This is a genomic window from Sinorhizobium sp. BJ1, assembly GCF_002531555.1.
GTDB classification, from domain to species: Bacteria; Pseudomonadota; Alphaproteobacteria; order Rhizobiales; family Rhizobiaceae; genus Sinorhizobium; species Sinorhizobium fredii_B.
Genome location: NZ_NWTH01000039.1, coordinates 1 through 47,552, shown reverse-complemented (window position 1 = coordinate 47,552; position 47,552 = coordinate 1). Strand labels below are relative to the sequence as shown.

Sequence of the window (47,552 nt, the reverse complement as noted above, 5' to 3'; positions counted from 1 at the left end):
TCAGCGACAGCAGCCAGTCCTTGCTGAACATGACGCCGACCAGGCCGACCAGGGTCAGGAAATCCCGGGCGATCGAGGTGACCGTCATGTTGAGCACGTCGCGGATGCCGCTGACGTTCTGGCTGACCTTGGCGGCAAGCTGCGCCGAGCGATGCTCGTGGAAATAGCCGACGCTGAGCGCCATCAGGTGCGCGTAAAGCCGGCGCTGATAGCGCGCCACGATGTTGTTGCCGATCTTCGAGAGCGCCACCGCCTGGCCGTAGGTCGCCAGGCCGCGCAGCACGAAGGCGGCGAAGATGGCGCCGCAGATGGCCAGGACGATATCGGCCCGCCGGTTGGCGAAGGCCTCGTTGATCACCGTTTCCATGATCCAGGCCGTGAAACCCGTCGTGGCCGCCACCACGACGAGGCAGGCGATGGCAAAGGCATAGCCGCGGATGTGGTCGCGGCCGTTTTCGGCGATGACGCGTCGCAGGATTCCGGTGATCGTCTCGGAGTCGACCGTGCGCTGTTGTCTGTCCCTGGCGTTCAAAAAGCCCGTCTTCCCTAACGCGTGATTCCTTAAATCGAAATTGATTGAAGGAATCATGCAGCTATTCAAAGTACTACAGCGAGCTTTGCGCGTCTGAACAGACGCGCGGCGCTGTCCCCTGTTGTGGCTGCACCACCTGTCGGGCGCTCTATAGTGGCTCGAAGCCTTTTTGGCGAGTCTTTGCGTCGATCGGCGCGTTCAGCTTCTCCAGCGCCGTCCCTCCATTGCAACACCGAAATCTCGCGGCGCGCGTGCGAAGGCGGCAAGCCCGGAAAGCGCCGCCATCGGATGAACCACCGCAAAAGTGGGAATCGATCGCATCAGCGCCGAGTGCGGCGCCTTGTCCTCGAAGGCGGCGCGGAATTCCGGCTTCATCAGGGCCGACAATATCTTCTGCGAAATACCGCCGGCCAGGAAGACTCCGCCGCGCGCCATGAAGATCAGCGCCATGTCGCCGGCAACGCGGCCCAGATAGGTGCAGAACAGCGACACTGTCTCGACCGCCGCCGGGTCTTGCCCGGAAAGCGCCCTGGTCGTCACCTCCGCCTGATCCTTCAGCGACGGCTCGACGCCATCGGCCGCGCAGACGGCGCGGTAGAGATTCATGATGCCGCGGCCGCAAAGGATCTGCTCTCCCGCCATGCGGCACTCGATTGGATCGAGGAACGGCCATATACGGAAATCGCGTTCGCTGCGCGGTCCGATGTCGACATGGCCGCCTTCGCCCGGAACGGGAATCCAGGTGTCCTGCGCGAAGACGAGGCCGGCGACGCCGAGCCCGGTGCCGGGGCCGAGCACCACGCGGGAACTCCGCGGCCGCACGCTGCCACCGCCGATCTGCACGACGTCCTGGTCGGCCGGCGCGGCAATGGCGAGCGCCTGCGCCTCGAAGTCGTTGATGACCAGCACGTCTTCCAGTCCGAGCCTCGCCAGCATGTCCTTCGGCCGGATAACCCAGCCGGCGTTGGTTAGCGGAATCTCGTCGCTCTTGATCGGCCCTGCCACGGCGAGGATCGCCGAGCGCGGTTTTTCGGCGATCTGGTCGAGAATGCTCTTCTGCAGCGCTTCTTCGATAGTCGCGAAGTCACCCGTCTTGACGGGCGGCAGTTGCAGGAGCTCGGAAGCTGCATCGACGAGCAATGCGAAACGGGCGTTGGTGCCACCGATATCGCCGATCAATATCGGAAAGGAGAAACTGTGTTCACTCGCACTGGGCATGGCAGGTCCGTCCTGATCGCGGCATGAATTTCCTGAGATGTATCAGTTGCGCCTGAAGTCGATCAACTGCTCGGCGGTCGCGCGATTGAGCGCCATCGGAATATCGTAGACGATCGCCAGCCGCATCAGCGCCTTGACGTCGACGTCGTGGGGCATGGCGGTCAGCGGATCGACGAAGAAGATAAGGCAGTCCACGTCGCCGGTGGCGATCAACGCACCGATCTGCTGGTCGCCGCCGAGCGGACCGCTTTTCAGCCGCGTGACGTCGAGGCCGGGGCAGGCGTCGAGAACGCGGCCGCCGGTCGTTCCGGTCGCAACGATCTTCCAACCGGAAAGCGTCGCCTCGTGCGCCTTGGCGAAGGCCGCGAGGTCATCCTTCTTCTGATCATGGGCGATCAGGGCGAGACATTTGCGATCTGCCATGCGGCGTCCCCGGCAAGCTCTCGTGGACCGGAGCAGAAAGCACGGCGCGATCACACTCCAGTCCGGATTTAAATCGATTTGAACGGCCTATACATGAGTGCCGCGAAATTGCAAAGACACTTGTGGGCGGGCCCTTTCCTGGTGGTTATTGGAGGGCGGGGCGCGGCAGCGGCACCGGGATATTGGCGAGCGGCGCTTCGGCCGCGGCGCCGATGACCGCTTCGATGCTCGTCGCCGCGGCGGGAATGGCGGCAGGAGCCCGATAGGCCGTGCCGTAGGTCGCCTGCTGTTCGGAGCCCGGCGCGGGGCCGTTCAGCACGAGGGCGCAGGCCTTCGGCAGGTCGCCGAGCATCGCAAATTTCGGCTTTGGCGGCTTCTCGCCGGGTTTCTTCTTCGGCTTTGCCCAGGGCGTGTCGGTAAACCACCAGGCGAGCGACTTGTCGCAGCCGTCGCCGGCCGGCACCGCGGCCTGGTCCTTGCAGCCCTGCGAGCCGGCCGGGCACTTGATGCGAATGTGGAAATGGTAGTCGTGGCCGTAGATCGGCCGCACCTTGCCGAGTGCTGCGCGATCGCCACGCCAGGTGTCGCAGAGCTTCTTCTTGATGGCCGGGTTGACGAAGACGCGCTCGACGTCGGGGTAGCTCGCCGCCATCATGATCAGCCGCGCATGGGCGGGGGTCCACACGGACCGGTCGATCGTCAGGAACTTGCTCTTGTCGAGCATGGAGGTCGCGGAAATCGATTCGCGCTCCTGATAGCTGAGCGTCCTCTGCGGCATCGGCGTCAACCAGATATCGGCGTCGAGCCCGATCTGGTGCGAGGCATGGCCCGACAGCATCGGGCCGCCGCGCGGCTGCGAGATATCACCGAGCAGAAGGCCGGGCCAGCCAATCCTTTCGGCCGCATCGTGGGAGAGGCGCTCGATTAACGCGATCATCTCAGGATGCCCCCAGCGCCGGTTGCGCGACAGGCGCATCGCCTGCCAGGTCGGGCCATCGGTGGGGATAGCGATACCGCCGGCCAGGCAACCCTTGGAGTAGAAGCCGTAAGACGTCGGCGCCGCCTCGGTCGGCAACGCCTTTGCGCCGAAGAGCTCCTTGGCGGGCGTGCCGTCCCCCGACGCGGCGTCGGTCGTCAGCAGGCCCGCGCTCACGGCCAGGGCCAAGAGCCCAGCGCCGCAGCGTCGAAGCGCAGCACTCGTGTCAAATCCCATTCCATCCCCCATCGGCAACGACGCGAAACATGCGGGCAAATCCCGCCGGCTCCTATACTGATTCGCCGCGGTTGCATCAGCCTTGCGACTCACCCTGATGTGACTCAAAAATTTCGCCTGATTTGGGGCAGACCCTGTCAATTGCCCTGATTTGGCCTATTCTGGTTTTCAAGAATAACCGAAAATACAAGGAGAAAGGGCAGGATGCTGGAATTTGGCGGTATGGGGCAAGCGAAACTGGCAACCGCATTCCTGGCAATGTCCCTGCTCCTTGCGCCCTTGGCAGAGGCCCAAGAACAACCAGCCTGGCATCACGGCCTGTCGCTGATCGGTGAACTCAAATACCCGCCCGGTTTCAAGCATTTCGATTATGCAAACCCCGATGCTCCGAAGGGCGGAGACATCAGACTCTCGCAGACCGGGACCTTCGACAGTTTCAATCCGCTCCTCGCGACCAAAGGGGAGGCGGCCGTAGGGCTGGCCCTCGTCTTCGACACGCTGATGAAACCGGCGGATGACGAGATTTCGACGGCCTACGGGCTTCTCGCCGAGAGCGTCTCCTATCCCGATGACATCTCGTCGGCGACCTTCCGCCTGCGGCAAGAGGCGAAGTGGCAGGACGGAAAGCCGGTTACACCCGAGGACGTCGTCTTCAGCTTCGAGAAAGCGAAGGAACTGAACCCGCTTTATCAAAGCTATTACGGACATGTGGTGAAGGCGGAAAAAACCGGCGATCGCGACGTCACCTTCCACTTCGACGAGAAGAACAATCGCGAACTGCCGCACATTCTCGGCCAGATCCTGATTGTGCCGAAACATTGGTGGGAAGGCGCCGGGCCGGACGGCAAGCCGCGCGACATCGCCCGCACGACGCTCGAGCCGGTCATGGGATCCGGCCCCTATCGCATCGCCTCGTTCTCCGCCGGCGGCACGATCCGCTACGAGCGGCGCGGCGACTATTGGGGCGCCTCGCTCAACGTCAATCTCGGGCAGAACAACTTCAACTCGATCACCTACTCCTTCTTCGGCGACCGCGACGTCGAATTCGAGGCCTTCCGTTCCGGCAACATCGACTACTGGACCGAGAACCAGGCGAGGCGCTGGGCAACCGGCTTCGATTTCCCGGCGGCAAAGGAAGGCCGTGTCAAGCGCGAGGAAATCCCTAACCCCTTCCGGGCGACGGGTGTGATGCAGGCGATGGTTCCGAACATGCGCCGCAAGCCTTTCGACGACGAGCGCGTGCGCCAGGCGCTGAATTATGCCCTCGACTTCGAGGAACTGAATCGAACGATCTTCTTTAATCAGTACCAGCGTGTGAACAGCTTCTTCTTCGGCACCGAACTCGCCTCGTCGGGCCTGCCCGAAGGCGCGGAACTGAAAATTCTGAACGAGGTCAGGGAGTTCGTGCCGCCGGAGGTATTCACCACGCCTTACACAAATCCGGTCGGAGGCACACCGGAAAAGGCGCGCGACAACCTGCGCAAGGCAATCGCGCTGCTCAAGGATGCCGGCTTTGAACTCAAGGGCAACCGCATGGTGAACAAGAGGACTGGCAAGCCTTTCGTCTTCGAAATTCTGGTAAACAGCCCAGCGCTCGAGCGGGTCGCGCTCCCCTATACGCAGAACCTCAAGCGAATCGGCATCGAGGCGAGCGTGCGTATGGTCGATCCGTCGCAATATACGAACCGGGAGCGTAGCTTCGATTACGACATGACCTGGGAGGTCTGGGGCCAGACCCTAAGCCCCGGAAACGAGCAGGCGGATTACTGGGGGTCGAAGGCGGCCTCGCGCGAAGGGTCCAGGAACTATGCCGGCATATCCGATCCCGGCGTCGACGCATTGATCCAGCGCGTCATCTTCGCCAAGGACCGGGAGACGCTCGTTGCGGCGACGAAAGCGCTCGACCGTGTCCTGCTCGCCCACAATTACGTCATCCCGCTCTACTACAAGCTCAAGGCCAATATCGCCTATTGGGACAAGTTCGGCCGGCCCGCGGAATTGCCGAAATATGCGATCGGCTTTCCCGACGTGTGGTGGTTCAAGAGCGCTGCAAGCCAATGAAGACTTGCACTTGAGACCGCTCTCGATTCCAAATGTAGGAAACGAATCAGCTAAAATGCGGGTAACGACCGGCCGCATCGGCCGCCCCAAGGAGTATAGGATTGAGACGAAATAGACGGCAAACCAGCGCCCCTATAACCGGCGGCGCCACAATGCCGAGGTCCGCCTGATGGGTGCCTATATCCTGCGCCGGCTGCTCTTGATGATCCCGACGATCATCGGGATCATGGCGATCTCCTTTGCCGTCGTGCAGTTCGCGCCGGGCGGCCCGGTAGAGCAGGTGATTTCGGATCTGACGAATGCCGCGGGATCCGATCGGCTGTCCGGTACTGGTGGCGATCTCGTCCCGGGTGGCGGCGACGACGGCGGACGCTATCGCGGCGCGCAGGGCCTCGATCCCGAATTCATCGCCAAGCTCGAGAAGCAGTTCGGCTTCGACAAGCCGCCGCTCGAGCGCTTCGTCACGATGATGTGGAACTATGCCCGCTTCGACTTCGGCGAGAGCTTCTTCCGCAACACCTCGGTCGTCGACCTCATCGTCGAGAAGATGCCAGTGTCGATCTCGCTCGGGGTCTGGATCCTCATCTTCTCCTACGCCATCTCGATCCCGCTCGGCATCAGGAAGGCCGTCTCCGACGGCTCGACTTTCGACGTCTGGACCTCCGGCGTCATCATCATCGGCTATGCGGTGCCGAGCTTCCTGTTCGCCATTCTCCTGATCGTAATCTTCGCCGGCGGCTCCTTTTTCGACTGGTTCCCCTTGCGCGGCCTCGTTTCGGAGAATTTCCATGAGCTACCCTGGTGGCAGAAGATCCTCGACTATTTCTGGCACATGACGCTACCGCTGATCACGCTGCTGCTTTCGGCCTTCGCGACGACTACCCTGCTTACCAAGAATTCCTTCATCGACGAGATCAAGAAGCAATATGTGACGACGGCGCGCGCCAAGGGGCTCACCGAGCGCAAAGTGCTCTACGGTCACGTCTTCCGCAATGCGATGCTGATCATCATCGCCGGTTTTCCGGGCGCCTTCATTTCCGCCTTCTTCACCGGCTCGCTGCTGATCGAGTACATCTTCTCCCTCGATGGTCTTGGCCGGCTCGGCTATGACGCGGTGGTCAAGCGCGACTATCCGATCGTCTTCGCGACCCTCTACATCTACTCGCTGATGGGCCTCGTCGTCGGCCTCATCTCCGACCTGATCTACACTTGGGTCGACCCCCGCATCGACTTCGAGCGGAGGGATGTCTGATGAGCACGGTCGCGACCTATGCGAGGGCACCCGAAAGGGGCTGGCTGACCCCGATCGGCCGGCGGCGCTGGCAGAACTTCAAGGCGAACCGGCGTGGCTACTGGTCGTTCTGGATCTTCCTTGTACTCTTCGGCCTCAGCCTCTGTGCCGAATTTATCGCCAACGACAAGCCGATCGTCGCCTCCTACAAGGGCGAGATCCTGTTTCCGGCGTTGGTGGACTATCCCGAAGAAAAGTTCGGCGGCTTCCTCGCCGAAACCGACTTCCGTTCCGATTTCATCCGCGACGAGATCGAGGCGAACGGCTGGATGGTGTGGCCGCCGATCCGCTATTCATACCAGACGGTCAACTCCAACATCCCGCATTCGGCGCCGACCGCGCCCTTCTGGCTGATGAGCAAGGAGGAGCGCTGCTCCGCCTATCCGCAAGGCGCCGCCGATCCCGGATGCATAGTCGGCAACTTGAATTGGCTCGGCACCGACGACCAGGCGCGCGACGTCATGGCGCGGATGATCTACGGTTTCCGCATCTCGGTGCTGTTCGGCCTCGCGCTTACCATCGCCTCCGCGGTGATCGGCGTTTCGGCCGGCGCGGTGCAGGGCTATTTCGGCGGCTGGACCGACCTGCTTCTTCAACGCTTCATCGAGATCTGGTCGTCGATGCCGGTGCTCTACATCCTGCTGATCATTGCTGCCATCCTGCCGCCCGGCTTCTTCATCCTGCTCGGCATCATGCTGCTCTTCTCCTGGGTCGGCTTCGTCGGCGTGGTCCGGGCCGAATTCCTGAGGGCGCGGAATTTCGAATACGTCAATGCGGCACGCGCGCTCGGCGTCGGCAACGGCACCATCATGTACCGGCACCTGTTGCCGAACGCGATGGTGGCGACGCTGACCTTCCTGCCTTTCATCCTGTCGGGCTCGATCACCACGCTGACCTCGCTCGACTTCCTCGGTTTCGGCATGCCGCCCGGCTCGCCGTCGCTCGGCGAGATGATCTCCCAGGGCAAGTCGAATCTCCAGGCGCCCTGGCTGGGGCTCACCGCCTTCTTCGCCATGTCGATCATGCTGTCGCTGCTGATCTTCGTCGGTGAGGCGACGCGCGACGCCTTCGACCCGAGAAAGACGTTCCGGTGAGCGAGACGATGACAGACACCCTCCTCTCCGTGCGCGATCTCTCCGTCGCCTTCCATCAGGGCGGCGACACGTCCATCGCCGTCGACCACATCTCGTTCGACATCAAGCGCGGCGAAACGGTTGCGCTTGTCGGCGAGTCCGGCTCGGGCAAATCGGTCACGGCGAACTCGATCCTGAAGCTGCTGCCCTACCCGGCCGCCAGCCACCCGAGCGGCGAGATCCTCTTCAACGGCAAGGAACTGCTGAAGGCGAGCGATGCCGAGCTGCGCCACGTTCGCGGCAACGACATCACGATGATCTTCCAGGAGCCGATGACGTCGCTCAATCCGCTGCACACGATCGAGCAGCAGATCGGCGAGATTCTCGAGCTTCACCAGGGCATCGAGGGCGCTGCGGCGCGCGCGAAAACGCTGGAGCTCCTCGATCAGGTCGGCATCCGCGAAGCGGAGAAGCGGCTCGGCGCCTATCCGCACCAGCTTTCCGGCGGCCAGCGTCAGCGCGTGATGATCGCCATGGCGCTTGCCAACCGTCCGGAACTCTTGATCGCCGACGAACCGACGACGGCGCTCGACGTCACCGTGCAGGCACAGATCCTCGAGCTTCTGAAAGCACTCAAGGACCAGCACGGCATGTCCATGCTGTTTATCACCCACGACCTCGGCATTGTCCGCAAGATCGCCGACCGGGTCTGCGTGATGACCAAGGGCAAGATCGTCGAGACCGGCCCGACGGCGGAAATCTTCGCCAACCCGCAGCACGCCTATACGCGGCACCTGCTCGCCTCCGAGCCTAAGGGGGAGCCGCCGGCTTCCGATGCATCGAAGCCGATCGTCATCGAAGGGAAGGACGTGAAGGTCTGGTTTCCGATCAAGGCCGGTTTCCTGCGTCGCGTCGTCGACCATGTGAAGGCGGTGGACGGCATCGATCTTACGCTTCGCGCCGGGCAGACGCTGGGCGTCGTCGGCGAATCCGGCTCGGGCAAGACGACGCTCGGTCTGGCGCTGACGCGGCTGATCTCGTCAAAGGGACGGATCGCGTTCATCGGCCAGAATATCGACGCCTATAGTTTCGGCGAGATGCGGCCGCTCAGGAACCGGATGCAGGTGGTCTTTCAGGATCCTTACGGATCACTCAGCCCGCGCATGTCGGTTGCCGATATCATTGGCGAGGGGCTGAAGATCCATGAGAGGGCGCTCTCCGACGACGAGCGCGACTCGAGGGTCGCCGCGGCGCTGCAGGAGGTCGGCCTCGAGCCGGCCACCCGCTGGCGCTACCCGCATGAATTCTCCGGCGGCCAGCGGCAGCGCATCGCGATCGCCCGCGCCATGGTGCTGAAACCGCAATTTGTCATGCTCGACGAGCCGACCTCGGCGCTCGACATGAGCGTTCAGGCGCAGGTGGTCGACCTCCTGCGCGACCTGCAGCGCAAGCACAACCTCGCCTATCTGTTCATCAGCCACGACCTCAAAGTGGTGCGGGCGCTTGCCAACGAGGTGATCGTCATGCGGCTCGGCAAGGTGGTCGAACAGGGGCCGGCCCAGAAGATTTTCAGCGCGCCCGCCGAAGACTACACAAAGGCACTGATGGCCGCCGCCTTCAATCTCGAGGCCGTCAACCTTTCCGCCATCCGTCAGTAGAGCGCCCGCAATGCCCGCGAAAAGCCCCGTCATCGTCGACCTGAAATTCATTCCGGACGAAGTGGATACCGCCCTCGAGGGCGCCTTCCCCGGACGCGAAGTGATCAACCTTGCGGATCCGACCCATCGAGGACGGGACCTCTCTGGCATCGACTATGCGGTGGTCTGGAAGTCAGCGCCCGATCTCTTCTCGCGCGCGCCGGACCTGAAAGTCGTCTTTTCCGGCGGCGCCGGCGTCGACCATGTGCTGAAACTGCCGGGCCTCCCCGAGGTGCCGCTGGTGCGGTTCGTTGACCGGACGCTGACGACCCGGATGAGCGAATGGGTGGTGATGCAATGCCTGCTGCATCTGCGCCAGCAGCGCGCCTACGAGGCGCTGGCAAAGAAGCGCGAGTGGCGCGATCTCAGCCAGCCGGAGGCCGCCGACGTCACCGTCGGCATCATGGGCATGGGCGTGCTCGGACAGGACGCCGCCCGCAAGCTTGCCGTGATGGGCTTCAAGGTGATCGGCTGGTCGCGCAGCAAACGGACCGTCGAGGACATCGAGACCTATGACGCCGCCGGCCTCGACGCGTTTCTCGGCCGGACGGATTTTCTGGTCGGCCTGTTGCCACTGACGCCCGATACGCAGGGCATTTTCAACGCAGCCCTCTTTAAGAAACTCCGCCGCAAGGGTCCGTTCGGCGCCCCGGTGTTCATCAATGCCGGCCGCGGCGGCAGCCAGGTGGAGGCCGATATTCTCGAGTGCCTCGATTCGGGCGTGCTGGACGCCGTGTCGCTCGACGTCTTCGAAGAGGAGCCGCTTTCCCGGGATAGCCGCTTCTGGGACATGCCGAACGTCTATGTGACGCCGCACGTCGCCGCGTCGTCAGACGTCAAGGCGCTCTTTGCCCATGTCAACGAGCAGATCGACCGCTTCGAAAGCGGTCTGCCTTTGGAGCATGTGGTGGATAAGGTAGCCGGCTACTGATCTGAGGCGCCGCGTCCTCCCTCTGTCATCCTCGGGCTTGACCCGAGGATCCACACACAAGATGAGCGGGTGGGGCGTACCTGGCTGGTTTCTGGATCCTCGGGTCAAGCCCGAGAATGACTGAGCTTTTGGCAGGATTCAGCCCAAATCGCCTAAGGCCGGCGATACCCCGTCGGCTCTCCGTAAAGCCAGCCGATGCGGCGGATGGCGTCGTCGAGCCCTTCGCGGGCAACGGTCATCGTATAGCCATTGGCATGCACCAGGGACTTGTCGTCCTCCATGATGGCGACGTGCCCTTTCCAGAAGACGAGGTCGCCGCGGGAGAGGTCGTCGCGGCCGATCGGCTGGCCGATCGCGGCCTGCATATCCGTGTCGCGCGGTGCCTGCCGGCCTGTCATCTGCATCGCGAGCTGCACCAGACCGGAACAGTCGATGCCGAAGCCGGAGCGGCCACCCCAGAGATAGGGCGTTTCGAGGAAGCGGGTGGCGATGGCGACGTAGTCGTCGCCGATCGGGCCACCGGCCGGCGCGCAATGGTTGGTGACGACCGCCAATCCACCGTCGAGGAGAAAATAGCGCGTGCCGCGCGTCTCGGCCTCGCCGACGACATTCAGCCGGCTTCCCATCGAGAGCGCGAACGCTTGCGGGAAGCGTAGGTCGGCGCCGCGATAGACGAATGTGCGGGGCACCGCGACGATGTGGGTCGCCGGCGCGCCGGGCTCCCCGACCGCATCCCGCGGCACGTAGCCGACATAGCCGTCGAGGTCCGACTTGACCCAGGCCCATCCGTCAGCGACGTCGAGAATGCGTGCCGTTTCGCCATAGAGCAATTCCGTCTCGGTGCCGCCGGCGAGATCCGGCCTTGCCCGAAGCGTCGCCACCGGCACGGACACCGTGGCCGGCGTCCCGTCGACGAAGCGCTTGGCTTCGACGAGACCGCGCAGGCGCTCTTCCGCAAGGTCGGCGCGATAGGCATTAAGACGGCGATCGAGCAGTTCTGGCATGGCTGAACTCACAGTTTGCGGCCCTGATTGATGATCAGATCGCCGAACTTTTCAAGATATAGCGCGCCCTCGACGGTGCGCTTGATGACCACATTACGCCTGTCGCGCTCGTCGCGCACCCGGTCGACGAGGCCGAGCGCGCCCATCGTGTCGAGAGCGCGGGTGATCACCGGCTTCGTCACGCCGAGTTTCGCAGCCAGACCGCGCACCGTGTGCGGCGGCGGCACGAGGTAGATTTCGAGCAGGATCGCCATCTGGCGGAGCGTCAGATCGCGGCTATCGACGCGGACCTGCTCGAGCGAGACGGCATGCCAGAGCCCCAGCGCTTGGGAAGGCGTCAGTTCGACCGGCAAGGGAACTCCTGCGTAAGTCACGTTGCCAGCACCATAGGCGGCCGATCGTTACGCAAGCGTTTCTTCCAGTCATCGAATCCCGGCGACGAGTAGCATTCCCCTACCCTGCAAGCCGGTCTATGTGTTGATAGAGCGCCCTTATTGCCTGGGCTTCACCGCCGATCGGCGAATGCGGACGTTCGGACGGGGCCCAGCCGAAAATGTCGAAATGCACCCAGCTCTTCGCATTCGTCACGAAGCGCTTCAAGAACAGCGCCGCGGTGATCGAGCCGGCCATGCCGCCCGAGGGCGCATTGGTGAGATCCGCGATCCGGGCGGAGACATCCTTGTCGTAGCCCATATGGAGCGGCATCCGCCAGAGCGGATCGTCCACCGCAAGGCTCGCCTCGGAAAGGCCGCGGGCCAATTCCTCGTCGTCGGTAAAGAAGGGCGGCAGGTCCGGGCCGAGCGCGACGCGCGCTGCCCCGGTGAGCGTCGCCATGTCGATGATGAGGTCTGTGCTCTCCTCATCGGCATAGGCAAGCGCATCGGCAAGGATCAACCGGCCCTCGGCATCGGTGTTGTCGATCTGCACCGTCAGGCCCTTGCGGCTCCGGTAGATGTCGCCTGGCCGGAAGGCATTGGAGGAAATCGAATTCTCGACGACCGGCACGATGACGCGCAGGTCAACCTTCAGCTTCGCGTCCATGATCATCAGCGCGAGGCCCATGACATTCGCGGCGCCACCCATGTCCTTTTTCATCAGCAGCATCGAGGCGGCCGGCTTGATGTCGAGACCGCCGGTGTCGAAACAGACGCCCTTGCCCACGAGTGTCACCTTCCTGTGTCCCTTCTTGCCCCAGCGCATCTCGAGGAGCCGCGGCGCCTCGGCGCTGGCGCGGCCGACCGTGTGCACCAGCGGGAAATTCTGGGTCAGCAGGGCTTCGCCGGAGATCACCGAGACGTCGGCCTTGTAGTGGGCGGCGAGCGCCCGGAAGGCCGATTCCAGCGCTTCCGGCCCCATGTCGTTGGTCGGCGTGTTGATCAGATCTCGGGCCAGGAAGACGCCGGCAAGCTGCCGCTTGATGTCGGCCGCATCCGCGTCGGCCGGGATCATCAGTGTCGGCGCCTCGGGCTTGGGGGACTTGTAGCGCTCGAAGCGGTACGAGCCCAGGCCGTAGCCGAGCGCCAGGCGATTGGCGGTCAGCGGCGCCGTCTCGATATGCCATTTGCCGGCTGGCAGGGCGCGGGCGAGCTTGCCGCTCAGGAACGGCGCCTGTGATGGCTTCGTGCCGAGGCCGAACAACGCGCCGCCGAGGTGGCCGTCCGCCGAGGGGATGAGGAGAACGGCGCCGGACTCCGCCTTGAAGCCGGCCTTTTTCGCCCAGTCGAGGGCGATCGGGTCGATGCTCCCGGACTCGATATGCGCCGGCGTCACCGCGAAGATGGGCAGCGTCTTGCCGGCGCTGGCGTTGAACGGCGACGGCCGCTCGATGAACTGGAAGGGAGCCATGAATGTCCTCGACTGACGGATAAGGGATGGTGCAATTAACGCTCTGTTAGGGTTAACAGATTATTGCTGGAGTGAAAGTTGCGCCGTTGATGTTGGGAGTTCCGGTGCCAATTGCCTGGTGGGACGCCGCTTCATGACAACGCAAGACATCTTCTCTTCCTCCATGCATCGCCTCGCTGTTGCAGCCGCGGTCGCGCTGACGGCGATGGCGCTCGGCGGCTGCGCCGGACAGCAGGGCAATAAGGAGCTGACGACCGGCTCCATCCCGAAGCTGTCGAAACCGGTGCCGTCGATGAACGCAACCGAGCTTGCGGCAGCCGCGGAGAACATCGGCCAGGCCTACGAGCGCGACCCCAGGAACCGCGAAGCGGGCCTGAACTACGCCAATCTCCTGCGCATGAGCGGGCGCAACGAACAGGCGCTCGCCGTGATGCAGCAGGTGGCGATCAACCACCCGACGGACCGCGAGGTCCTCGGCGCCTACGGCAAGGCCCAGGCCGCCGCCGGACAGCTCGAACAGGCGCTTGCGACGATTGGCCGGGCGCAGACGCCCGACCGGCCCGATTGGAAGCTGAAATCGGCCGAAGGCGCCGTCCTCGACCAGCTCGGCCGCTCGTCCGAGGCGCGCCTGCGGTATCGCGAGGCGCTGGATCTCCAACCCAACGAGCCCACGATCCTATCGAATCTCGGCATGTCCTATCTCTTGACCAAGGACCTGAAGACCGCCGAGACCTACCTCCGTTCTGCCGCAGACAAGCCCGGCGCCGACAGCAGCGTCCGCCAGAATCTCGCCCTCGCCGTCGGGCTGCAGGGGCGTTTCCAGGAGGCCGAAACAATCGCCCGGCAGGAGCTGACTCCCGAGCAGGCGGAAGCCAACGTCACCTATCTGCGCTCAATGCTTTCCCAAAAGGGCGCCTGGACCGAGCTCGCCAAGGCGGACGACGGAAATACGAACTGAGCGGGATGAAGAAGGCCGCACAGTTTTGCGCCCTTCACCGCGCGTTCACTTCTTCGTGAGATAGCACCCCGACTATGAAGGTTGCAGATGGTCGGCGCAATTTCCGGCTCAACCGCGATGGCGGTTGTCAGCTCATCGAACTCCACTTCATCGTCGAGCACTGTTTCAGAGATCGAGGCGCAAATCGCTCGGAAGGAGGCGGAGCTTTCCAGACGAGACCGAGAAGCAGACGATCCAAAGCGAGATCGCGGCACTCGAGTCCAAGCTCGAGCAGCTTCAAAGCACAAGCAGCAACGCGGCCGAAGAGAGCGTGCAGCCAGAGACCAAGCTTGCCGGTGAAAGCGAATGAATCGGCACGCGCAATTTCGATGAAGAAACCGAATTCGGCGAGCGCACCATCTACCTGTAATGCACGTCGCTCGACAGCGTGGCGCGCGGTCTGGGGCAAAGACATCCTGTTATGACAGCATTGAGCTGCTTGTGATTGCATCCTCGGGTCAAACCCGCGGATGATCGATTACTTGCGAATCCCGCAGCCCACTCTACAAGGCGCCGCGTCTAGAACTTATCCGCCACCTGTATTCCCGCCGGGCCGAGAATGACGGCGACGAGCACCGGCAGGAAGAAGAGGATCATCGGCACCGTCAGTTTCGGCGGCAGCGCGGCCGCCTTCTTTTCCGCCGCCGTCATGCGCTGGTCGCGGCTTTCCTGCGCCAGCACGCGCAGAGCCTGTGCAATCGGCGTGCCGTAGCGGTCGGCCTGGATCAGCGCCTGCATCACCGCTTTGACCTCCTCGAGGCCACTGCGCAAGCCGAGATTTTCGAGCGCGATGCGCCGGTCGGGCAGGAACGACAGTTCCGCCGTCGTCAGCACCAGTTCCTCGGCCAGCGCCGCCGACTGGGCAGAAATCTCGTCGGCGACGCGCCGCATGGCGAGTTCCATCGAGACGCCCGATTCGACGCAGATCAGCAGCAGGTCGAGCGCGTCCGGCCAGGCACGGCGGATCGAATGCTGGCGCTTCGATATCGCATTGGCGATGAAAATGTTCGGCGCATAGAAGCCGAGATAGGAGAAGCCGAGCGCGAAGCATACACGCAGCATGAACGGCTTGTCGGCAAAGTTGCCCAGGACGAAAATGTAGACGACGGAAACGCCCAGAAACAGGAACGGCAGGCAGAACCGCGCGAAGAGGAAGCTATTCAGCGCATTCTGCGAGCGGTAGCCGGCGGTTTTCAGCCGATTGACGGTGTTCTCGTCCACCAGCGCCTGCCTGAGATTGAGCCGCTCGACGATCTGCCGAACCGAGGTATTGTGCTGCGCCCTGAGACTTGCCTTGCCGGCCGCGGCTTCGGCGTTCAGCCGGGCACGCTCGCGGGCGCGGATCTGCTCGCGTTCGGTGGCGACGGATTTCATTCGCTTGGTCAGGTCGCCGCGTTCGAAAAGGGGAATGGCGAGCGAGTAGAAGGTCGCGAGCACGGCCATCGACACGAGGACTGCGATGATTATGTTCGGGTCGGTGAGTGTCCTTATCCAGCCGTCCATCGCGCTCTCGCCTCAGATATCGAAATTGATCATGTTGCGCATCACGAAGATGCCGATGCTCATCCAGACGGCCGAGGCACCCATGATGAGATGTCCGCGCGGATCGGTGAAAAGCACCATCATGTAATCGGGCGATGTCAGATAGACGAGCGTCGCCACGATGAAGGGCAAGGCGCCGATGATGCAGGCCGAAGCCTTGGCCTCCATCGACAAGGCGCCGACCTTCGCCTTCATCTTCTTGCGCTCGCGCAGGACCTTGGAGAGATTGCCGAGCGCTTCGGACAGGTTGCCGCCGGCCTGCGCCTGGATGGCGATGACGATCGCAAAGAAGTTCACCTCGGGCAGCGGAATGCTCTGGATCATGCGGGCGCAGGCCTCCGGAACGTTGAGACCGACCTGCTGGGATTCGACGACGCGGCGGAACTCCGTCTTCACCGGCTCCTGACCGTCGCTGGCAATCAGCCGCAATGCATCGTTCAGCGGCAGACCGGACTTGATCGAGCGGACCATGACGTCGAGTGCGTTCGGAAACTCGTCGAGGAATTTCTTGCAGCGCCGCTTGATCTTCCATCCGACGACCCAACGCGGCAAACCGGCCGCTGCGATCAGCCCGACACCGGCAGCGATCCACAGGCCGGTCCCGGCGATGAGGACGACGATGAAGGCGAACAGACCGAAGACCGCGCTGAACAGATAGAACTGCGTCGGGGAGATCGAGAGATTGGCCTGCTCCAGCCGCTTCTTCATCGACGGAGCGGAATTGGCCGTTTTTTCCTGCTGCTTCTTTTCGAGCTCCTTCAGTGAATCCTGCAGGGATTTTCGCCGCTTGGACATTTCGTTGACGCGGTCGCGGGCCGCCTTGATCTTTACGCGGTCCGTCTCGGCGGCGCTGACGCGGCGCAGGCGGCCTTCCGCCTTCTTGTCGTTTTCGATCCGGGAATAGAGCACACCGTAGGCGAGCGCCGCCGCCGCAAGCGCGACGAGGCCGGCCAATGCCAGGACGGTGATGTCTATGCCGAACATCGCGTGATCTGTTCCTTCGCTTCAGCAGCCCGCGGGCGGAATGCCGCGGGGTTCCTTGTGGGAGCGGGATGCGGGCGGAAAACCGCACACACTTTTCCTCATCCCGCTCTAGTTCTTTTCCATCGCGTCGAGTGTGGCGGCGAGCCGCTTGTCCTCGTTGAAGTAGCGGGCACGATCCCAGAAATGCGGCCGGCCGATACCGGTCGAAACATGGCGGCCGATAATCCTTCCGTTGGCGTCCTCGCCGTCGATCTCGTAGCGCATCAGGTCCTGGGTGACGATCACGTCGCCTTCCATGCCGGTCACCTCGGTGACGTGGGTAATGCGGCGCGACCCGTCGCGAAGACGCGAGGCCTGGATGATCACGTCCACCGAGCCGGCGATGATTTCGCGAACGGTCTTGGCCGGCAGCGTGTAGCCGCCCATGGCGATCATCGACTCCATGCGGCTCAGGCACTCGCGCGGGGTGTTGGCGTGGATCGTGCCCATCGAGCCGTCATGGCCGGTGTTCATCGCCTGCAGCAGGTCGAAGACCTCCGGGCCGCGCACTTCGCCGACGATGATGCGTTCCGGACGCATGCGAAGGCAGTTCTTGATCAGGTCGCGCATGGTGATCTCGCCCTCGCCCTCGATGTTCGGCGGGCGGGTTTCGAGACGAACCACGTGCGGCTGCTGCAATTGCAATTCGGCGGAGTCTTCGCAGGTGATGATCCGCTCGTCGCTGTCGATATAGCGCGTCAGGCAGTTGAGCAGCGTCGTCTTGCCAGAGCCTGTGCCGCCGGAAATGACGATATTGCAGCGGACGCGGCCGATGATCTGCAGCAGAACCGAGGCCGCAGGCGTGATCGACCCGAAGCGGACGAGCTGCTCCAGCGTCAGCTTGTCCTTCTTGAACTTGCGGATCGTCAGGGCCGTCCCGTCGATCGCCAGCGGCGGGGCGATGACGTTGACGCGCGAGCCGTCCGGCAGGCGGGCGTCGCAGATCGGGCTCGATTCGTCGACGCGCCGGCCGACCTGGCTGACGATGCGCTGGCAGATCGACAGAAGCTGAGCGTTATCGCGAAAACGGACCTCCGATTCCTCGACCTTGCCGCCGACTTCGATAAAGGTCTGGCCGGCGCCGTTGACCATGATGTCGGCGATGTCGTCGCGCGCCAGCAGCGGCTCGAGCGGCCCGTAGCCGAGTACGTCGTTGCAGATGTCGTCGAGCAGCTCCTCCTGCTCGGCGATCGACATCGCGAAGTTCTTGATGGTGATGATGTCGTTGACGATGTCGCGGATTTCCTCGCGCGCGCTCTCGGTATCGAGCTTGGCGAGTTGCGACAGGTCGATCGTATCGATCAGCGCGGAGAAGACCTGCGATTTCGTATCGTAGTAGTCCTCCGCCCGCGGTGCACGGCGGCGCGCCGGTGCGGCCGGTTGCGCACGGGGCGCGGCAGCGGCCGGTTCGGCGAGGATAGGCGCCGTGGGACGCTCCACTACCGCCGACGGCGCCGCCGGCATGGACGGCGGCATCACGAGCGGTTGCGCGCCAGCCTTGCCAAAACCTTCATTTCCGCGTTTGCCAAACATCACTTCATTCCGCTTGCTGCATCATTCCTTCGGTTTCGAACCGGACGGGAGCCAGAAATGCTCCCTCCGCGCGGGCGCTATCGCCTGCCGAGCTTTGCCAGAACCTTGCCGAGACCGCCCTTGCGTGCCTTCTTGATCGCCGTGCGTCCGGTCAGAAGATGGGCGAGCTGCGAAAAGGTCTCAGCGGCGGGGGATTTCCTGTCGATTTCCGCGATCATCCGGCCGCTATTGGCGGCATTTCCGAAGAGCACCGTGTCGAAGGGGATGATGGCTGCAGCCTCGATTTCCAGCGACTCGCAGAATTCGTTGGGAGCGATTTCCGGCCGCTTGGGCATCCCCACCTGATTGAGGACGAGATGTGGCGCCCTGTCGTTCGGCCGAAGCCTCTTCAGAGCGTCGAGGAGGTTCTTCGTATTCCGGAGACTTGCCAGGTCGGGAATCGCGGTGATCACCACCTCGTCGGCCTCCCCGAGCACTGAACGGGTCCAGTCCGACCAGGCGTGCGGGACATCCAGCACCGACACGGGCGCGCTGCGCTGGAGGATTTCGAGGATCGGCTGGAAGGCTCCCGCCTCGAAATCATAGGCGCGGTCCAGCATCGAGGGCGCAGCGAGCAGCGACAGGTGTTCGGAACACTTGGTGAGAAGCCGATCGAGAAAGACCTCGTCCAGCCGGTCCGGCGCCGAGACGGCCTCGGCAATCCCCTGCGGCGGATCCTGGTCGAAATCGATGTTTGCCGTGCCGTAGGGCAGATCGAGGTCGGCGAGGATGGTTTCCGTCGAGAACAGGTTGGAGATGCCCCAGGCGCAATTGTGGGCAATGACCGACGAGCCGCAGCCCCCCTTGGCGCCAATGAAGGCGAGGCTTCGCCCGACCGGTTCGGCTTCGGGATCGACGAAGATCGCCGAAACCGCCGCCAGCAGATCCGCCATCGCTACCGGCGCGACCATATATTCCGAGATGCCATTGCGGATCAGTTCGCGGTAGAGCGCAATGTCGTTGTGGCGGCCGATGATGACGACCTTGGTGGTCGGGTCGCAGACCGCGGCGAGCGGCGCCAGCTCCGCAAGCAGGGATCGCGGCTCCGTGGCGGTCTCGAGGATGATCAGATTGGGCGTCGACACGCTCGCGAACATGTTTGCGGCGGCGGCGATACTGCCTCCGGTGATGCGAAGGCTCACCTTCGCCATACGGCGATCCTGCCCACAGCGCTCCATGAGGCGCTGCATGGCCTCGCTCTCGCAGAAGGCATGGATCGAAATGCGCGGCAACGGCCGAAGCTGATCGAGATCACCGGGGCGCGATACGTCCGCCGCAAGCTCGGCTCCGCCGGTGTCGATGCTGTATTCAATCGCGCTCATCTTCGTTCCTCGAAATGCTGCATCATCCAACCGTCGCTCAGTCATCCGAGGCCGCATCGCGCCAGGCGTCGATCACTTCCCCGCGCTGGGCCGCGTCGACCGGCGACATCTGGCGCGGACCGATCAGGTCCGTCGGATTGGCGATCTGTGCGGCCAGGTTGGACTGCGAAGCGCAGCCGAAATTATAATAGTTGCGGTTTTCCATCGTCAGCGTCAGGTCTTCCGGCCACTCGCCGCAGGGCGCGGTCTGCGCGGTGATCGCGACATAGCTCAAGCGGATGGGCGCGGCGTCGCCCGAAGAACGCGCTTCGTAACTCGTCTCGATCATTCTCTTCGGCGGCACGCCGGCAGCCGCCAGCAGGCGCCGGATGTCCTTGCGGACGATTTGCGCGGCGTGGCTGTTGACGGAGCCGCGCGGCAGCATGATCTGGATCACGCCGCTCGACGCATTGCGGTATTCGGTGGCAAAGCCGCGGATGACGTCGCGCGTGCCCGCGGTCAGCCGTCTGTCCCCCGAGGCGACCGGAATGTCGATGACCCGCTCCCCTTCGGCAATGACGATTGGATGGCGGGTACGGTAGTCGTCGGGGATCGAGCCGGTCGACAGATTGTCCTTGCTGCCGCAGCCGGCAAGCAGGCCGGCGACGATCGCCAATGCGGCCATGCTAGCGAAGGTGCGGGTCAACGACATCGGGGCCGGCCTTTCAAGTCTTTTGTGAACTGCGTTTCGGTTGTGCATGACCCGACCTATTTGTAGATGAACCCGACAGTGCCGTGATAGCGGCCGACTGGGGCGGCCGCCTCCGGACGGCCGTAGATCCGATTGACGCGACCGACGAAGAAGCTCTCGAGATCATTAGCCGGATTGAAGTTGTCGTCTGGCCGCGACAGCGCGCTGCGGGCGACCGGCCGCACCAGATAGGGCGTCGCGATGATCACGAGTTCGGTCTCGTTGCGCTGGAAATCCTTGCTGCGGAACAGCGTGCCGAGGATCGGGATTTTCGAAGCGCCGGGCAGGCCGGACATCGCCTGGCGGATATTGTCCTGCACGAGACCGGCGATGACGATCGAGCCGCCGGAGGGCAGTTCGACGCTGGTCGAGGCTTCGCGCCGGCGGATGCCGAGGAAGGTGTTACCGGGGATAGTAGTGACCCCATTACCCGTGACCACTGATCCTTCATACGTCGGTTCGGAAACATCTGTTTCGATCTGCAGGCTTATCCGACCGGCTCCGAGAACGACGGGCTTAAAATTCAGCCTTATACCGTACTCGACGTCGTTAACTTCACGCTCGACACCGTCTTCGGCGACTTCCTGAGCACCGGCAAGCCGGAAGTCGCCGCCAACGTAAAACTTCGCCTGTTGACCGGAGATCGCGGTCAAGCTCGGTTCGGCGAGCGTCCTCATAACGCCTGCCTGCTCCATGGCATTGATGTAACTCGAAATCGTCGTCGCGCCGATCGAGCCTGAAATGACGGCGTTGGTGCCAAGGCCGATTGCGTCGCCGAGATTGGCTGGATTGCGAAAGCTGATACCGCTTTCGCCATCAGTGACGCGGCCGTTGAAGCCAAGTTGCTTCAGCACCTGCCGACTGACCTCCGCAACAGTGACTTTCAAGGTCACCTGATCCTCGCCCTCGACCGTTAGGAGATTGACGATCTGCGAGGTCTGACGTTCCTCGGCAAAAATATCGGCGTCACCATTGGTACCCTGGGCGGTGATGTTGCGGGTCGTCGCCTCACCGCCCTGCAGGAAGGCGCGGGCCAAATCGACTGCCTTGGTGGAGTCGAGCGGCGTGCGGACCGTGCCGGTCAGGACCACGTTGTCGGAAACGATCTCGACATGGATATCCGCGTCGGGAATGAAGCGGCGCAAGTTGGCTTCGAGGCCGGCGACATCACGTTCGACGGCGACATCGAGGCTGACGATCTCCTCCCCATTCGGGCCGAAAACGAAGATGTTCGTCTGACCGACGGTCTTGCCGAACAGATAGATGCGGCGCGACGTGCGCGTGACGGCATCGGCAAGCGCCGGATCGGCAACGAGAATATCGTGGGCGTCTGTAGGGAGATCGACGACGACTGCCTTGTTGAGACCGAGATTGACCTTCTTCTTCACGCCCGGACCGCTCTCGACGATATGGACGACTGACGAGGCGGCGGCTTGCGCGGTCGGGACAGCCGGCAACATCACTCCGGAAAATGCCAGTGAGAAGGAAAGACCGGCTGCGAGACAGGTCCGAAATGTGTTTCCGCTCGGCTTCACGTTACGCCCCGTCCGATCTTACTGCTGGTTCTGCGTGGTGCCGGTGTCATCGTTCTTGACGATGGAACCGGATTTGATGACTTGAATGCTCGGCTGGCCATCGCCGCTCAGAAGATAGTCGGCTGCCTCTGTATCGGCCTCCTGGGCATCGGCGACGCTGCGTAGAGCCAGCGATATGCGCTCGGCCATCTGCTGCGCGACCGTCATCACTTTCGATTGGTCGGGCGTGAGCTCGAGTGTGGCTGTGGTGCCTATGACGGACTTCGAACCGTCATCCTTCTCTTCGACCTGCTGGTCGATCGCCAGCACCCGGACATTGCTAAGCACGGTTTCGGTCAAATAGACGTCGCCGTCTGACTTGCGGACCATGATGACATCGACGCGGTCGTTGGGCAGGATGAAGCCGCCGGCGCCGGTGGCGACGGTGATTTCCGTGGCCACCGCCCGCTTTCCGGCCGGCAGCAGCGAAGACATGATGCGGTTTGACGGGTCGGCGATCTTTTCCTGGCGGAGGGGCTCACCGTCGAAGAGCGGCAGGCGGACGACCGCACCGGAAAGATCGTCGATTGCGGCCGGGCGGCTTTCCTCGGTGATCATGCCCTCGGCGACGCCGTCCTTCGGCCAGGCCAACCAGTGGATCGAATCGGCGCCGAGACGGGAGCCCACCGGCAGGCTTTTGCTGGCGACGAGGACATTGATGCTGGGCGCCTGCTCGACGAGCGGTTCCGCCGTCCGCAGCGCAGGAGCACGGGTGAGCTTCATCGCCAATAGCCCAGCCATTGCCGCGGAACCCACGGCCACCGCCAGAATGATGATGCGCACCGGTTTCATGATCTTCTCAGCCCCTGGAAATCCCCGGAGACAGATTGATCAGGAATTGGTGTAATTATAGTTAACGGATCACTTATGAACGCGGTTAACGAGACGTAACACGCGGTTTAGAAGTAAGGCCGCCATCACGAAAGCTGCGCGAAGACGGCTTCCATCAGCGGCGACGAGGGATAGGCGGCAAAGCCGCCGAGCGCGATCGCTGCGCCATAGGGAATCTTTTTCGCTGTCAGCAGCAGTTGCGGTACCGGAATGCCGCTCGCCAGAATCGCATTCTCTTGTCTCCGCAAGAGAAGTACGGCCACGGTCAGCAGCCCGCCGCAAATCGAGACATACACGAGAAAGGCGACGAGCGACGCATCGAGACCGAACCAGATGGCGCAGGCGGTCAGGAGCTTGGCGTCGCCGCCACCCATGATGTTGAGCGCAAAAAGGCAGAAGCAGACGGCAAAGACCAAGGCGGCCGCCGCCACGTGAAGGCCGATCTGGCCGAGGCCGAGGCCTACGAAGGGCGCGGTGACGACAAATGTACCAAGCAGGATCGCCGACACCCGGTTTGGGATCGTCATCGTCAGCAAATCCGAGATGGCCGCGAAGGCCAGGCAAAACGGAAAGACGACGAAGGCGGCAGCTATGGTCATCTTACCCTCCGAGGCGCACTTCCGCCGAAAGAAATAATGATCGAAGGCACGCGACAATTACACAAGACAGGCAGCAGGAAAGAGGGTCGCTTCACGACTGAAACGACCCTCTTCGCAATCAACAAAGACACGCGACGGATTACATATTGTCGTTAGCGGTCTTCATCTCGTCTTTGAGGCCCGTGAACAGCAAATCAAGCTGATCGCCAAGCGCCGTTGCGCCGGTGATGAGCGCCACCGAGATCAGGGCTGCGATCAGGCCGTATTCGATTGCCGTTGCACCGGATTCATCTTTCATCAGGCGGGCGAAAATGGTCTTCATGGAGGTTCTCCTACTTCACGTTGTTGTCAGCACTTCCGCCAACTGTTTGCCGTTGATCGGATACCCTGAAATTATCGGGGGCGAATTGCCATCGGCTTAAGGAAACCGGTTAGCGTGGAGTAAAAGCGTCACCGCTGTTTCTTGGATGAATGCTCCGGAAAGGGATCAGATTAATTGCGCAAGACTAATGTAACCTTTCATTCACCAAAACGCGCCAAGATGCGGGCAGCCATTCGCCATCAGGACGCGCCATGATAACGCCCCTCGCGACCAAGCCGGTCGCCACGCTCACCATTCTCGCAACTGCCCTTATCGGTATTCTTGCTGCCGGGGGTACGGAGGCGGCAGAGCAGATGATGCGTGTCTATATGGATCACGCCCGCGTGCTGAAACTCGACCGGCCGGTGAGCAAGGTGATCATCGGCAATTCGGATGTCGCGGACGCAACGGTCGCGGATTCGAAGACGATCGTTTTGACGGGCCGCAATTTCGGCACGACGAACCTCGTCATTCTCGACCAGGATGGCAACGCCATCGTCGACGAACGCGTCCTCGTGTCGATCGACGAGGGCAACACCGTACGCGTCTACAAGCAGACCACACGCACCGTCTTCTCCTGTTCGCCGAACTGCGAGCGTCACGCCGAACGCAAAGCGGCCACGTCGAGCAGCAATTAAGGCATCGCCGAGACCACTAAAATTCTTCGGGTCTTGGAAAACGATTCTTCAACAGTCGCAGCTTATTCTAGCGCCAATTGCATTAGACGGGGATGCAGGCGAACTCGCATGCACTTTTCCGCATCCCGCTCACGACGTGACATGACGGAACGGCGCAATGTCGATAGAAGTGAAAGCATCCATGGCAAGCCGGCGCGCATCGCGCCACCTCTTTCGCCGCCTGCTCGGTGACAGACGAGGCGGGACCGCAATTGAATTCGCCATCCTGGCGCTGCCGTTCTTCATCGTGGTCTTCGCCTCGATCGAGACATTCGTCGCCTTCACAGGCGAGCAATTGCTGGCGAATGCGACCGACACGCTGGCACGCAGGATCCGCACCGGCGAAATCACCTTCAACCAGGGCAAGTCGACGGACATGACCCAGGCGGAATTCCGCCAAGCGTTCTGCGACGAGATTGCCATCCTGTTGACCTGCTCCGCCACCGAGGTCGACGAGCCGGAAAAGCTTTATCTCGACATCCGCGAAGTTGCCGATCCCTCTCAGTTTCCGGCGGCGGTGCCGCGGGTCGGGTCCGGCGATTCCACCGATCTCGACACCGGCGGCTTTCAGTTCGCGCCGGGAGCCGACAAGGAGTTCACCATGGTGCGTGCCTATTACAGGTGGCAGGTGATCACCGATCTCGTGCGGCCTTATGTTACCAATCTCCGGCCCGCCGGCAGCAGCATGCCGCAGGATTACCTGATGGTGGCAACCGCAACGTTCCGCAACGAGGACTATTGAGGATATGATGGGACGCTCGCATGGAAGGACCCTTGTCCGGCGTGTCCTCGGACGCTTGTGCCGGCTGTCGCGGGATCGCCGCGGCGTCGGTGGCGTGGAATTCGCCCTCGTCGCGCCGCTCTTGATCATGGCCTATATCGGCGCCTTCGAGATCTCGGTCGGCTTCACGGTGCTGCGCAAGGTCGCCCGCGCCTCGAGTACCGTCGCCGACCTCGTCACCCAGGAGTCGAGCGTCGATACGGGCTTCCTCGAAGGAATGAACAACGTCGCGGAAAGCATCCTGGCCCCCTATGTCGGCACGAACTACACGCTGAAGATCACCGGCATACAGGTCACCGGCACAACGACCGGGACCGTCCTCTGGTCGCGCGACCAGGACGGCGGCACACCTTACCCGGCCAATTCCACGACCTCGGTGCCCTCCGATCTCGAGGCGGTAAACGCCTTCATCGTGCGCACCGAACTGATCGTCCCGCACGAACTGCTGCTCTTTTCGCCGGGTCTTTCGAGCAGCGTGAGCACGATCGACCTCACCAAGACCTCCTATTATCGCCAGCGCTTCGGAACGAAGATCGAATGCTCGGGCTGCTGAGGCGTTCGATCCGCTCAATTGCATTGAATTTGACGCCGCGCTATTTCTGCCGGATTGCGCGGGATCGCTCCCGCCGAGTTCGATAACACCGGACCGCGCCCGCGCTCCGGTCCAGCGGGTGTTCAATGGCGCGTGTCTTTCTCTTCGTCCTCGACTCCTTCGGCATCGGCGGTGCACCCGACGCCGAGGCCTTTGGCGATCTCGGCGCCGATACGCTCGGTCACATTGCCGAGTTCTGTGCGGCCGGCGCCGGCGACCGCGCCGGTTTGCGCGAAGGGCCACTGCAACTCCCGAATATGTCGGCGCTCGGGCTTGTCCATGCGGCGCGACTGGCAACCGGACGGGTCCCTGCCGGCATGCCGCTGCCGGAGCGCGTCTACGGCGTCTATGGCGCTGCCAGCGAGATTTCGCGCGGCAAGGACACGCCGTCCGGCCATTGGGAGATCGCCGGCACGCCGGTGATGTTCGACTGGGGCTATTTTCCCGCCGAGGGCGACGCGTTTCCCTCGGAACTCGTCGAGGCGATCTGCCGCGAAGGCGACGTTCCGGGCATTCTCGGCAACTGCCATGCCTCCGGCACCGACATCATCGCCCGCCTTGGCGAAGAGCATATGCGAAGCGGCAAACCGATCTGCTACACCTCGTCCGACTCGGTCTTCCAGATCGCGGCGCACGAGCAGAGCTTCGGGCTCGAGCGGCTGCTGGAGCTCTGCCAGGTCGTGCGGCGGCTCGTCGACGACTACAATATCGGCCGCGTCATCGCCCGGCCGTTCGTCGGCAACAATCCGGGCAATTTCACCCGCACCGGCCACCGCCGCGACTATTCCGTCCTGCCGCCGGAGCCGACGATCCTCGACCGGCTCGATCACGCCGGGCGGACGGTGCACGCGATCGGCAAGATCGGCGATATCTTCGCGCACCAAGGGGTGACCAGGATCACCAAGGCGGATGGCAACATGGCGCTTTTCGACGCCAGCCTGGCGGCCGTCGAAGAGGCGGAGGAGGGCGACCTCGTCTTCACCAACTTCGTCGATTTCGACATGCTCTACGGCCACCGCCGCGACGTGCCGGGCTATGCGGCGGCGCTCGAAGCCTTCGATGCCCGCCTGCCCGATCTCGACCGGCGGCTCCGGCCCGGCGATATCGTCATCCTGACCGCCGATCACGGCTGCGATCCCACCTGGCGCGGCACCGACCATACGCGCGAGCGTGTGCCGGTCTTGATGTTCGGTCCGTCGCTCAGGAGCCGATCCTTCGGCATTGCCGACAGTTTCGCCGATATCGGCGAGACGGTCGCCCGCCATCTCGGCATCGCGCCGGGTCCATATGGGAGAAGCCTTATTTGACCGCACATCTGAAGAAAGCCGAGCTGCATTGCCACATCGAAGGCGCCACGCCGCCGGAACTGGCGTTGCGGCAGGCCCGCAAATACGGCATCGACACCAGCGCCATCATCCGCGACAAGGCCTATGTCTGGGAGGATTTCACCAGCTTCGTGAAATGCTACGACAGCGTCGCTTCGCTGTTTCGCACCGAAGGCGATTATGCGCTGCTTGCCGAGACCTATTTGACGGAGCTTGCCGAAGCCGGAACGATCTACAGCGAGATCATCGTCTCGCCCGACCACGGCAACACGATCGGGCTCGGCGCCGACGCCTATATCGAGGGGCTTGCCGCCGGCATGGAAGCGGCCAGAGCGAAAACCGGCATCGAATCGCGCATGCTTATCACCGGCATCCGCCATCTCGGGCCGGAAGCGGTCGTCAGGACTGCTGAATATGCGGCCATGCTCCAGCACCCGCTGGTGACCGGCTTCAATCTCGCCGGCGAGGAGCGCATGCACAGCGTTGCCGCGTTCGCCCGCGCCTTCGACATCGTTCGCGACGCCGGCCTGGGCCTGACAATCCATGCAGGCGAGCTTTCCGGCGCCTTCAGCGTCCGCGACGCGCTCGACCATGTCCGCCCGTCGCGCATCAGCCATGGCGTTCGGGCGAGCGAGGACAAGGATCTGGTCAAGCGTCTGGCGGATGAGGGCGTTGTGCTGGAAGTCTGCCCGGGCTCGAACATTTCGCTGCAGGTGTTCCCGGATTTCGCCTCGCACCCGCTGCGCCCGCTTTTCGAGGCCGGCGTCCGCGTCACCCTCAACTCCGACGATCCGCCCTTCTTCCACACGTCGCTGGCGCAGGAATACGAGATCGCCTCGCATGTGATGGGCTTTGGTGACAGCGAAATCGACCGGATGACGAAGACGGCAATCGAAGCCGCCTTCGTCGACGAACCGACGCGGCAGAAGCTTTTGTCAGCCTTGCACGTCTAGCGGAGAAGGTGGAGCGATTGCCTCTCACCCTAGCCCTCTCCCCGCAAGCGGGGAGAGGGGACTTAGAGGGCGCGGCAGATCCCTTCTCCCCGCTTGCGGGGAGAAGGTGGCCGGCAGGCCCCGGATGAGTGGCCACCAGACAAGCAAGTTCGACCAACACTCTTGCGACTTTCGCTCTTTCCATGGAAAAGAGGGCGGATATGCCAATTCTCGGGGAAGGTGAAGCCATGGACGGCGTTACAGTGATCGATCATCCGCTGGTGCAGCACAAGCTGACCATCATGCGCAAGAAGGACACGTCGACCGCAGGCTTCCGACGGCTGCTCAAGGAAATCTCGACGCTGCTCTGCTACGAGGTGACGCGTGACCTGGAACTGACGACGGAGCGGATCGAGACGCCGCTGCAGGAGACCGATGCGCCGGTGCTCGAGGGCAAGAAGCTCGTCTTCGCCTCGATCCTGCGCGCCGGCAACGGCCTGCTCGAGGGCATGCTCGAGCTCGTACCCTCGGCCCGCGTCGCGCATATCGGCGTCTATCGCGATCATGAGACGCTGCAGCCGGTCGAATATTACTTCAAGGCGCCGGAAAACCTCAACGAACGCCTCGTCATCGTCGTCGACCCAATGCTCGCGACCGGCAATTCCTCGATCGCCGCAATCGACAAGCTCAAGGCGCGCGGCGCCAGGAACATCCGCTTCCTCTGCCTGCTTGCAGCACCGGAAGGCATCCGCAATTTCAAGGGAGCGCATCCGGACGTGCCGATCTACACGGCCTCGATCGACAGCCACCTGAACGAAAAAGGCTATATCGTGCCGGGTCTGGGCGACGCGGGCGACCGCATGTACGGCACCAAGTAAATCTTTCTTAACCAGACGACCAAGCAAGTGAGGCGCCGCCGGTTTTCCGGCGGCCTTTTTGCGCTGTGTTAGCAATGCTCCGCTCAAGATAGGCCAAACGCGCCCGCTGATCCCCGGAGCCAGGAATGCTGACACGCCTCATTGCCTTTGCCGGCGGACTTGCCGCCATTGCTCTCGTCGTGCCGGACCTCGTATCAAATTATCTCGATCGCGGGGAGTCTAGATCGCCGCCGCAAGCCTCCGCGAGCGCCACGCCGGCGACCGCCCGGTATGCGGGCGGCAAGGCCGTCGTGCTCGAAGCGGATCGCTCCGGCCATTTCGTCGGCACGTTCCGGATCAACGGGCGGTCGGAAGCGGGGCTGGTCGACACCGGTGCAAGCACGATCGCCATCAATGCCTCTGCAGCCCGGCGGTTCGGCATCGCCGTCGGCAATCTCTCTTTCGACGCGCGGGCGCAGACCGCCAACGGAATCGTCGAGGCCGCCCATGTCAGCCTCGACCGCATCGAAATCGGCGGCATATCGCTTCGGAACGTCGAGGCCATGGTCCTTCCGGACAAGGCACTTTCACGCATGCTCGTCGGCATGTCCTTCCTCAGCCGGCTCTCGGCCTACCGCGTCGAGGACGGCGCACTCCAGCTCGTCAGGTAATTTTCGACAGGACCACGGGGCGCGATGCTGGCCGTTCGTCGGCGATCACATAGAGCTCCGCAACCCTGTCTCTCACTGCTTCGGCCTGTTGCCGGTCGGCCGCATGAACGAAGGCGATCGGTTCGCCCTTATCGAGCTTCGTTCCGAGTGGCCTCAAATGGGAAAGGCCGACCCGGTGGTCGATACTCTCGTCCGGGTGGGTACGCCCGCCGCCGAGCGCAATGACCGCCATGCCCAGTTCGCGGGTCTCGCAGGCGGCCAGATAGCCATCGCGATGAGCGGGCACGGCGGCCGCGACCGGCGCCTTCTTGAGATAGGTATCCGACCGGTCGACGAAGTCCGCCGGGCCACCAAGCAGATGCACCATGCGGCCGAAGCGTTCCATCGCAGCCCCGCTTGCAAGAGCGTTCCGCGCCAGCGCCTCGGCCTCCATCTCGTCCGTCGCCACGCCCGCGGCGACGAGCATTTCGGCCGCGAAGGCCATCACCACACGATCAAGCCGCGTCCCCGCCTTCTCGCCGCGCAGAAAAGCGAGACAGTTCTCGATCTCGAGCGCATTGCCGGAGGCATCCGCTAGCGGCTCGTTCATGTCGGTGATCAGCGCCGAAGTCCGCACACCCGCCCCATTGGCGACATCTACGAGCGATTGCGCCAAAATTTCGGTTTCGCCGGGATCAGTCAGTAAGGAACCGTTGCCGAGCTTCACGTCCAGCACCAGCGACTGGAGGCCGGCGGCGAGCTTCTTCGAAAGGATCGAGGCGGTGATCAACGGCACCGAATCGACCGTCGCCGTCACATCGCGGATCGCATAGAGCCGCTTGTCGGCCGGCGCCAGATTGGCGGTCTGGCCGATGATGGCGCAGCCGACTTCGTCGACCACCCTATGAAACAGCGCCGGAGATGGCTCGATATCATAGCCCGGAATGGATTCGAGCTTGTCGAGCGTGCCGCCGGTGTGGCCGAGGCCGCGGCCGGAGATCATCGGTACGGCGGCGCCGCAGGCGGCAACAATCGGCGCCAGCATCAATGAGACGTTGTCGCCCACCCCACCGGTCGAATGCTTGTCGACGACCGGCCGCCCGAGCGCGCTCCAATCGAGTGTTTCGCCGGAATCGCGCATCGCCAGCGTCAGCGCCACGCATTCGTGGCGGTTCATGCCGGAAAACCAGACGGCCATGGCGAAGGCGGCGACCTGCCCCTCGGAGATCGAGCCGTCCGCGACGCCCGTGATGAAGTCGCCTATCTCCGCTCGTTCCAGCTGGGCGCCATCCCTCTTCTTCCGGATCACCTCCTGGGGAAGCATGGGCATATCAGGCTTCGCTCGCAATCATCTCTTGGAGGATCGCTGCCAGCCGCTTGCCGCCGAAGGGTGCCATCTCCTTCGTCTCGCGATGGCTGAGCTCCGTCCGGGTCATGCCGGCGCCGAAATTGGTGATGACCGATGCGGCCACGACCCTCAGACCGAAGAACCGGGCCAGGATCACCTCGGGCACGGTGGACATGCCGACCGCATCCGCACCCAGAATGCGGGCCATGCGGATTTCCGCCGGCGTTTCGAAGCTCGGGCCGGAGAACCACATATAGACGCCGCGCGCCAGCGGAATGTTGAGTCGTTCGGCGGCCTCCTCCATCCCAACAGCAAGTGCCGCGTCATAGGCATTGGTCATGCCGACGAAACGCTCGTCGCTCTCGACGCCGATCAGCGGATTGGCGCCGGAAAAGGCGATGTGATCGGCAATGCGCATCACCGAGCCGGGCGGCATGTCTTCGCGCAGTGATCCGGCCGAATTGGTGAGGATCAGATTTTCGACGCCGATCCGCTTCAGTGTTTCGATCGGACCGCGCATCGCATTGGCATCGCCGCTCTCATAGTAATGAGCCCGGCCGGAAAGGATAACGACGGGGACATCGCCGAGGCGACCGACGACGAGCTCACCCGCATGGCCGGAAACGCTGCTGACCGGGAAGCCAGGTATGTCCGCATAGGCAATGCGGACCGCCTCCGTCACCGCCTCGACAAGCGAGCCGAGACCCGAACCGAGGACGATGCCGTAGCGCGGCGACAGCCCGCCCAATCGCTCACGCAGGAATTCGGCCGCGGCGGTCATCCGAGGATCTCGGTTTCGAAGCTGTGCGGCAGCAGGTCGGAGAGCGCCAGGCTCTTCTTGATGCCCGTCTCGTCGCAGAGATAGATGCGCGTGCTGGCGCCGGAAAATTCCGCCAGCCGCTGCCGGCAGCCGCCGCAGGGTGGGCAAAGCGCGAGCTTCTCGGCGATGACGGCGACCTCCATGATCTTGCGCTGGCCGGCCATCACCATGTGGCTGATCGCCGTCGTCTCGGCGCACCAGCCTTCCGGGAACGACAGGTTCTCGATATTCGCGCCGGTATAGATCTGGCCGTCCTCGGCGCGAATGGCGGCCCCCACCGGAAACTTGGAATAGGGAGCATGCGCCTTTGCCATGGCCTCACGCGCCGCAACGAAAAGTTCGTTCTCCGACATGGGTCTGTCCTTGTTGTTGTGCATGTCGTTATCCCAAAACCGCTGCGCACTTTTGGGCGACATGCATCTTTGTTTCATGCATGTCGTTGTCCCAAAACCGCTGCGCACTTTTGGGCGACATGCATTAGCGCTCCTTCACATAGGGCACGCCGCCGGCCTTGGGCGGTATCGCCTTGCCGATGAAGCCGGCCAGCAGGATGACGGTCAGGATATAGGGCAGCGCCTGCATCAATTGTACCGGGACCTGGCCGACAAGCGGCAAAGGCGTGCCCTGCAGGCGGATGGCGAGCGCATCGAGGAAGCCGAAGAGCAGGCAGGCGAGCATGACGTTCTTCGGCCGCCATTTGGCGAAGATCAGCGCCGCGAGCGCGATATAGCCCTTGCCCGCCGTCATGCCCTTGACGAAGCCGGCGGTCATCGCCAGCGACAGATAGGCGCCGGCAAAGCCGCAGAGAATGCCGCAGCAGATGACCGCGCGGTATCTGAGCCAGATCACCGAAATGCCGGCGGTGTCGACCGCGCCGGGATTCTCGCCGACGGCCCTTAGCCGGAGCCCGAAGCGGGTGCGGTAGAGGATCCACCAGCTTGCCGGCACCATGATGAAGGCGAGATAGGTAAGCAGGAAATGACCGGAGAGCAGATCCGCATAGATCGGCCCGAGGATCGGCACGTCGCGGATCGCGTCCGCGCCAGGAAGATTGATCGTCTGGAACCTGGCGCCCTCGGCGAGCGCCGGCGTGCGGCCGCCCTGGCGGAACCAGGCCTCGCCGAGGATCACCGTCGAACCGGCGACGATAAAGTTGATTGCCACGCCCGAGACGATCTGGTTGCCACGCTGAGTGATCGAGGCATAGCCGTGCACCAGCGACAGCACCACCGAGATGAGGATCGCCGCGAGAAGCCCCATCCAGACCGACTGGGTGACGGCGGCGACGGCACCGGCCGCAAAGGCGGCGCCGAGCATCTTGCCTTCAAGCCCAATGTCGAAGACGCCGGCCCGCTCGGTGAAGAGACCGGCGAGCGCGGCAAAGACCAGCGGCACGGAGACGCGGATCGTCGATTCGAGGAGCACGACGAGGACGTGGAAGAAATCCATGGCTTCAGGCCCCCTTGGTCTGGACGACGGCGGCCGCACGCTGGCCGCGCATCGCGAAGGCGCGGGTGATCGCCGGGCGGAACATGTTTTCAAGCGCGCCGGCGAAGAGGATGACGAGGCCCTGGATGATGACAATCATGTCGCGCGAGATCGACGGCATCTCGAAGGCGATCTCGGCGCCGCCCTGGTAGAGGACGCCGAAGAGGATCGCCGCGGGGATGATGCCGCCCGGATGCGAACGACCCATCAGCGCCACGGCGATGCCGACGAAGCCGGCACCCTGCACGAAATCGAGCTGCATGCGGAACTGCTCGCCCATGATCGGGTTCAGCGCCATCATGCCGGCGAGGCCGCCGGAGATCATCATGGTGATGACGGTGATGCGGCTTTCGCGAATGCCGGCGTAGCGCGCCGCCGACGGGCTGTGACCCATGGTGCGCATTTCGTAGCCGAGCTTGGTGCGCCAGATCAGCACCCAGACGCCGAAGGCGGCGGCGAGCGCCAGCAGGAAGGAGATGTTGAAGGGCGCGGTTCCGACATTGAGGCCGAAGATCGACAGCAGCCAGTCGAGCTTCGGCAATTGCCCGCCCTCGGCAAAGGTTCGCGTCTGCGGCGCCATCGACCCGAGCGGCTTCAGGACGCGCGTCAACAGGTAGACCATCAGGCTCGAGGCGATGAAGTTGAACATGATGGTGGTGATGACGATGTGGCTGCCGCGCTTGGCCTGCAGCCAGCCGGGCAGGAATGCCCAGATCGCGCCAAAGAAGACCGAGCCGAGGATGGCGAGCGGAAAGACCACATACCAGGGCATCACCTGATCGAGCCACAGGCAGGCAAGCGCCACGCCAATACCGCCGACATAGGCCTGGCCCTCGCCGCCGATGTTGAAGAGCCCGGCATGAAAGGCAACGGCGACGGCAAGCCCCGTAAAGATGAAGGTCGTCGCGTAGTAGAGCGTGAAGCCGATATACTCGCCGCGGCCGAAGGCGCCGTTGATCAGGTGGTATGCGGCCTCGAACGGATTTTCGCCGACGAGCAGCACGACAAGACCGGCGACGACGAAAGCGACGGCAAGGTTGATCAGCGGGATCAGGCCATATTCGACCCAGCCCGGGAGCTTGGCGTAAGGTGTGCTCATTCAGCTGCCTCCATGCGGCCTTCGACGCCGGCCATCAGGAGGCCGAGCTCGCCCTCGGTCGCCTCCGGGCTGCGCTCGCCGACGACGCGGCCGGCAAACATCACGAGGATCCGATCGGAAAGGGAGCGTATCTCGTCGAGCTCGACGGAGACGAGCAGCACGGCCTTGCCCTGGTCGCGCATCTCGATGATCCGCTTGTGGATGAACTCGATCGCGCCGACATCGACGCCGCGCGTCGGCTGACCGATGATCAGCACGTCGGGTCCGCGCTCCATCTCGCGGGCCAGGACGATCTTCTGCTGGTTGCCGCCGGAGAAATTGGCGGTCTTCAGCCGCGCATTCGGCGGGCGAATGTCGTATTTGGCGATCTTCTCCTCGGCATCCTTGCGGATCGCGTCGATGTCGAGGAAGGCGCCCTTCAGGTAACGCGGGTCGTTGTGGTAACCGAGGATGGCGTTCTCGCTCTCCTCGAATTTGAGAACGAGCCCGACGTGATGCCTGTCTTCCGGGACGTGCGCGAGCCCGCGGTTCCTGAGGTCGGCAGGATCCCTATGGCCTGTCACGTCGACGGACCTGCCGTTCAGCAGCACCGTTCCGGAGGTTGCCTTGCGGATGCCGGCGATCGCCTCGAGTAGCTCCGACTGGCCGTTGCCGGCGACACCGGCAATGCCGACGATCTCGCCGGCCCGCACCTCGAAGGAGACGTCGTCGACCATGGTCACGCCGCGGCTGTCCTTGACCGTCAGATCTTGCACCGCGAGCTTCACGTCGCCGGGGCTCGCCTCCCCCTTCTCGACGCGCAGCAGCACGCGGCGGCCGACCATGAGTTCGGCAAGTTCCTCGACCGAGGTCTCGCGCGTCATGCGGGTCGCGACCATCTCGCCGCGGCGCATCACCGAGACCTCGTCGGTGATCGCCATGATCTCGCGCAGCTTGTGGGTGATCAGGATGATCGTCTTTCCCTGCGCCTTGAGCTGACCGAGAATTCGGAAGAGATGGTCGGCCTCGGCCGGCGTCAACACGCCTGTCGGTTCGTCGAGAATGAGGATATCGGCCCGGCGATAGAGGGCCTTGAGGATTTCCACCCGCTGCTGGAGGCCAACCGGCAGCTCCTCGATCAGCGCATCCGGATTGACCTCGAGCGCATATTCCTTCTCGAGCCGTTTCAGTTCCCGGCGCGCCTTGGCGATGCCCTTGTTGAGGATCTGGCTGTCTTCGGCGCCGAGCATGACGTTTTCGAGCACGGTGAAATTCTCGACCAGCATGAAATGCTGGTGCACCATGCCGATGCCGACGGAGATCGCCGTGTTCGGGTCGCGGATGGAGACCGGCTTGCCGTCGACGAAGATCTCACCGCTATCGGCTTGGTAGAAGCCGTAGAGGATCGACATCAGCGTCGATTTGCCGGCGCCGTTTTCGCCGATGATGCCGTGGATCGTGCCTTTGCGAACCTTGAGATTGATGTCCTTGTTAGCGTGGACCAGACCGAAGCTCTTGTCGATCCCGCGCAATTCGATGGCAATATTATCCATATTGGCCTGCGATCCCCTTTTTGCCCGCTTCGGCCTGCCCCAAGACCGTGCCGGCAATTTTTTACCATTTGGTATAAGTTTATCATCGATTTTCCGGCACGAAAGCCTCAAATCGCGATTTCCTTATACTCTCATCGGATCGCCGATGAGAGTCCAGCATGAATATGCACAGGCATATGAGGGGTCAGGGGTCCTAGGCTCTTGCCAGCGAAAGGCAAAATTCCTCAGGGTTCGACCGGCGTTCGCAACAGTCTCAGCGCATTGATCGTCACCAGGACGGTGGCGCCGGTATCGGCCAGGATCGCCGGCCAGAGGCCGGTCACGCCGGCAACGGTCGTTACGAGAAAGACGCCCTTGAGGCCGAGCGCTATCGCGATGTTCTGGTAGATATTGCGCATCGTCTGCCGCGACAGCCTCACCATCGCGGCAATATCCGTGACGCGCCCATGGAGGCTGGCGGCATCGGCCGTCTCGAGCGCCACGTCGGTGCCGCCGCCGACCGCAATGCCGACATCCGCAGCTGCCAGAGCCGGCGCGTCGTTGATGCCGTCGCCGACTTTGGCGACCACGTAGCCATCGCTCTTCAATTCGCAGATGATGCGCTGCTTGTCTTCCGGGAGGAGTTCGGCGCGCGCCTCGATCCCGAGCCGGCCGGCGATCGCCTCCGCCGTGCGCCGGTTGTCACCCGTGAGCATGATCACGCGAAGGCCGCGCTCCGCAAGCGCCTTCACGCCCGTCGCCGCATCGGTGCGCGGCTCGTCGCGCATGGCGAGCGCCCCGGCCGCGCGCCCGTCGGCGATCAGCACCGAAACGGTCTTGCCCTGGCCGTGCAGGGCGGTCACCTGCGCCTTTTGCTCCGCCGTCAATGGCGCGCGGCGGTCAGCCTCCTGCGGCGAGCCGAGGAAGAGGTCCGAGCCTGCCACCCAGCCGTTGACACCCTTGCCGCCGAGGGCCTTGACGTCGGTTGCGGTCGGCAATGCGGCTCCATCGGCCTCGGCACGCGACAGGATCGCCTGCGCCAGCGGGTGGCTGGAGCCCTGTTCGAGGGCGGCCGCATGGCTGAGGACGTCCACTTCGGCTCGGTCGAACCCAAGGATATCCGTCACCAACGGCCTACCTTCGGTGAGCGTGCCGGTCTTGTCGAAGGCGACGGCGGTGACCTTGCCGATGTTCTCGAGCACGGCGCCGCCCTTGATGAGCAGGCCGTGGCGCGCGCCGGCCGAGAGGCTCGCGGCGATCGCCGCCGGTGTGGATATCACGAGCGCGCAGGGGCAGCCGATCAGCAGGAGGGCGAGGCCCTTGTAGAGCCACTCCTGCCAGAGGCCGCCGAAGAAGAGCGGCGGGACGATCGCAACCAGGGCGGCGATCAGGGCCACGGCCGGCGTATAGGTGCGGGAGAAGCGGTCGATAAACCGTTCCGTCGGCGCTTTCATCTCCTGCGCCTCCTCGACGAGTCTGATGACGCAGGCCATGGTGTTGTCGGCGGCCGCGGCGGTGACGCGCAGCCGCAAGGCGCCATCGCCATTGACCGTACCGGCAAAGACGGCGTCGCCAGGCCCCTTCAGGACAGACGCGCTCTCGCCGGTCACCGGCGCTTCGTCGACGCCGCTCTCGCCGGTCAGGACCACGCCGTCGGCGGCGAACCGGTCGCCGGGGCGGACAAGAATGATGGCGCCCACCGGCAGGCTCTCCGCCGGAACCTCGATCATGCGGCCCTCCGCCTCCATGAGCGCCGTTTTCGGCACAAGCGCCGTCAGCGCTTCAATGCTCGCCCGCGCCTTGCCGGCAGCGATCCCTTCGAGGAGTTCGCCGATCAGGAAGAGAAACACGACCATCGCCGCCTCTTCGCCGGCGCCGATGAAGACGGCGCCAACCGCCGCGATGGTCATCAGCATCTCGATGGAGAACGGCGTCCCGGCGAGAGCGGCCATGACCGCTCGTCTGGCGATCGGCAGCAGGCCGACAAGCATGGCAAGTGTAAATATCCACGGCTCGGTCACAGGAAAGAGCTTTCCGACGCCGTAGGCCCCGGCGAGCGCGACGCCGCAGGCAACCGTCAGCCTGCCCTTTCTCGTTCTCCACCATGACTCCGCTCGGCGCACATGGTTCGCCGCCGCGCCTACTTGCGAGGGATGGTCCGAGTGTGCGGGCCGAACATCATGTGAGTGCCCATGGCCGCGATCATCACCCGCCACGTCATGGGCATGCGCATGGGCGCAGCAAGCATGCTCGCCAGGAGGCGACGCTCCTTGTGACACTTCGCCGGCCAGTGGCATGAGCCCGTAACCAAGCCCGACCAACTTGCGCACGATTGCCGGGCCGATATTGTCGTGGTCGGCATGCCGGACCGTCATCGTGGCCGCAGTCACCGAGACACTGACCTCCTCGACACCAGCGACCCGCCTGACGGCGGTGTCGATCTTCGCGGCGCAGGACGCGCAATCCATGCCTTCGACGCGATATCTGCTTTCCCGAACCGGACCTGTCATGCGTTGCTCCTCTTAGCTTCAGAGCAGGCTACAACCTCTAGCGACTAGAGTTACAAGCGAGAATGCCATAGTGCGGCGTAACTGGCGGGTCTGCGAGCGCGCCACAGCTATGGCGCTGAGAGCTTCTGCTGTCCGAGCGGTGGAGTCGGTCGACACGAAGACCAGCGTTTCCGCGCAAACTTCCAGAACCCCTAATTTCTAGTTGCAAAAGCAATGCAACTATGTATGTTCATCTTCGCTATGGTACAACCTCTGACGCTCGGTGATCACACTCGTAACGTTTGCGGCCGCATTGCCGTGCCATGGCTTTTTTTTCAGGCCTCGAGATCAAGAATCGCCCTGACCGGTACCGGTCAGGGCATCCCGCATGGGACCATCCTGACTCCGTCGTGCCGGTCAGGAAGAGTACCGACTGCCCGGCTGCCGGGGAACTGCCACGAACCAACGCGATTTGCACCGATGAGCGCTTTCGAACGAGTGATTGGCCAGGAGCTGGCACCGTACCTCCGATCAGTCGGCTTTCTGAGACATGGCCAGACTTGGAATCGGCGTACGGACGGCGTCGTGCAGGTCATTTCCGTACAGCGGTCGATGAACAATACAGAGCTCGATTCCCCTTCACGGTCAATATCGGCGTGACCCCCGGCACCCGGCCGACAAAGGCCAGAGTTGCGGAACATGACTGCAGGGCTCGCCAGCGCATCGGCTTTCTGCGCCCGGAGCGGCAGGATCATTGGTATCGCTATCAGCCGAAGGACGCGGCGAGCGTCCAGCTCGCGGTCGCGGAAGCCCGTGCAGACATAGAAGCTTACGCGCTGCCCTACCTCTCTCAAACGTCAGGCAAGTTTCCATGGCTGTTGCTACAGGCAACGCCGGTGATGCAAGCACATGCGGGGGTCTGGAAGGCATTCGACGGTCTCAGGCGGCGGATCATTCGTCTTTTGCCGTCAAAGAGGGCGTCTGGTCGGTAGCCCAAGCAACGGGCGGTGCCGTCCAAGCTGCGGCCGCGACCGGTGGCTGACGACCGAGTCGCAACGGCGATCACGTTGGCGAATACAACGGGATCGCCTTTCGCTTACAGCGTTACTCGTGAATCGTGTAGGAACCCAGCTTGCAGAGATCCTGCTTGTCTACCGTCGTCTCGAGATTGGAGTTCTCGTCGAACTCAAAACGCATGTCGTACTCGCACACGTCGCGGCCATCCGCGATCGTAAGCTCGATCGTTTCGCCCGGTTCCAAAACCTGGCTGCCGAACACGTCATCTTCCCATTCCTCGACCCCGACCGGCGACGTATGGAAACGAACGAGCGTCGCGCCTGTGTCGTGTTTCAACGTGAAGGTCAGGTCTTCGGCCGAAGCCGCCGATGAGAATGCGATGGCCCCCATGGTGACGGCAGCCAAAACAAATTGCTTCATGAAGTAAGTCCCCTGCCCGGAATTGAGCCCGCGTACACTACGCACGACGGGCAGGGCTACAACCTCTTTCCAGCTTCCCGCCGTTGGCTCACCAAAAATGGTGCTCTCGCGATATAAGCCTGGGCCGTTCATGTTCCAGAGATGACTCCTTCCGATATGCTTCCTGTGCTATGTTTCCGCCTTGTGCTTCCTTGCGGAGGGAAAGCAATATGGAAGCTCTCGCAATCTTCGCACGAAACTGCATTTTCGCTGTTTTCTCCGGCTGCATGCTTCTCTCGTCTCCGGTGGCGGCCGAAGAGGCGGCCGATGTAGCGACCGGGACGCGGCTCGCCGAATTGCTCAGGGCAGCCCGCAACGTCCTTTCGAATTATCAATCGCTCATCAATGATCCGGCCGTCGCAGACAAGCATCTCGACGGCGAACGTTTCACGGCCGAGGCGATCGCCCTCTATGGCAAGCGCACCGGCGGTCAATTGATCTCCAGCGATCTGGCGGAGCGCGATCGCAAGTTGCTCCAGGCACAGGTCGATGCCATGCGCGAGGTGATCGACGAGCATCAGGACGACATAAACCGGCCCGGGATCGCCTTTAAGGGTTTCGTTCCGGCCGTCTTTGCGCGCCTGATGAACGAGAAATTCGCCGCCAAGGTGGGAAACGAGGCGCTGGTCCGCGTCACTGCGCCGGAGGTCCTGGTGCGTAACCGCAAGTCGCTTCCCGACGCCTGGGAGGCGAAGGTCATCGAGGAGGTCTTTCCGGATCCGCAGAGACCCAAGGGGGACAGCTATACGGAATTGACGACGGTGAACGGCCGCCCTGCCTTTCGCATGCTGCTGCCGGAATATTACACCGAATCCTGTCTTACCTGTCATGGCGTGCCGAAGGGCGAAATCGACGTCACCGGCTATCCGAAAGAGGGCGGTAAAGCGGGTGACCTCGGCGGTGCGATCAGCATCGTCTTGTTCCAATGAGCGCGCTGGGAGAGCAGGTGCGGCCGGTCGTTGTCCCGGCGCCGGCCAAGAGGTTTGCCGGCCGGCTTGCCAACCTGCCGATCTCGGCCCGCGTCGCAACACTGACCGCCGCCGGCCTGATCAGCCTTGTCCTCTCATCGGTCTTTCTCACCCAGGCACTCCACCGCAGCGCCGAGCGCATGGCCGACACCCAGGAATTGTTCGACCGCGCCGCATCGGCGGCGGCGGCGCATGTCGCCTTCGGCGATCTCAGATACTGGCTGACCGATCTCTCCGTCAGCCTGCTGATGAATTCGCAGCGCAACGCGGAGCAGGCCCGCGAACGCCTGCAGGTGCAGCTGGAGCGCCTTGCCAAGCACTCTCCCGACGCCGTCAGAGAAATCCGCACGGAAATCGACGCCTATGTAGAGACGGCGCTGCAGGCAACGGAAAGCTACACCCAGGACAACCGCATTCTCGGCAACACCTTGTTGGCGGAGGCACGCACCCACAGCGGCCATGTCGATGCGAATCTCAACAGGCTGGTCGAGCAGGTCAAGGCCGATGCCGAGGCCGCCCGCAGCGAGGTCGTGGCGCAGACGCAGAAGACGGCCACCACCGCGGCCATCCTGGTCGGCGGCGTCGTCCTGATCGGCTCGCTTCTGACACTCCTCGTGCTGCGCTCGATCGTCGGTCCGCTCCGGCGCCTCAATCGGGTGATCGGCGACCTGACGGAAGGCCGCTACGACGTCGAGATCCCTCAGGAGGGCGGCGACGAATTCGGAGCCATGGCGAAAACGCTTTCGCTCTTCCAGCAAAACGCCATCGAAAAGAAAAAGCTCGAAGACGAGGCAGAGCGGCAAAGGCGGACGATCGCCGCGGCACTCGAGGCGATCTCCGACGGATTTGTCCTCTATGATCCGGATGACAAGATCCTCGTCGCCAACAGCAAATATTGCGAGATTTTCCCAAGCCACAAACCGAACGAGCTTCGCGGTAAGAGCTTCCGCGAGATCCTGCAACAGAACGTCGCAAGAGGGCAGGTGGACCTCGAAGGCAAGGCGCCGCAAGAGTGGATCGAGGAACGCCTGCGCCTCCACCGCGATCCGGCCGGTCTCGCCGACGAGAGGCGGTTCGGCGACAAATGGGTGCGCATCACCAAGCGCAAAATCCCCGACGGCGGGACGGTCGCCGTCTATACGGACATCACCGAACTCAAGCAAAGACAGGTCGAGCTCGAGCGGGCCAAGAGCAATGCCGAGGCGGCAAGCGAGGCCAAGAGCCGCTTCCTCGCTTCGATGAGTCACGAATTGCGCACGCCGCTGAATGCGATCATCGGATACAGCGAGATGCTGATAGAAGAGGCACGTGATCACAACGAAGACGAGCTGGTCCCGGACCTCGAGAAAATTGCCTCGGCCGGCCGGCATCTTCTGTCGCTCATCAACGACATCCTCGACCTTTCGAAGATCGAGGCGAACAAGATGGAGGTCTTCCTCGAAACCTTCGATGTCGCCGCGCTGCTGAGCGACGTGAAAGCCACTGTCGCACCGCTGATGGCGAAGAACCGCAACGAGTTCGTGCAGGATCTCGACGGCGATCTTGGAGAAATGCACTCCGACCAGACGAAGCTGCGCCAGAATCTCTTCAACCTCTTGAGCAATGCGGCGAAGTTCACCAATGACGGCCGGGTCACGCTTTCAGCTCGGCGGGAGGGGCGAGCGGACGGCGATTGGCTCGTCTTCAAGGTATCGGATACCGGCATCGGCATGACGCCGGAACAGCAGGACCGGCTTTTCAACGCCTTCACGCAGGCCGATGCTTCCACCACCCGCAACTACGGCGGCACCGGCTTGGGCTTGAGTATCACCCGCAGTTTCAGCCGTATGATCGGCGGCATCGTCAATGTCGAAAGCGAGGTCGGAAAGGGCTCGGTCTTCACCATGGAAGTGCCGGCACTGTGCAAGTGGGAGACTGAAGAGCCACGGGCGGCCGAGCCATCGCAGATCATCCAGCCGGGCCGCACGGCCCTGATCATCGACGACGACCCGGCGGCCCGCAACCTGATCGCAAAAGCGCTCGCGGAAGCAGGTCTTGCCTCGATGCAGGCAGCAAGCGGAGCGGAAGGAATAGCGGTCGCCCGGGAGTATCGGCCCGACGCCATCATTCTCGACATCATCATGCCGCGCCAGGACGGCTGGTCGGTGCTGCGCACGTTGAAGAGCGACCCTGAACTCTGCACCATCCCCGTGATCCTGGCGACAATCCTGGCGGATCGCGAGCTCGGCCTCTCGCTCGGCGCGGTCGAATACCTGACCAAACCGATCGACACCGATAAGCTGATCCGGACAATCGAGGCTTGCGGGGGCGGAAACCGCGACGTGCTGGTCATCGATGACGATCAGGCTTCCCGCGACTTCCTGCGGCGCATTCTGGTGAAGAGGGATTGGAAGGTTCACGAGGCAGGCGATGGCATCCGCGGTCTCGAAGTGATGAAACGGCTTCTGCCGCGCCTGGTCCTGCTCGACCTGCTGATGCCGGAAATGGACGGATTCCAGACGCTCAGCGAGATGCAGAGGATCCCGGAGCTGCAGAACATTCCGGTCGTCGTGGTCACGTCGAAGGACCTCTCGGCAAACGAGTTGCGGTGGCTGCGCGAACGGGCGGTCGCCGTCGTGAACAAAGGTGCAAACAGCAGGTCGCAACTGGTCGAGGCGCTCGAGCGCCAGATCGCATCGCGTGAAACGGCCGCCCAAGCCGGCGGCAGCGGCTGAAGCCTACAACGCTCGTGCAACCTTGCGGCAAGCCGGAGGAGACCGGAAATGACGAGAATCCTTCTGGTGGAAGACAATGAAATGAACCGCGACATGCTTTCGCGGCGGCTGTCTCGGCGCGGCTTCGACGTGCTCATTGCGGAAAACGGCAAGGCGGGCGTCGAGCTCGCCGCTTCCGAAAGGCCCGATCTGATCCTGATGGATATGAGCCTGCCGGTCATGGACGGCTGGGAAGCGACCAGGCAGATCAAGGCCAACCCGCTCACCTCTACGATCCCGGTCATCGCGCTGACTGCGCACGCCATGGCGAGTGATCGGGACCTGGCGCTCGATGCCGGCTGCGACGACTATGACAGCAAGCCGGTCGACCTGTCGCAGCTTGTCCGAAAGATCGAGCAGTTGCTCACCACATCCAATTGAGTGGCGTTTGAAAATGAGTGTCGGTAACGAATTCCAGCGTCAAGCCTTGGCCACCCACGTGGCGCAGCGGATGGCCGGCCCAGCACAGGCGATCCTCGGATTTCAGGAGCTGTTGCTCGAACAGGCGCGGGACCTCGGCTTGGCACATATGCTGGCCGATCTGGAGCGGATCGGCGCTGCCGCGACACAATTGAATGGTCTGATCGATCGCCTGATCGATGACCAGGCGAACTGTCCGGAGAGAGACGAAGCCGGGGCGGAGGCACGGTTGCGGCACAATCTGCGCACGCCGCTAAATGCCATTATCGGCTATTCCGAAATGATTCTCGAAGAGGCGGGAGACTTGCACCCGCACACGCTGAAGGAGGATCTCGGCGTGATACTGACGGCGGCGGCCGAGCTTTTGAAGCAGGTCGACGCCATCGCCGGTCTTTCGCGCGGGGCGGCCATCGAGGCGCTTCAGCCAAGGGATCAGGCGGGGCTCGACGCAGCCGAACTGGAGCGGCTCCTGTTCAAGACCGGGCATGATGCCTGGCCGGATCAGGGCGGCAGAATTCTCGTCGTCGATGACGTCGCCAGCAATCGCGACCTCCTCTCCCGCCGCCTGCGGCGCGAGGGCCATCGTGTCGCCGTCGCCGATTCCGGCCTCTCGGCGCTTGCGAGACTGCAGGAGGGGGAGTTTGACCTCATCCTGCTCGATATCCTGATGCCGGACATGAACGGCATCGAAGTCCTTTCGCGGCTGAAGGCGGAAGACCGCTGGCGGCACATCCCGGTGATCATGATATCGGGCCTGAACGAAGTGGCCGCGGTGGCCCGCTGCATCGAAGCGGGAGCCGATGACTATCTGACGAAGCCGTTTAATCCGATCCTGCTTCGGGCGCGCATCAACTCCACCCTCGAAAAGAAGCGCTGGCTCGACCGCGAGCACCGCTATCTTGAGCAGATCCAAACGGAGAAGCGGCGCGCCGATGACCTTATCCACGCGATCCTACCAGACCAGATCGTTGCCCGATTGCAGGGCGGCGAGGAGATCATCGCCGACCGCTTCGAAGAGGTGTCGATTCTGTTTGCCGATATCGTCGGCTTCTCGCCCATCGCGGCAAGGCTGCCGCCGTCCGATCTGGTCAGGCGACTGGATAGTATGTTCAGCAAGTTCGATCTGCTGACCGAGCAGCATGGCGTGGAGAAGATCAAGACCATCGGCGATGCCTATATGGCTGCCTGCGGGATCCCGGAGCCTTCGGCGGATCACGCCGACAGGATCGTGGCTCTCGGGAAATCGATGCTGGAATCGTTGCAGGATACGGCCCCCGACGGCGACCGCTTCCGGGTTCGCATCGGAATCCATTCGGGGCCGGTCGTCGCCGGACTGATCGGCCGGCTTCGCTTCGTCTACGACGTCTGGGGAGAAACGGTCAACATTGCGAGTCGCCTCGAATCCCAGGGCGTTCCCGACAGCGTGCAAATCTCGGAAGCGACCAGGCGTGCCTTGCACGGCCGATGGGCGCTGGAGCCCCGTTGCGCTCTCGACCTGAAGGGCAACGGCAGAATCGAGACCTATCTCGTTCGATAGGCCTGACGCCCGGCGCCGGCTCGTTGCGAAGGGAGACTTGGCGCCCGCCGGCGATCCCCGCAGTCTGCTGCCGCTCAATAAGAGTGCGCCGAGCCTCAGCAGCCCGGCGCTTGGGCGGCATTTCCCTCATCCCACCTTGGGCTCGACCGGCTCCCAAATACTTATTCTGCGAGTTTCGGGCATCAGATACAGGGCGAGCAGGAAGCATACGGCGGGCACCATGATCGGGTAGATCAGCGCATAGCCGATGCTACCGGTGGCGGCGAAAGCCGCCGAGGTGACGAAGGGCACCAGTCCGCCGCCCCACCCGTTGCCGATGTGATATGGCACCGATACCGACGTGTACCGGATCCGGCCGGGAAAATATTCTGCCAGGAACGCCCCGACCGGCCCATAGACCATTCCGACATAGCAAACCAGGATGAAGATGATGAGGATCGCGGTCGGGTAATTGATGTTTTCAGGCTGCGTGACTGTGCCCAGCCACAGATACAGCGGGTAATAAGTGATCGCCGCAAGCAGCATGCCTCCGAGGATCACCGGCTTGCGGCCGATAATGTCGGACAGCCAGCCGAAGAAGATCAAGCTCGGCGTCGCAAGCAGCAGCGCTGCACCGACGATATAGGCGGAGTTCAGCGGGTCCACCTTGGAAACCTGCTGCAGGAAGTACAAGGCCCAGAACTGGCCGCTGTACCAGACCACCCCCTGCCCGATCAGCACGATGGTGGCGATGCCGACATATTTGATGTTGGAACTGAGGAAGGCCTCTTTCCAGGGATTCTGGGTCATCTGCCCCTTGGCCTTGATCTCCGCAAAGATCGGTGTCTCCTGGAGCTGAAGCCGGATGTAGATTGCGATGCCGACCAGCAGGAACGACACCAGGAACGGAACGCGCCACGCCCATGCGTCGAACACTTCATTGCCGAAATAGGTGCGCGTCGCGATGATCACGGCGAGCGACACCACGATCCCGAGGGTCGGAGAGGTCTGAAGCCAGCCGGTGTAGTAGCCGCGCCGTTCATCGGGCACATGCTCGGCGACATAGGTGATAGCGCCGCCATATTCGCCGCCGAGGCACAGGCCCTGAATCATCCGCAGGGCGAAGAGGAGGAATGCCGCGGTCAGGCCGATCGCCTCGTAGGTCGGGATCAGACCGATCGCGCCAGTGCCCAAGCCCATTCCGCTGAGGGTGATGAGGAAGGTATATTTGCGGCCGACCCGATCGCCCATCCAGCCGAAGAGAAATGCCCCCAGCGGGCGGATCAGGAAGCCTGCGGTGAACAGCGCAATCGTGCTCAAGAGCGCCGCGACCGGGTGTGACTGTTCAAAGAACTTGACCGACAGAACGGCGGCCAAGCTGCCGAAAATATAGAAGTCATACCATTCGATGATATTTCCCACCGAGGCGGCAATGATCACGCGGCGGAAATCCTTCGGGACTTGGATAGCCATGTTTCTTCCTCCCGTTGCATCACATGGCCCCCACAATTTTTCAGTATTTTAGCACGAAAACTGCACGTTAAAAGAGCTCTGCTCCGGCAACAACAGATCTCTGAAGTAACGACTTGTCGCGAAAGCTCGACTTTGCCAAGCCTGGGGCGACGATCGCAAGTTCTGACTTACATCGATACATGGTGCGAATGACGACTTCCCCATGCAGAGCGACGTGGAGATTCGAACTTTGCGACGGACACACATCTGTCGCGAATCTCGTCCGACTTCATTTGCAAAAGCTGTTCTGCTGCGGACAACAACGTGCAGCGCTTCAGTGCTACAGACTATTTGGGGAGGCTGACAGACGCGCGGCGTTACGGGTGTCCTGCACTCGGTGACGCAGCGTGGCAGTGGCGAGTTCGGTGTGTGCGTTGGGCGGTAAAAGCAAAAGGCCCGCCTGGGATGATCCGGGCGGGCCTTGTTGTTGTCTTGGATTGGTTGCGGGGGCAGGATTTGAACCTGCGGCCTTCAGGTTATGAGCCTGACGAGCTACCGG

At 62.9% G+C, this 47,552-nt stretch carries 45 protein-coding genes; 19 read left to right on the top strand and 26 right to left on the bottom strand.

Going from position 1 to position 47,552, the window contains the following annotated elements:
• The 4 genes from CO676_RS29675 to mepA form a co-directional block, all read right to left on the bottom strand.
• The coding region (locus tag CO676_RS29675; RefSeq protein WP_245424540.1) for an ABC transporter transmembrane domain-containing protein at positions 1–532 on the bottom strand (532 nt) is incomplete at its 3' end.
• A 198-nt stretch (positions 533–730) separates the two neighbouring features.
• Positions 731–1,750, bottom strand: coding sequence for a glucokinase (locus CO676_RS29670; RefSeq protein WP_014766593.1), 1,020 nt, complete (start codon positions 1,748–1,750; stop codon positions 731–733).
• A gap of 42 nt (positions 1,751–1,792) precedes the next feature.
• A complete protein-coding gene (locus CO676_RS29665; protein ID WP_014330524.1) occupies positions 1,793–2,173 on the bottom strand; it encodes a methylglyoxal synthase in 381 nt (126 codons plus the stop codon).
• Positions 2,174–2,318: 145 nt separating this feature from the next.
• A complete protein-coding gene (gene mepA, locus CO676_RS29660) occupies positions 2,319–3,386 on the bottom strand; it encodes a penicillin-insensitive murein endopeptidase (protein ID WP_014766592.1) in 1,068 nt (355 codons plus the stop codon).
• 204 nt (positions 3,387–3,590) lie between these two features.
• Between mepA and CO676_RS29655 the strand changes: the two genes are divergently transcribed.
• From CO676_RS29655 to CO676_RS29635, 5 genes are all read left to right on the top strand, one after another.
• Complete coding sequence (locus tag CO676_RS29655; protein ID WP_097523716.1) at positions 3,591–5,447, top strand: extracellular solute-binding protein; 1,857 nt, start codon at positions 3,591–3,593, stop codon at positions 5,445–5,447.
• A gap of 169 nt (positions 5,448–5,616) precedes the next feature.
• Entirely contained in the window at positions 5,617–6,699 is a 1,083-nt protein-coding gene (locus tag CO676_RS29650) for a microcin C ABC transporter permease YejB (RefSeq protein WP_097523715.1), read from the top strand.
• A complete protein-coding gene (locus tag CO676_RS29645; protein WP_014766589.1) occupies positions 6,699–7,832 on the top strand; it encodes an ABC transporter permease in 1,134 nt (377 codons plus the stop codon). Before CO676_RS29650 ends, CO676_RS29645 begins: the two co-directional genes overlap by 1 nt.
• An 8-nt stretch (positions 7,833–7,840) precedes the next feature.
• Positions 7,841–9,469 carry an ABC transporter ATP-binding protein gene (locus tag CO676_RS29640; protein WP_097523718.1) on the top strand — a complete coding sequence of 543 codons (1,629 nt, stop codon included), beginning with the start codon at positions 7,841–7,843 and terminating at the stop codon, positions 9,467–9,469.
• 10 nt (positions 9,470–9,479) lie between these two features.
• Positions 9,480–10,439, top strand: a complete 960-nt coding sequence (locus CO676_RS29635; RefSeq protein WP_097523714.1) for a glyoxylate/hydroxypyruvate reductase A — start codon at positions 9,480–9,482, stop codon at positions 10,437–10,439.
• A 152-nt stretch (positions 10,440–10,591) separates the two neighbouring features.
• On the opposite strand, the gene CO676_RS29630 is transcribed toward CO676_RS29635, so the two are convergent.
• The 3 genes from CO676_RS29630 to CO676_RS29620 all read right to left on the bottom strand — a co-directional run bounded on the left by CO676_RS29630 (position 10,592) and on the right by CO676_RS29620 (position 13,288).
• The gene (locus CO676_RS29630; RefSeq protein ID WP_014766586.1) at positions 10,592–11,443 is read right to left on the bottom strand and encodes an NlpC/P60 family protein; all 852 of its coding nucleotides are present in this window, start codon (positions 11,441–11,443) and stop codon (positions 10,592–10,594) included.
• 8 nt (positions 11,444–11,451) lie between these two features.
• Positions 11,452–11,796, bottom strand: a complete 345-nt coding sequence (locus CO676_RS29625; RefSeq protein ID WP_014766585.1) for a MarR family winged helix-turn-helix transcriptional regulator — start codon at positions 11,794–11,796, stop codon at positions 11,452–11,454.
• A gap of 100 nt (positions 11,797–11,896) precedes the next feature.
• Complete coding sequence (locus CO676_RS29620) at positions 11,897–13,288, bottom strand: M17 family metallopeptidase (protein WP_097523713.1); 1,392 nt, start codon at positions 13,286–13,288, stop codon at positions 11,897–11,899.
• A 133-nt stretch (positions 13,289–13,421) separates the two neighbouring features.
• Here CO676_RS29620 and CO676_RS29615 point away from each other — a divergent pair, with 133 nt between their 5' ends.
• Complete coding sequence (locus CO676_RS29615; protein ID WP_014766583.1) at positions 13,422–14,246, top strand: tetratricopeptide repeat protein; 825 nt, start codon at positions 13,422–13,424, stop codon at positions 14,244–14,246.
• Between the two features lie 127 nt (positions 14,247–14,373).
• On the opposite strand, the gene CO676_RS35520 is transcribed toward CO676_RS29615, so the two are convergent.
• From CO676_RS35520 to CO676_RS29565, 10 genes are all read right to left on the bottom strand, one after another.
• A complete protein-coding gene (locus CO676_RS35520) occupies positions 14,374–14,736 on the bottom strand; it encodes a hypothetical protein (RefSeq protein ID WP_161623547.1) in 363 nt (120 codons plus the stop codon).
• 68 nt (positions 14,737–14,804) lie between these two features.
• Positions 14,805–15,788 carry a type II secretion system F family protein gene (locus tag CO676_RS29605; RefSeq protein ID WP_097523712.1) on the bottom strand — a complete coding sequence of 328 codons (984 nt, stop codon included), beginning with the start codon at positions 15,786–15,788 and terminating at the stop codon, positions 14,805–14,807.
• A 12-nt stretch (positions 15,789–15,800) separates the two neighbouring features.
• Positions 15,801–16,811, bottom strand: coding sequence for a type II secretion system F family protein (locus CO676_RS29600; protein ID WP_014766580.1), 1,011 nt, complete (start codon positions 16,809–16,811; stop codon positions 15,801–15,803).
• A gap of 108 nt (positions 16,812–16,919) precedes the next feature.
• Positions 16,920–18,383, bottom strand: coding sequence for a CpaF family protein (locus CO676_RS29595; RefSeq protein ID WP_179875697.1), 1,464 nt, complete (start codon positions 18,381–18,383; stop codon positions 16,920–16,922).
• Between the two features lie 77 nt (positions 18,384–18,460).
• Positions 18,461–19,744, bottom strand: a complete 1,284-nt coding sequence (locus tag CO676_RS29590; protein WP_097523711.1) for a CpaE family protein — start codon at positions 19,742–19,744, stop codon at positions 18,461–18,463.
• A 37-nt stretch (positions 19,745–19,781) separates the two neighbouring features.
• Complete coding sequence (locus CO676_RS29585; RefSeq protein WP_179875696.1) at positions 19,782–20,435, bottom strand: CpaD family pilus assembly protein; 654 nt, start codon at positions 20,433–20,435, stop codon at positions 19,782–19,784.
• 56 nt (positions 20,436–20,491) lie between these two features.
• Positions 20,492–21,934 carry a type II and III secretion system protein family protein gene (locus CO676_RS29580; RefSeq protein WP_245424538.1) on the bottom strand — a complete coding sequence of 481 codons (1,443 nt, stop codon included), beginning with the start codon at positions 21,932–21,934 and terminating at the stop codon, positions 20,492–20,494.
• A 93-nt stretch (positions 21,935–22,027) separates the two neighbouring features.
• Positions 22,028–22,840, bottom strand: a complete 813-nt coding sequence (gene cpaB, locus CO676_RS29575) for a Flp pilus assembly protein CpaB (protein ID WP_097523708.1) — start codon at positions 22,838–22,840, stop codon at positions 22,028–22,030.
• A 125-nt stretch (positions 22,841–22,965) separates the two neighbouring features.
• Entirely contained in the window at positions 22,966–23,478 is a 513-nt protein-coding gene (locus tag CO676_RS29570) for a prepilin peptidase (protein WP_097523707.1), read from the bottom strand.
• 139 nt (positions 23,479–23,617) lie between these two features.
• Positions 23,618–23,800 (bottom strand): Flp family type IVb pilin, encoded by a 183-nt coding sequence (locus tag CO676_RS29565; RefSeq protein WP_097523706.1) that lies wholly within the window; start codon positions 23,798–23,800, stop codon positions 23,618–23,620.
• 251 nt (positions 23,801–24,051) lie between these two features.
• Here CO676_RS29565 and CO676_RS29560 point away from each other — a divergent pair, with 251 nt between their 5' ends.
• The 7 genes from CO676_RS29560 (at position 24,052) to CO676_RS29530 (ending at position 29,674) form a co-directional block, all read left to right on the top strand.
• On the top strand, positions 24,052–24,477 hold the full coding sequence (locus CO676_RS29560; RefSeq protein ID WP_097523705.1) for a pilus assembly protein N-terminal domain-containing protein: 426 nt from the start codon (positions 24,052–24,054) through the stop codon (positions 24,475–24,477).
• A gap of 157 nt (positions 24,478–24,634) precedes the next feature.
• Positions 24,635–25,258: a TadE/TadG family type IV pilus assembly protein gene (locus CO676_RS29555; RefSeq protein ID WP_097523704.1), complete on the top strand. Its 624-nt coding sequence runs from the start codon at positions 24,635–24,637 to the stop codon at positions 25,256–25,258.
• Positions 25,259–25,265: 7 nt separating this feature from the next.
• Entirely contained in the window at positions 25,266–25,850 is a 585-nt protein-coding gene (locus CO676_RS29550; protein ID WP_097523703.1) for a TadE/TadG family type IV pilus assembly protein, read from the top strand.
• Between the two features lie 125 nt (positions 25,851–25,975).
• Positions 25,976–27,196 (top strand): phosphopentomutase, encoded by a 1,221-nt coding sequence (locus CO676_RS29545; protein WP_097523702.1) that lies wholly within the window; start codon positions 25,976–25,978, stop codon positions 27,194–27,196.
• Positions 27,193–28,167, top strand: a complete 975-nt coding sequence (locus tag CO676_RS29540; RefSeq protein WP_014766568.1) for an adenosine deaminase — start codon at positions 27,193–27,195, stop codon at positions 28,165–28,167. The genes CO676_RS29545 and CO676_RS29540 overlap by 4 nt, the downstream gene beginning before the upstream one ends.
• A gap of 227 nt (positions 28,168–28,394) precedes the next feature.
• Positions 28,395–29,024: a uracil phosphoribosyltransferase gene (gene upp / locus CO676_RS29535; RefSeq protein WP_041415692.1), complete on the top strand. Its 630-nt coding sequence runs from the start codon at positions 28,395–28,397 to the stop codon at positions 29,022–29,024.
• A gap of 125 nt (positions 29,025–29,149) precedes the next feature.
• A complete protein-coding gene (locus CO676_RS29530) occupies positions 29,150–29,674 on the top strand; it encodes a TIGR02281 family clan AA aspartic protease (protein WP_097523701.1) in 525 nt (174 codons plus the stop codon).
• Here the strand turns inward: CO676_RS29530 and deoA are convergent.
• The 7 genes from deoA to CO676_RS29495 form a co-directional block, all read right to left on the bottom strand.
• Positions 29,667–30,983, bottom strand: a complete 1,317-nt coding sequence (deoA, locus tag CO676_RS29525; RefSeq protein ID WP_097523700.1) for a thymidine phosphorylase — start codon at positions 30,981–30,983, stop codon at positions 29,667–29,669. The two genes, CO676_RS29530 and deoA, sit on opposite strands and share 8 nt — an antisense overlap.
• Position 30,984: 1 nt before the next feature.
• Positions 30,985–31,782 (bottom strand): purine-nucleoside phosphorylase, encoded by a 798-nt coding sequence (locus CO676_RS29520; RefSeq protein ID WP_097523699.1) that lies wholly within the window; start codon positions 31,780–31,782, stop codon positions 30,985–30,987.
• The gene (locus tag CO676_RS29515; protein WP_080605856.1) at positions 31,779–32,198 is read right to left on the bottom strand and encodes a cytidine deaminase; all 420 of its coding nucleotides are present in this window, start codon (positions 32,196–32,198) and stop codon (positions 31,779–31,781) included. The genes CO676_RS29520 and CO676_RS29515 overlap by 4 nt, the downstream gene beginning before the upstream one ends.
• A gap of 100 nt (positions 32,199–32,298) precedes the next feature.
• Positions 32,299–33,270: an ABC transporter permease gene (locus CO676_RS29510; RefSeq protein WP_014766562.1), complete on the bottom strand. Its 972-nt coding sequence runs from the start codon at positions 33,268–33,270 to the stop codon at positions 32,299–32,301.
• Positions 33,271–33,274: 4 nt separating this feature from the next.
• Positions 33,275–34,408, bottom strand: coding sequence for an ABC transporter permease (locus CO676_RS29505; protein WP_097523698.1), 1,134 nt, complete (start codon positions 34,406–34,408; stop codon positions 33,275–33,277).
• Positions 34,405–35,940, bottom strand: a complete 1,536-nt coding sequence (locus tag CO676_RS29500) for an ABC transporter ATP-binding protein (protein ID WP_097523697.1) — start codon at positions 35,938–35,940, stop codon at positions 34,405–34,407. The genes CO676_RS29505 and CO676_RS29500 overlap by 4 nt, the downstream gene beginning before the upstream one ends.
• Positions 35,941–36,164: 224 nt before the next feature.
• A complete protein-coding gene (locus CO676_RS29495) occupies positions 36,165–38,429 on the bottom strand; it encodes a heavy metal translocating P-type ATPase (RefSeq protein WP_097523696.1) in 2,265 nt (754 codons plus the stop codon).
• Positions 38,430–38,642: 213 nt separating this feature from the next.
• On the opposite strand from CO676_RS29495, the gene CO676_RS37075 reads away from it, so the two are divergent.
• Entirely contained in the window at positions 38,643–39,068 is a 426-nt protein-coding gene (locus CO676_RS37075) for a DUF4304 domain-containing protein (protein WP_348628080.1), read from the top strand.
• Positions 39,065–39,400 (top strand): hypothetical protein, encoded by a 336-nt coding sequence (locus CO676_RS29490; RefSeq protein ID WP_280952067.1) that lies wholly within the window; start codon positions 39,065–39,067, stop codon positions 39,398–39,400. Before CO676_RS37075 ends, CO676_RS29490 begins: the two co-directional genes overlap by 4 nt.
• A 112-nt stretch (positions 39,401–39,512) precedes the next feature.
• On the opposite strand, the gene CO676_RS29485 is transcribed toward CO676_RS29490, so the two are convergent.
• The gene (locus tag CO676_RS29485) at positions 39,513–39,845 is read right to left on the bottom strand and encodes a hypothetical protein (RefSeq protein ID WP_097523695.1); all 333 of its coding nucleotides are present in this window, start codon (positions 39,843–39,845) and stop codon (positions 39,513–39,515) included.
• 209 nt (positions 39,846–40,054) lie between these two features.
• Here CO676_RS29485 and CO676_RS29480 point away from each other — a divergent pair, with 209 nt between their 5' ends.
• Genes CO676_RS29480 through CO676_RS29465 form a run of 4 tightly spaced genes read left to right on the top strand, consistent with a single transcriptional unit; the run spans position 40,055 to position 45,562 of the window.
• On the top strand, positions 40,055–40,813 hold the full coding sequence (locus CO676_RS29480) for a DUF3365 domain-containing protein (protein WP_014766557.1): 759 nt from the start codon (positions 40,055–40,057) through the stop codon (positions 40,811–40,813).
• The gene (locus tag CO676_RS29475; RefSeq protein WP_097523694.1) at positions 40,810–43,566 is read left to right on the top strand and encodes a response regulator; all 2,757 of its coding nucleotides are present in this window, start codon (positions 40,810–40,812) and stop codon (positions 43,564–43,566) included. Before CO676_RS29480 ends, CO676_RS29475 begins: the two co-directional genes overlap by 4 nt.
• Positions 43,567–43,614: 48 nt before the next feature.
• The gene (locus tag CO676_RS29470; RefSeq protein ID WP_041414811.1) at positions 43,615–43,986 is read left to right on the top strand and encodes a response regulator; all 372 of its coding nucleotides are present in this window, start codon (positions 43,615–43,617) and stop codon (positions 43,984–43,986) included.
• 13 nt (positions 43,987–43,999) lie between these two features.
• Positions 44,000–45,562 carry an adenylate/guanylate cyclase domain-containing protein gene (locus tag CO676_RS29465; RefSeq protein ID WP_097523693.1) on the top strand — a complete coding sequence of 521 codons (1,563 nt, stop codon included), beginning with the start codon at positions 44,000–44,002 and terminating at the stop codon, positions 45,560–45,562.
• Between the two features lie 126 nt (positions 45,563–45,688).
• Here CO676_RS29465 and CO676_RS29460 read toward each other — a convergent pair whose 3' ends face one another.
• Complete coding sequence (locus tag CO676_RS29460) at positions 45,689–47,014, bottom strand: MFS transporter (protein WP_014766554.1); 1,326 nt, start codon at positions 47,012–47,014, stop codon at positions 45,689–45,691.
• Between the last annotated feature and the right edge of the window lie 538 nt (positions 47,015–47,552).

What these genes read in the sequence shown, in the direction of transcription:
- CO676_RS29590 (WP_097523711.1), bottom strand. Translation starts at nt 19,744, where the DNA reads ATGAGCGCGATTGAATACAGCATCGACACCGGCGGAGCCGAGCTTGCG.
- CO676_RS29665 (WP_014330524.1), bottom strand. Translation starts at nt 2,173, where the DNA reads ATGGCAGATCGCAAATGTCTCGCCCTGATCGCCCATGATCAGAAGAAG.
- CO676_RS29580 (WP_245424538.1), bottom strand. Translation starts at nt 21,934, where the DNA reads ATGTTGCCGGCTGTCCCGACCGCGCAAGCCGCCGCCTCGTCAGTCGTC.
- CO676_RS29600 (WP_014766580.1), bottom strand. Translation starts at nt 16,811, where the DNA reads ATGTTCGGCATAGACATCACCGTCCTGGCATTGGCCGGCCTCGTCGCG.
- CO676_RS29460 (WP_014766554.1), bottom strand. Translation starts at nt 47,014, where the DNA reads ATGGCTATCCAAGTCCCGAAGGATTTCCGCCGCGTGATCATTGCCGCC.
- CO676_RS35520 (WP_161623547.1), bottom strand. Translation starts at nt 14,736, where the DNA reads ATGCAATCACAAGCAGCTCAATGCTGTCATAACAGGATGTCTTTGCCC.
- CO676_RS29655 (WP_097523716.1), top strand. Translation starts at nt 3,591, where the DNA reads ATGCTGGAATTTGGCGGTATGGGGCAAGCGAAACTGGCAACCGCATTC.
- CO676_RS29465 (WP_097523693.1), top strand. Translation starts at nt 44,000, where the DNA reads ATGAGTGTCGGTAACGAATTCCAGCGTCAAGCCTTGGCCACCCACGTG.
- CO676_RS29630 (WP_014766586.1), bottom strand. Translation starts at nt 11,443, where the DNA reads ATGCCAGAACTGCTCGATCGCCGTCTTAATGCCTATCGCGCCGACCTT.
- CO676_RS29555 (WP_097523704.1), top strand. Translation starts at nt 24,635, where the DNA reads ATGTCGATAGAAGTGAAAGCATCCATGGCAAGCCGGCGCGCATCGCGC.
- CO676_RS29495 (WP_097523696.1), bottom strand. Translation starts at nt 38,429, where the DNA reads ATGACAGGTCCGGTTCGGGAAAGCAGATATCGCGTCGAAGGCATGGAT.
- CO676_RS29520 (WP_097523699.1), bottom strand. Translation starts at nt 31,782, where the DNA reads ATGACCGCCGCGGCCGAATTCCTGCGTGAGCGATTGGGCGGGCTGTCG.
- CO676_RS29565 (WP_097523706.1), bottom strand. Translation starts at nt 23,800, where the DNA reads ATGAAGACCATTTTCGCCCGCCTGATGAAAGATGAATCCGGTGCAACG.
- deoA (WP_097523700.1), bottom strand. Translation starts at nt 30,983, where the DNA reads ATGCCCATGCTTCCCCAGGAGGTGATCCGGAAGAAGAGGGATGGCGCC.
- CO676_RS29645 (WP_014766589.1), top strand. Translation starts at nt 6,699, where the DNA reads ATGAGCACGGTCGCGACCTATGCGAGGGCACCCGAAAGGGGCTGGCTG.
- CO676_RS29475 (WP_097523694.1), top strand. Translation starts at nt 40,810, where the DNA reads ATGAGCGCGCTGGGAGAGCAGGTGCGGCCGGTCGTTGTCCCGGCGCCG.
- CO676_RS29620 (WP_097523713.1), bottom strand. Translation starts at nt 13,288, where the DNA reads ATGGCTCCCTTCCAGTTCATCGAGCGGCCGTCGCCGTTCAACGCCAGC.
- CO676_RS29510 (WP_014766562.1), bottom strand. Translation starts at nt 33,270, where the DNA reads ATGGATTTCTTCCACGTCCTCGTCGTGCTCCTCGAATCGACGATCCGC.
- CO676_RS29560 (WP_097523705.1), top strand. Translation starts at nt 24,052, where the DNA reads ATGATAACGCCCCTCGCGACCAAGCCGGTCGCCACGCTCACCATTCTC.
- CO676_RS29530 (WP_097523701.1), top strand. Translation starts at nt 29,150, where the DNA reads ATGCTGACACGCCTCATTGCCTTTGCCGGCGGACTTGCCGCCATTGCT.
- cpaB (WP_097523708.1), bottom strand. Translation starts at nt 22,840, where the DNA reads ATGAAACCGGTGCGCATCATCATTCTGGCGGTGGCCGTGGGTTCCGCG.
- CO676_RS29595 (WP_179875697.1), bottom strand. Translation starts at nt 18,383, where the DNA reads ATGTTTGGCAAACGCGGAAATGAAGGTTTTGGCAAGGCTGGCGCGCAA.
- CO676_RS29640 (WP_097523718.1), top strand. Translation starts at nt 7,841, where the DNA reads ATGACAGACACCCTCCTCTCCGTGCGCGATCTCTCCGTCGCCTTCCAT.
- mepA (WP_014766592.1), bottom strand. Translation starts at nt 3,386, where the DNA reads ATGGGATTTGACACGAGTGCTGCGCTTCGACGCTGCGGCGCTGGGCTC.
- CO676_RS29605 (WP_097523712.1), bottom strand. Translation starts at nt 15,788, where the DNA reads ATGGACGGCTGGATAAGGACACTCACCGACCCGAACATAATCATCGCA.
- CO676_RS29500 (WP_097523697.1), bottom strand. Translation starts at nt 35,940, where the DNA reads ATGGATAATATTGCCATCGAATTGCGCGGGATCGACAAGAGCTTCGGT.
- CO676_RS29505 (WP_097523698.1), bottom strand. Translation starts at nt 34,408, where the DNA reads ATGAGCACACCTTACGCCAAGCTCCCGGGCTGGGTCGAATATGGCCTG.
- CO676_RS29615 (WP_014766583.1), top strand. Translation starts at nt 13,422, where the DNA reads ATGACAACGCAAGACATCTTCTCTTCCTCCATGCATCGCCTCGCTGTT.
- CO676_RS29470 (WP_041414811.1), top strand. Translation starts at nt 43,615, where the DNA reads ATGACGAGAATCCTTCTGGTGGAAGACAATGAAATGAACCGCGACATG.
- CO676_RS29515 (WP_080605856.1), bottom strand. Translation starts at nt 32,198, where the DNA reads ATGCACAACAACAAGGACAGACCCATGTCGGAGAACGAACTTTTCGTT.
- CO676_RS29480 (WP_014766557.1), top strand. Translation starts at nt 40,055, where the DNA reads ATGGAAGCTCTCGCAATCTTCGCACGAAACTGCATTTTCGCTGTTTTC.
- CO676_RS29585 (WP_179875696.1), bottom strand. Translation starts at nt 20,435, where the DNA reads ATGTCGTTGACCCGCACCTTCGCTAGCATGGCCGCATTGGCGATCGTC.
- CO676_RS29545 (WP_097523702.1), top strand. Translation starts at nt 25,976, where the DNA reads ATGGCGCGTGTCTTTCTCTTCGTCCTCGACTCCTTCGGCATCGGCGGT.
- CO676_RS29650 (WP_097523715.1), top strand. Translation starts at nt 5,617, where the DNA reads ATGGGTGCCTATATCCTGCGCCGGCTGCTCTTGATGATCCCGACGATC.
- CO676_RS29635 (WP_097523714.1), top strand. Translation starts at nt 9,480, where the DNA reads ATGCCCGCGAAAAGCCCCGTCATCGTCGACCTGAAATTCATTCCGGAC.
- CO676_RS37075 (WP_348628080.1), top strand. Translation starts at nt 38,643, where the DNA reads ATGCAACTATGTATGTTCATCTTCGCTATGGTACAACCTCTGACGCTC.
- upp (WP_041415692.1), top strand. Translation starts at nt 28,395, where the DNA reads ATGGACGGCGTTACAGTGATCGATCATCCGCTGGTGCAGCACAAGCTG.
- CO676_RS29670 (WP_014766593.1), bottom strand. Translation starts at nt 1,750, where the DNA reads ATGCCCAGTGCGAGTGAACACAGTTTCTCCTTTCCGATATTGATCGGC.
- CO676_RS29570 (WP_097523707.1), bottom strand. Translation starts at nt 23,478, where the DNA reads ATGACCATAGCTGCCGCCTTCGTCGTCTTTCCGTTTTGCCTGGCCTTC.
- CO676_RS29550 (WP_097523703.1), top strand. Translation starts at nt 25,266, where the DNA reads ATGGGACGCTCGCATGGAAGGACCCTTGTCCGGCGTGTCCTCGGACGC.
- CO676_RS29485 (WP_097523695.1), bottom strand. Translation starts at nt 39,845, where the DNA reads ATGAAGCAATTTGTTTTGGCTGCCGTCACCATGGGGGCCATCGCATTC.